This is a genomic window from Methylohalomonas lacus (assembly GCF_024808875.1).
Classification (GTDB): Bacteria; Pseudomonadota; Gammaproteobacteria; order Methylohalomonadales; family Methylohalomonadaceae; genus Methylohalomonas; species Methylohalomonas lacus.
In genome coordinates, this window is the sequence record NZ_JANUCT010000016.1 from 1 (window position 1) to 57,671 (window position 57,671).

The following is a 57,671-nucleotide window of genomic DNA, read 5'->3' on the forward strand; positions in this document are numbered from 1 at the left end:
GGACCGATTGAATGGCCGTCCCCGCAAAGTACTTGATGCGCAAACACCATTCGAAGCCTTTAATGAACTGTTGCGTTAGAATCTAGAGACCAACTAAAATTAATTTCATTAAAACATAAATCTAAAGGTTTATCTTATTGATTCTTAATGCATCCTATTTCAATAATTCTTAGAAACTACATATTCACCAGGATCTCCAGCGAGTCCCCAGTAGATTCAGGGCTATTTAGTCCAGAACATCGGCGTGAAAATCACCAGCAGGGTAAAGATTTCCAGCCGCCCCAGCAGCATGGCAAATGTACACACCCAGGTCGAGAAATCGCTGAGACTGGTGAATGTCGTACCGACGTTGCCCAGGCCCGGCCCCAGGTTATTCATGCAACTGGCAATTGCGCCATAGGCCGTGACCATATCCACACCATCCGCAAGCAGGACCAACATCAGTCCGACAAAAATAATTACATAGGCAGAGATAAACCCTCGAACGGCGTTGATAATCTCTGGCTGTACAACACGATTGCCGATCTTGAGCGGTCTCACAATTCTCGGATGAACCAACATCCTGATCTGGCGCATGGATTCCCGGAACAGGATTAATATGCGGATAATCTTCATGCCGCCAGCTGTCGAGCCAGCACAACCGCCGAAGAAGCTGATAAATATCAGTAACACCGGCATCCCGGCAGGCCACAGGTTGAAGTCATCAATGCCATACCCGGTGCTGGTAATCACCGAAACAACCTCGAATGCTGCCAGACGCATGGCATGATTGGCGTCATCAGTATAACCATAGCTATAAAGGAAGACGGCAATCATAACCGCCAAGGTCATCGCGATACTTACAAAGGTACGGGTTTGCGTGTCGGCCACATAGCGTAATGGGTTCCAGGAACGCCAGACCAGGTAATGGATACTGAAGCTGATACCCCCAAGCAGCATGAAAACAATAGCAATGCTTTCTATCAGCGGGCTATCGAAGTAACCAATACTCGCATCATGGTTGGAGAAGCCGCCTGTAGAGACAGTGGTAAAGCTGTGCGCTATGGCGTCAAAGAGCGACATACCTGCATACCAATAGGCCAGTGCGCAAAGCACCGTCATGCCGATATAGAGGGTAATCAGGAACTGGGCCGTATGCGCGATCCGCGGGGTCAGTTTTTCATCCTTGACTGGCCCGGGTGTTTCCGCCTTGTAGAGCTGCATACCGCCCACGCCCAGCATTGGCAGTATGGCCACGGCGAAAACGATTACACCAATACCGCCATACCACTGTAACTGCTGGCGGTAGAGTTGCAGGGATAAAGGCAGTGAATCCAGTCCCGACATGACCGTTGCGCCGGTAGTGGTAAAACCGGATACGGCCTCAAAGACCGCATCTGTAACACTCAGGTGGGCACCGAGGACCAGCGGCAGTGCTCCCAGGCCTCCGAGCACTACCCAGAACAGGGAAACGATCAGGAATCCGTCACGTCCCCTGAGATTTTCGATGCTGGTGCGATTAAATCCCCATAGAATCACCCCTGCACCGGCCAGGAGCAACAGACTCTCGATAAAGTGTATAGCCTCGCCATCGTCCACTGCCAAGGAGACAAAGACGTTCGGCAGCAAGGTCGCGCTGAAAAGCAGCAGGCACAGGCCGAGTATGTAAGCAATCGCCCGATAATTCATACTTTATGATAACTTGATTTTTTGTGCGCCGCACATATACGGAACGAATTATCAGGACTATCGATATAGTGATGTATGAGGCACGGAAGATGTGCGCTCGAATCCCGTTACTCGACTACGCTGCACGTTCTGTGAACGACGATGTCGAGAGCAGACAGACGCCGTAACTAACTGTTTGGTTTATATTTATTGATTTACCCCGGCTTGCCTCATAATACCGGGACCGGTGATTCGAGCCATCAATTGAATCTCTCCCTGTACTCCCCTTACTGCGGTTGAGCCTCTTGATGCTACAGGCCATGTTTCATGCCTCGCGCAGTTCCGATCGAGCCGATGCCAGCACCCGTATTGAGGAACGCAGGAAGAATGAGGCAAGACAGATAGCAACCAGTAAATCGGGCCATGCCGCTTCGGTCAGCCAGACCGCACCGGCTGCAACAAAAACCGACACATTGGCCACAATATCATTGCGGGAGCACTCCCAGACCGAGCTCATATTGACATCGTCGCCCCTGTGCCGCCATAGCAATGCCAGGCAGGTACTATTGGCAATAAGCGCTACCACACTGAACAGGCCCATTAACTCGAATACTGGCACACTGGGTTCGATCAGCCTGTAAATGATCTGACCCCATACGGCGAGCGCCGCGAGCAGAATAAGCATGCCCTTGAACAGGGCTACACGGGCCTTGCTTCGCATACCCAAACTGACTGCATACAGGCTGAATGCATAGGTTAAAGCATCGCCGAGGTTATCAAGACTGTCCGAAAGCAGGGCGCTGGAATCGGCATAAAGGGCAGCTGTAAGAATAACCATGAACATCACTGCATTGATGACCAGGACTATTCTCAACGTCCCGCTTTGACGTTGTTGAAGCTGCTTCAGATCGTCTGTGTTATGACAACAGTCGCTCATGATTTTTTACAAGGATTGAATGGAGTACATAATTTTTAAGTTGGTGGTTGCACCACCAACGTTTCTTTCAGTATCTGCGAAGTCGTCAAAACATAACTTGATAGGATCTGTTGAATTACAATTTTTGACCGGACAAAAAAACCGCTCGTCCCCTTATAGAGGGAAGATCTATTTCCAACCTGTTCCCTTGGCCTGTAACACCGTATACGGGCTTCACCGGCTTGCTGATAAATTGTTTTCCGGCATGACCCACTAACACTTATGACTATTAGTTTGACTCTGCCTTGAGCGCCTGGATTTCCCTGTTTATTTCCCCGATCGTTTTGCGCCAACCCTGCGCCAGGCTCTTGACCAGTGCTTCATATCCATCCTCTGACTGAGGTATCCGTTCAAAAAAGTTCTGACCAGTCAGGTAATTGTTTTGCGTGTCACGTAGTGACCAACGGCCGGAGATAACCGCAACGCCATCAAAGCGACCATGGAATTCATCGATCTCGACCGTTAGAAAGAAAGTATCGCCGGCAGCATCATCGCCATGCCCGCGGCCGCTAATAAAGCGATAGCCTGGGTATTGCTGCAACAGCTCATCGCGCAACTGACGTCGCAATTGTTCGGCAAGCGAGCCCGCCCAGCGATGACCGTATGCGGACTCCATACGATACTCGCTGGTCTGATAGCTGATACCCGGCGCGGCCAGGTAGTCTGCCGTGTTGACTGTTATCTCGACAAACAGTGGCTCGGCATCGGTCTCCTGTGTAACCTTTGTAGCTGCAGGCAGTGTGTAGTGCTGCACCTCAACCGGTTTGTTCGCACAACCCGCCAATAGTAGTGCCAGCAGGGCGACGACAAAACCGGCCGGCCATGAGATTGCGCGAACATCCTTCCGCTGTGGATACATGTGTGACTCCTGTTCAATCCCCGGGCGATGCTTTCGGCTGCGGATCTTCCTCGGGCAGTTTGTTGAAGATCAGCGCGTTAGGTTGCTTGTTCAGGGTTTCAACAAACGGCTGGAAGTCGTTCATCATTGTCTGCAGCTGTTTCAATGTATCTGTAAGTATCTCATATGCCGGCGCACCGGGTTTGGCACCATCCAGGGTTTCATTGATCTCATCCAGCGTGCTGCGTATATCGCCCGGCAATGCCTGCATATCCTCGCTCTCAAGCAGGTCGCTGATCTGGCTGCTCAGCTCGCGCAGATCTTTCAGCATCGCCTCCGAAGTACCGAGATTCGAATCCAGTTTTTCTATCAACGCCTCGATTTCGAGATTATTAATCTTGTCCATGAATTGCGACAGCCGCTGGTCCAGCTGGCTCAATCTTGAAGGCACGCTGGGGAAAACCGGTTTGTCGACAAACTCGCTGATCTCCATTGCCGTGGCATCTGCGTAAAAGCCGATATCGACGAACGAGGAGCCGGTCAGGAAATTACCGGTTTTCAGCGAGGCGCGCAGGCCATTGGCGAATAGTCGCTGGTAACGCTGACGCCATTCGACCAGTTCATCCTCGTCCATGAAGGGATCCAGACGTTGCGGCTCGATTCGGATCAGTACCGGTATCTTGATGTCAGACAGGGTCTTGACCCGTTCCGGCGTAAATTCGTAGGGCACATCGATGACGGTGCCGATGCGCACACCGCGGTATTCCACCGCCGCATCGGGACTGAGACTACGCACCGTATCATCGACCAGCATCACATATTCGAGATACTTATCGAAGCTCGCCTGGTAGGCGCTGTTTTCACTGTCGTAAAGCGTGAACACGCTTGATTCACCAACCGGATCACCCGGCGGCAGGTCCTCCGGTACACCGAAAGTGATGCCACCACCGATAACCGATTCCAGTGTGCCCATATCTACCTGCATGCCGCCAGCATTGAGTTCCAGAGACACCCCGGAAGCCGACCAGAAACGCGTGTTCTCGGTCACAAGATCGCGGTACTTGTCGTCGATAAATATGCGGTAATGCATCTGCCGATCATCCATCTTGAAATCGGCGGATTCTATCCGGCCGACATCGAAACCACTGTAGATGACCGGATCACCGACACTCAGCCGATCCGCATTTTCGCTATGCAGCTTTACGCGCAGCCCATCCTTATGCATTTTCGCGATCGGCGGTTCTTCTAGCACTTCAAAGCGCCGTTGCGTCTGCTCTTCCTGACCGGGCATCAGTTCAATATAGGCCCCCGACCAGAGCGTGCCCAGGCCACTGATGCCCTCGCGGCCGATACGCGGTTTGACCACCCAGAAACGCGTATCGCTTTTTAACAGGCGTTCGCTGTCCTTGTTCATCTGTGCCGTAATAATCACGTGACCGTGATCATCGGACAGGCGCATCGATTCGACCTTGCCGACTTCGACATTGCGCGCCTTGATCAGTGTCTTGCCGGCCTGGATACCATCCGCAGAGTTCATTTCCAGTATGACCCGGGGACCGGTCGTCGATATATTGTAGTAAACCATCCAGCCGCCGATAGCGATCGCGATAATCGGCACAATCCAGATGGATGACAAAGCGCGCCGGCGTGGCTTCTTCTTCGCCTGTGTCAGGTCGGTATCACTCATTCAGCCCTGTTCCGCGGTTGCTGTTGACTGTTTTTCGGCCATCCATAACAGACGTGCGTCAAACTGCATGGCCGCGATCATGGTAATGATCACGACGGCTGCAAACGGCAGGATGCCTGGACCGGGTGAGACGGACATCAGGACACCCGCCTGGATCAGGGCCGCCAGTATCGCTACCACAAAAACATCAATCATCGACCAGCGGCCGATAAAATGCGTGATCCGGTACAGGCGGATCTGAATCCCGGGCTTCAGCGTTTGCGCCCGCCGCGCCACCCAGCACAGCCAGCCCAGTGCCAGCAATTTGGCTATCGGTATGACAATGCTGGCAACGAAAATGATCACGGCAATCGGCAAAGAACCGGTTTCGGCCAGATGCAGGATACCGCCGATGATTGTCTGCGGCGTAGTTGCGCCAAAACTGACCGTATTCATTATCGGCAGCACCATGGCCGGAACATACAACACGGCACCCGTAAGCAACAGTGCCCAGGTACGCTCCAGCGTTGCCGTCGCCGGCAACCGGGTGTGTTCGCCGCAGCGTGGACACTTGTCCTGGCCCGCCGCCGGTATCGGGAAGGTACATAGCTCGCAACCGGTTATGCCCTGTTCGCCCGCGTTGACACCGGCCTGCAGATGCGCCGGCAGCGACGGCTCACCGGCCAAGGCAAACCAGAGACGGTCACTGTCGATACTGGTCACCGTTTTCAGCAACAGACCGACGAAAATGCAAAACGCCCAGAAAGATGGACCAAAGGCGATGTCGGCCATGCTGGCCACCTTGCTCATGCTCACCAGCACGCCGATCAGGAACACGTCCGCCATCATCCATGGATGCAGACGCATGACCAGCCGCGCCAGCGACCGGTGCCAGGCATTCACCTCGCGAAAGGCGATCTTCATGTAAATAAAGCTGACTCCGGCCAGAAACAATGCCGGGAAAACGAGAATCGCCAGCACCACGACCAGCGCCAGCAGTAACTCGCTGTCATAGAACAGCATGCTGGCGGTTTCCGCCACGGCGATTTGCTGTTGCACGCCCTGGATCTCGAAACTCGCGAATGTGAAAGGCAATGCAAACAGCAGCATCAACAGGGCGGCGCTGGCGTAGGCCAGTACCTGCTGTACCGAATCCGGCACGCGGCGCACCAGCGTATGCCGACAACGCGGACACTCGGCGCCTTCACCGGGCCGCAGACGCGGCAGGCCGACGACCAGCTCGCACTCGGGACAGACCCGCAGCCGGCGTGGCCGACGGGATACTGATGTCATGGCAGCACTTGGACACTTGGCATCGAAAGTCCAGGACGCGAGATCATTACCCCGAACTCAGTCGCCGTCCTTGAGGTAACTGGCGAACATCTTTTGGAATTCCTCCTGGTTGACTTCCTCGTCACCCACTTCCATGGTCAGACGTTTCTCGACGCACTTCATGACCATGTCATTGAGATTGCGGATCAGGTTGATCGACATGGGCACCGTGCGCAGGTCACTGATTGCCAGACCGACCTCGCCGGATTTGGTCTCCACTTCCTTGAGCAGCACCACGGGCAGGAAATGATGTTCCATCATCAGCTGGTAGCCCCGATAGATGCTGCCGACGAAGTTGATGAGGTTCTCGCCGTACTGGTTCTGGGCAGCCATCAGGGCGCCGTGTCGGGTCTTACCCAGATCGATGGGTAAATCACAGTGCTCGAGACCGGAAAAAGTCATGCTTTCCCACTCCCGGTCGCCGGCCTTGCCAGCGGTCACGACACCCAGCAGACCGCTTTCCCAGCACGGTTGCAGCTGGCTGACGGTCATACCGGCGAGCATGCCCTGGTCGCGCAGCGCCAGCTTGCCCTTTTCGAAGTAAAGCTGGCCCAGCATGGGCTTGTCCTTCTTGATATGCAGCACAAAGAGCTCGCCCAGGCCCTGAGCGTAGAGCATACGGACGGTATCGGCTAAGGCCATCGAACTGCCTCAATAAAATGAGTGACTTGACTTGAATAATGGCAGTTTAACATTATCGCTGGAAGCATCGGCACGTATTGTGCGGTGCATCCAGGCTGCACGGGCACCCTGTGGACGTGTCAAATCGGCACATACGCTGACCGACACAAGACTGGTGACCGGCACCACGGCCGGGGTAATATGCCGCTTGGCCAATGACGGCGCCACAGAATCATTCATAACTGCATGCCATGACCGAATCGCATCCACAAGGCGTCCTCGAGGCCGGCTACGAACTGCTCTGGTACCGCATCGGCCGGGTGCTCGGACGTGGCGCGTTCGGCATCACCTACCTGGCCGAGGATATCAACCTGCACCGGCCGGTAGCCATCAAGGAATTCTTTCCCAGCCAGCACTGCACGCGCGTCGGCAGCACCGAGATCAAGCCGCTGTCGGATGAGTCCGCCGAGGACTTCGGCTGGGCGATGGAGCGTTTTCTGAGCGAGGCGCGCACGCTGGCGCAGTTCGAGCACCCGAACATCATCCGGGTCATCAACGTGTTCGAGCGCAACGGCACCGCCTACATGGTGATGCACTATGAAAGCGGCGTCAGCCTGTCGGCCCTGCTCAAGCGTCGCCGTACCCTGAACGAACGCGAGCTGGCCAAGATCACGCTGCCGATCCTGGACGGTCTCGAGAAGGTCCACGCCAGCGGCTTCATCCACCGCGACATCAAGCCGTCCAACATCTATATCCGCGAGGGCGGCAGCCCGGTGCTGCTCGACTTTGGTTCGGCACGCCAGTCGATGCAGGAATATACCCAGACCCTGACCAGCCTGGTCTCGCCCGGCTATGCACCGATCGAGCAGTACACCAGCAAGGGGGAACGCCAGGGCCCATGGACCGATATCTACGGCATGGCCGCCACCCTCTACCGCGCGGTCACGGGCCTGGTACCGCCGTCGGCCATCGATCGCAGCGAGGCATTGTCCGACGGCAAGGCCGACTTCATGACCAGCGCCCGTGAGCTGGTACGCGAACCTTACGGCGACCCGTTTCTCGCCGCCATCGACCATGCACTGGCTTTTCGCATCGAGGATCGGCCACAGAACATCACCGACTGGCGCGCCGAATTCGGCTTCGATGGCCACGAAATGGACACCCAGCCGGAATACTACGGCGTACCGCCGCAGGCCGGGGCAGGAACCGGCGACCGCCAGACCCGTCAGACTGGTACCCACACCGAGCCACTGGAACAGGCCGATGCAACCGCCGCGGACGATGCGATCTTCAATGTGGCCGGTGAAACCCGTACCGTGGTCAGCGCAGCCAGTGAGCCCGAGCCTGAGGAGGCGGCCACCGTCGTCCATTCGTCAGCACGCGGCCCCGGTACCGATTACCGCCGCAACGCCTACCTGGCTGCCGCCGTGGTCGTGCTGACGATCGTCGCCGGCCTGCTCTGGCTGCGCGCGAGCAGTGACGCGGACAGCCCCCTGAGTATCGATAACACCGTCGCCAATAACGTCATCAACGGCAGTACTAAGGTCGACGAAGAAACCGCCAGCGCAGAAGATACGGGTGCATTGACCTCGACAGTGGTCAGTGACGATCTGAATGAAGATGAACTGGTGCAGGCCCTGCTCGACGGCGCCCGCGCCGACCTCGACGCCATGCGGCTAACCACGCCGGCGGATCGCAACGCCTACGACAAGTTCCTCGCCGTGCAGTCAATCGACCCGGACAACCAGGCCGCCGAACGCGGCATCGAGGCCATCTACAACCGTTACGTGCAGCTGGCGCAACAGGCGGCACAGGACAACGATTTCGACCGCGCCAGTGTCATGCTCGACCGCGCCGGCCAGGTCAAGCCGGATGCGCCGGGCCTGATGCGTGCCCGGGTGGCCCTGGAACAGCGCCGCACCCAGACGCGGATGCAGTCGTTATCCGAATCCATGAACCCGGCTGCGAACAACAGTGACACAGATAATGTCGCGGCAAACCAGAATGTCGACAACAATACGCCCAGCGGGAATATGGCGCCCGAAGAACAGCAGGACGTTCAGGCCGAGCCCGGTTTTCTCAGCAAACCGATCAACACGGTGCGCGGCTGGTTCAGTAACGACGACGAACCGCCACCGCAGCAATAAGTCGAGACCAGCACCTGTCAGGCGTGTCGCAGCACGGCGCCATCGATATCATGAACGGCGCGTTTGCCAACATGCGGCTCCCGCCATTTGGCATAGCTGAAGTCGGAACAGATCGCCCGCGGCATCAGCAATACCGCCTGGAGAAAATCCTGCAATTCCCGGACTCCGTAGATCGTCACCGTAAAGCCCCAGTCATCCAGTCGTTCAACCAAGCGGCGTACACCCGGCGTCGACCAGTCCAATGCAAAACGATTCACACCCCAGTCGCACAGGCGATCGAGTATGTTCTCGGCCAGCTGGCCACCGTTACCGATCAACGGTGCCAGAAAATCAACCGGGGTTTCGATGATCGCACCGGGCTGCGTTTCCGCCAGCTGGCGAAACTGGGCTTCGCCCAGGTCCTCCATATCGACATGGAACCAGAGATCGCTGCTGTCTATGCCGGCCGTCTGCAACAGTCGCAACAGGCTCCGGTTGCAGGCCAGGTCGGCGCCGAGGTTAACCTTGATACCGCGATCCGCCTGGCGCAACTGCTGCAGACAGGTCTGCAGTAGTGCCGACGATTGCGCGGGGCCATTCGCATGTCTAACGTCCGGCGACTGGTCATTCATGTAGCGGTCGGTCAGCACGCTCAGGTCCGCCCAGCGGATGTTCGACTCAAGAAACTGCGTCAGAGCCGCCTCGCTGCTGACGCCATCCCAGACAAACTGGATATGGCGCGGTATTGCCTTTTTCGGAATCAATTCGGTCAGATCGTAGACGTTGCCCTGGACGGCATTGGCCGGCATCTGTTCCGGACGTTGCTGAAACAGCGTACCGGCATGCAGCAACAGGATCGCTTTGCCCGGGTCATGGGCGGCGACGGCCTCGAGAATCTGCGGCTGGTTGTCGACCATGGCGAACGGCCGGTAGCCACAGGCACGAAAGTGTTCAATGCCGGCGAGCTTGGCGGCAATGACATCGTCGCTATCCGCCGCTTCGCGCATAAACAGTAGATCACTGGTGAACTGCACGCGGTACTCGCGCCCCAGCTTATTCAGCGAACACAGTGTTTCCTCACGCAGATGTTCCGGCCGTGCGGTATTCAGGCCGACATGAGTATGCGGTTGCAGCTGGAACCAGCGGATCACGTCCATCACGCCGGGAAACGGCCGGTGTGCCTCAAGCACGGCGGCCATTGACCAGCGGTGCCGGTTATACCAGGCCTGAATAGCGGCAAAATGATCGGCCGGCACACCCAATGACCGCAGCCCGGCCTCGAGCTCGGCCACGCTGAAACTCATATCGGTAATGCGGCAGGCGGAGAAGAAACCGGTATTGTGATTGCGGTCATAAGCCTGCAGCAGATACAGCAGCATGTAGCGGCTGTCGAGAATCGTACCGTCGATATCGAATAGTATCAGCAGGTCATCCTGCGCAAATGCCGTCCGGCTCCTTTCATAGTGGCCGGCCAGCGCCTGCATCCAGTTTTGTATGGCCACGTTTTGCATACCTTGTCACCTCGCACGTCATTCATCATTAGCGGGCGACAAGCCTAGCCTGTTCGTGTGACCTGGCGATGACGGGCGGAAAATCAGGCGGGCGTCGGCTCCTGGCGCAGACGTTCGATATTGCGGCGGCCGTGCTTGTTCAGCCAGGGTTCACCGTCGGCGGCGTAGCAGGCGGGGCTGACGCCGAGATCCTCGGCGAGGAAATGCTCGAGGATATGGATCGCCTGGTCGCGCCAGTCGTCCCAGGCCACAGCCACACCGCCAAGGATGATGTCTTCCCGCCACAGGCGCCAGGCGTTCTGCCGGAACAGGTAATAATCGTGCGCCAATCCGGCCAGATCGGCCGCCCGCACGATACGCGCCTCGCGCGAGGAGCAAGCGGCACCACACCGGGTGGCGAGGATCGCCGCCTGAACGGCGTCGATAATTGACGCGGCGATGCCGTAATCATTCAGCACGCGCGCGGCAAGCCGCGCCGAATAGGCTTCCTTGGAGTCATAGCCCTGCAACTCATGATCGTACTGATAACCGGCATCGTGAAACAGCAACGCGCCATAGACGATCTCCGGCTGGACGGCGAGATCCGCATCGCGACAGCGCTCGATAAGCGTGCGACTGGCTGCCAGCGTTTCCATGACATGACTGAAGTTGTGGTACGGCAGACGGGTGTCATAAAGCAGCGCCGCGGCATGCTCGAGGCCCGGGTTACGTACCATATCCACTTCATAGCTCATGCAGCATCCTCGTGACTCCCCGGCGCAACGCGTGTGAATAAGCAATATAGCGATGTGGCCGGCGCCTGCAAACCCTGGAAGCACATCACACCGTGCCACGGCCTGGCGAGATGGACCCGGAGCAGCTATTCTGGTCTAATTGACGCGGCGCAGCATGGACGGAGCAATCATGGCCACGAAGAGCGACAGCAAAAGCCTTAACCTCGCCTTGCAGGGCGGCGGTTCCCATGGTGCCTATACCTGGGGCGTGCTCGACCGGTTGCTGGCGGAGCCGACACTGAAGATCGACGGTATCAGTGGCACCAGCTCCGGGGCGATGAACGCCGTGGTCATGGCCGACGGCCTGCTGCGCGGCGGTCGTGATGGCGCCCGCCAGGCACTGCGCGAATTCTGGGAACAGGTGGCGAGCATGTTCAGCGACCTGTTCCAGCCCACCGCGCAGCTGTCCGACTGGCTGATGTTCGAAACCGGTGCGCCGCTCTCGCTGCAGTCGTATCTGGCCCTGACACAGGCCTTCTCGCCTTACCAGCTTAACCCGATGGATCACAATCCCCTGCGCCAGCTGCTGGAGGAGATGATCGACTTCGGCCGCCTGCGTCGTAATCGTTCGCTGAAACTGTTCATCGGTGCCACTCAGGTGCGCACTGGCAAGCTCAAGCTGTTTCGGGAGAAGGAACTTAGCGTCGATGCGCTGCTGGCCTCGGCATGCCTGCCCTCGTTACACCATGCCATCACCATCGACGGCGAGGCCTACTGGGATGGCGGTTATGCCGGCAACCCGCCGATTTTCCCGCTCATCTTCGACTGCAAGACCAGCGACGTGATGATCGTCATCGTCCAGCCGCTGGCGCGGCCGGAACTGCCGACCACCGCCGAAGCCATACGCATGCGCGCGGCGGAGCTGAGTTTCAATACCGCCTTCCTGCGGGAAATGCGCGCGATTGCCTTTTCCAAAGACCAGATCAAGCAGGACTTGCTACCGCTGGGTCGGCTGGAACGCCAGCTCAGCCGGCTGAACGTGCACCTGGTGCAAAACGAGGCGATGATGCAGCAACTGGATCCGAGCAGCGCCTACCAAAGCCCGCCGGCATTCATCGAGGAGCTCTATCAGGAGGGTTATGCCAGCTGCGAGGCCTGGCTGGACAATAATCGCCAGCACATCGGCACCCAATCGTCGGTCAATCTGAGCGAGCTGTTTTGCTGAACTGGTGACTGGTGACTGGTGACTAAAATAGCGTGATCGGCCCTGTCTCGATGCCAAGGAAAATTAAAATTCAATAATTCCTTAACCAACGCTGTTCGCGGCGAGGTCGCCGCTCCTACGATCATGCGACAATTCCCCCGATAATCGCGATACTGACGCTGGAAGGTTCGCGGATGGCAATCCGCTCCCACAGAAACCGACTTGCCATTCACCAATCACGAATCACCAGTCACCAGTCAAAACACCTTCACCGCCGATGACTTGAAACTGACGGTGATCTCGTCACCGAGGTGGCAGTCGAGATCGCGCAACGCCGCCCGCGTGATCAGGACCTGGAAGTTCTCACCGGCCTGCACGGTTACATTCACCAGACCACCCTGCTCGTGCAGGCTGGTAATGCGACCGATGAAATGATTGCGCATGCTCGAATCCAGCGTCTGGCGTGACAGCACGATCTGGTTGGCCTCGACCGCGGCATGCGCGCCGGCACTGGTCTCTTCGGGAATGGCGATGTTGATCTTGTTGGTGCGAAACAACTGTGCAGCCTGATCGACCTGGCCCTGGAAATGATTGATCAGCGAACTCGGCGCGACGCGACCCTCGAACAACGTCACCACCTTGTCGGCCAGGGCACTGGCGCGCAGCTGATCGTGACTGCTCATGACAATCGTCTGCGAGCGGTTCTCGCGAATGACGCCGACCAGCTGCTCGAACTCGGCGACGATGCTTTTATCCAGGTAGGTAAACGGCTCATCGAACAGCAGCACTTCCGGATCCAGCACCAGTGCCCGGGCGATCGCCACCTTCTGGCCTTCACCGCCGGACAGATCGCGTGCCGGCCGATCGGCGAGCCGGTCGAGCCCCAGCTGTTCCATCACCGACTGCGCCAGCACGCGCCGCTTGGCCGCCGGCGTGCCGCGCAGCTTCAGGCCAAGCTCGACGTTGGCGGCAACCGTGTCATGCAATAAGTAGGGATTCTGCGGTACCAGGCCGACGCGGCGGCGATAGTCGCGCAGTCGCTTGCCGTTAACCGGCGCACCCTGGTACAGCAACTCGCCGCCGGTTGGCGCATGCAGGAACGCCAGCAGACCGAGCAGCGTACTCTTGCCAGAGCCGTTCGGCCCGACCAGGACCGTGACGCGATTCGCCGGAATGTCGAGGCGATTGATGCTGAGCGCTTCGCCAGCAGTGCCCGGGTAGGTAAAACCGACATCCGTGAGTGCATAGGCGACACTGGGGTTGAGCATGATCAGGCGTGCCTCTGGAAGCGCGACAGTAATGCATTGGCGGTAAAGGCCACGGCCAGCAGGACGATGCCCAGCGCCAGCGCGAATTCGAATTCACCCTTGCTGGTTTCCAGGGCGATGGCCGTGGTCATCGTCCGCGTGTAGCCCTCGATGTTGCCACCCAGCATCATCGCCACGCCGACTTCGCCGATGGCGCGGCCGAAGCCCATGACGATTGCAGCGAGGAAACCGAAGCGCACCTCGCGCAGGTAGATCCACGCCTGCTGCCAGCCAGTGGCGCCAAGTGATCGGCAGGTCAGCGCCAGTCGCGGGTCGGCACCATTGACCGCCGCGATCGACAGATTCCAGATGATCGGCACGATCAGAATGCACTGACCGATGACCATGGCCGTGGGCGTGAACAACAGGCCCCAATCGCCGGCCGGCCCGCGACGGCTGAGCATGCCGTAGAGGATCAGGCCCACCACCACGGTCGGCAGGGCCATGAGCGTGTTGAGCGAATGCTGCAGAAAATCCTTGCCGGGGAAACGCGTCAGACCCACCAGCAAACCCAGCGGCACACTGATAACGGCCGCGGCCAGGGTTGCCAGCAGGGAGATGAATATCGAGGTCCAGACGACCTGATAGACTTCGATATCCAGACTGATAATAAGGTTGAAGGCTGCAGCCAGTGCCTGCAGAAAGAAGTCCATATCAGGTTATCCTGCCGGGATTACACTTTGATTGAGCATGCGCGCCGCTGTCGACTTATGTTCACGCCTGCATATAGCCGGCGCCTGTCAGCAACAGCGCTGCATCATAAACCAATTCACACCGCTACAAACAGTCGCCCGGCCAACTTTATTCAGGGCTGAAATAGCGTTGGATCAGAAACGGCTCGTCGAAATGGCGCTTGCCGACGAACGCCGTGGCATGCGTACCCCACTGCCGCATCGCGCCCGGTTCCGGCACACCCATGGGCCACAGCAGCCAGCGTTCAAGGCGTTCGCTACCGGGCACCAGGCCGCGCTCGTCGAACAGGCTGCGGCGCCGCTCCGACACCGCCGTTGCCAGACTGCGCAGCTCGTAGTAATCCGCGGTCACATAACCGACGCCGGACACATCGGCGGCGACCGCCGTGATCTGTTGCAGGTAATGACTGCCAGTCGCCAGGCGAATGCGCACGCGCTGATCGTCGCCGGGCTGCGGCGCGGCGGCCGGGGTGATCAGCGGTTCCTGCCAGGGACCGCCGCGCTCGCGCGGCTCGAGGCGCGGGCCCGGAAACGCCATGTGATAACAGCCGCAGTTGTGCATGGCATCGTACATCAGCACCTGGCCGTCCGGCGCCAGCGTCACGCGCCAGGTCACACCGTCGAGATGGCCGCCGAGCAGATCCAGCGGCCCGGTTTTCGGCCGTGCCGGCAACCAGATAACGTAATTCAACTGCAGCAGGACGTCGCCGCGCCAGCGGGTGTACGACAGTTTCTCGTAAACGATCGGCTGCGTGGTCACGATTTCGATCCGGCCGTCGCGCCAGACCGGCCGGCCGATGCGATCCGCCGGGGTCGCGGTATCGATGCGCCAGACCGGCGCATGGCGGGCGAACAGACGTTCACGCTGCATCGCCGTCGGCTGCGGAATACCGAGCGCGTCGCGTGGCAGTTCGGCGATCGCTGCCGGGCGCGGCGTCACCGGCACGTAGTCGATCAGTTCACCGCTGGTGCTGTGGTCGGGGCGGGCGAAGCGCGCCCGTGTCTCGGCATGCAGGTTGCCGACACCGACCGAGACCGCCAGCGCGGTCAGCGGGTACAGCCCCAGCACGCGCTGGTAATCCTGGTAGGCATCCGCCACCCGGGTGCGGTCGCGCAACAGGACCAGATTCTGCTCGGCGGCGCGATCCGTGGCCAGCAGGTGATCACCACAGTCGGCAAGCCGGGCGGCGGCGGTATGGCGATCGGCCACGCCCAGTGCCTGCCAGGTCGCCGGTCGCGGCGGCAGGTTGGCCAGTTCCACCACCTCCGCCGTGGCCGCCAGCGCGCGCAAGCGCGCCAGCCAGTCGGGCCGCTGCGCCGCTGTGAGCTCGTCACGAAATGAGGCCAGCAGGCGATTGACGCGCAGGTGCGGGAAGCCGGCGATGCGTGCCGCCTGGGCGTCCGCCACGCCAGCGCGATCCACTGCCCGGTCAAAATCCGCGTAGAACTGCAGGCAGGCGGCGGTCTCGCCGCCCGACTCACGCGGCACCGGCTGCCAGGCGGCACAACCGGCGAGCAGCGCCATGAGCGCTGTGACCAACAGTAGCCGGCGCAGCTGACGCGGCGCCAAACCGGCCGGCAACAGCACGGTAGTTAAACGGTGGCGGAAAATCGTATAATCGACATCCATTTTCGGCGTAGTCATTAAAGAGAGCGCGTGAGTACCAAGCTATACCTGAAAACCTACGGTTGCCAGATGAACGAGTACGATTCCGCCCGCATGCGCGACGTGCTGGCCGAATCGCACCAGTTGACCGAGACCGACGACCCGGCCGAGGCCGGCGTCATCCTGCTGAACACCTGCTCGATCCGGGAAAAGGCCCAGGAGAAGGTATTCTCGCAGCTCGGCCAGTGGAAACGCTGGAAGGACGAGAACCCGGACCTGATCATCGGCGTCGGCGGCTGCGTCGCCTCGCAGGAGGGTGACAGCATCGTCAAGCGGGCGCCGTTCGTCGACCTGGTGTTCGGCCCGCAGACCCTGCACCGGCTGCCGCAGATGATCGACGCCGCACGCCGCACGCGCAAGCCGCAGGTGGACATCAGCTTCCCGGAAATCGAGAAGTTCGACCACCTGCCGGAACCGCGCGCCGTGGGCCCGACCGCGTTCGTATCGATCATGGAAGGCTGCAGCAAGTACTGCTCCTACTGCGTGGTACCGTACACGCGCGGCGAGGAAGTCAGCCGGCCGTTCGACGACGTCATCACCGAGATCGTCGAGCTCGCCGACCAGGGTGTACGCGAGGTCAACCTGCTCGGCCAGAACGTCAACGCCTACCACGGGCCGACCCACGACGGCGGTTATGTCGACTTTGCCGATCTCATCGAATACGTTGCTGCCGTGGACGGCATCGACCGCATCCGTTACACCACCTCGCACCCGACCGAATTCAGCGACAAGCTGATTGATGTCTACGCGCGCGTACCGGAACTGGTCAGCCACCTGCACCTGCCGATCCAGCACGGCTCGGATCGCATCCTGGCGCTGATGAAACGCGGCCACACGACGCTGGAATACAAGCAGAAGATGCGCCGCCTGCGGCAGATTCGCCCGGACATCAGCCTGTCCTCGGACTTCATCGTCGGTTTCCCCGGTGAAACCGACAGCGACTTCGAGGCGATGATGAACCTGATTGCCGAGGTCGGCTACGATCACTCGTTCAGCTTCATCTACAGCCGCCGGCCGGGCACGCCGGCAGCCAGTTTTGCCGACGACGTGCCGCTGGAAGTGAAAAAACAGCGCCTGCAGTTGCTGCAGAACCGCATTACCCAGCAGGCCACCGCCATCAGCGAGGCCATGGTCGGCAGCACCCAGCGGGTGCTGGTCGAGGGGCCGTCGCGCCGCGACGCCAGCGAGATCTGCGGCCGCACGGAAAATAACCGTGTGGTCAACTTCGCCGGTCACGCCGATCTCGCCGGCCAGTTCGTCGACGTGCGCATCACCCGGGCGCTAAGCAACTCCCTGCGTGGCGAGATCGCGGCACACACCGATGTCGCCGGCGAACGCGACAGCGTTGCCCTCGCCTGACGCACGCCCACAACCCATCCGCCTGCCATGACGTATTCGCGCCCTTGAACCAGTCCGACACCACAGCCGCACAACCGCACAGTATCGACATCATCCTCGAGCCAGCCGACAACGAACGCCTGGCCAACCTGTGCGGGCCACTGGATCAGCACCTGCGCCAGCTCGAACGGCGCCTGGGTGTGGAAATCAACAACCGCGCCAACAGCTTTCGCATTATCGGCGCGCCGGCGGCGCTGACCCTGGCCGAGCGCGTCCTGCGCGAACTCTACGACACCAGCGCGACGGAGATACTGTCGCCGGCGCGCGTGCACCTATTCTTGCAGACCGCCGGCAACGATGCGGCGACCGCGCCGGCGGAAGACAGCCAGGAGGTCAGCATCAAGACCCGTGCCGGCCAGGTGCGCGGTCGTGGCCCGAACCAGCGCCAGTACCTGCACAATATCAGTCACCATGACGTCAATTTCGGCATCGGCCCGGCCGGTACCGGCAAGACCTACCTGGCGGTGGCCTGTGCCGTGGCCGCACTCGAAACCGACCGCGCGCGACGCATCATCCTGGTGCGACCGGCAGTGGAAGCCGGCGAGCGGCTCGGCTTTCTGCCCGGCGACATGGTTGCCAAGGTCGATCCGTACCTGCGGCCGCTGTACGACGCGCTGTATGAAATGCTCGGCTTTGAGCGCGTTGCCAAGTACATCGAACGCAACGTCATCGAGGTCGCGCCGCTGGCGTTCATGCGTGGCCGTACGCTGAACGAATCGTTCTGTATCCTCGACGAGGCACAGAACACCACCATTGAACAGATGAAGATGTTTCTGACCCGTATCGGCTTCGGCTCGACGGCGGTGGTCACCGGCGACATCACCCAGATCGATCTGCCGCGCGGCAAACAGTCCGGCCTGCGTCACGTCATCGACATACTCCGCGACGAGGACGGCATCAGCTTTACGTTTTTCAACTCCAAAGACGTGGTTCGGCATCCGCTGGTATCACGCATACTCGATGCCTATGAGCGCCATGACAATGGCCGGCAGGCGGACGATGACGACAGCACGCGGCACTGAGGCCGGCGTATGAGCGTCGACATCACCATCCAGTTCGTTACCCGCAAGCCATACGTGCCGCGCGCAACCGATATCCGTCGCTGGATTGCCGCGGCCGTGACCGACCGCGAGGCGACTGAACTGACCGTACGCATAGTGGCCGAAGATGAAGGCGCGCAGTTGAATCAGGCCTGGCGCGGCAGGGATGGCCCTACCAATGTGCTGTCATTCCCGTGTCACGGCCTGGAAACAATCGCGCCCGCACTGCTGGGGGATATTGTCGTCTGTGCGCCGGTGGTGGCGCGCGAGGCCGATGAGCAGGGCAAGTCGCTGGCCGCGCACTGGGCGCACATGCTGATACACGGCACCCTGCATCTGCGCGGCTACGATCACCAGACCCCGGCACAAGCCGAAGTCATGGAACAACTGGAAACCGACATCCTGCGGAATTTCGGCTATGCTGATCCGTATCGGCTGCCAACGCCCCACTAATTCACCCGGCGACGGTAGCGCCGGCAACCACAACCCCTTTCACCAGTAAGATAATCACTCATGAAGGATCGACCTAGTAGTCAAACCACGTCCACCCCCATCAGTTCCAATGGCAGCCGGCGTTCCTGGCTGCAACGCCTGAACCGGCTGATCAGCAACGAACCCCACGATCGCGAATCCCTGATAGAACTGCTGCGCGAGTCCGAGGAGCGCAATATTCTCGATCCCGATTCGCTTGCCATGATCGAGGGCGCACTGCTGGTCTCCGAGCTACAGGTGCGCGACATCATGATCCCGCGCATCCAGATCAGTGTCGTCCGTGAAGACGATGACCTCGGCAATATCCTTGCCAGCGTCATCGAATCAGGCCATTCGCGCTTTCCGGTCATCGGCGACGACAGCAATGAGGTTGTTGGTATCCTGCTGGCCAAGGACCTGCTTGCCTATACCGCCGATCAGGACAATACCAGCTTCGCCATCAAGGACATCATGCGACCGGCCGTGTTCGTGCCGGAAAGCAAGCGCCTGAACGTGTTATTGCGCGAGTTCCGCGCCAGCAAGAACCATATGGCCATCGTCGTCGACGAGTACAGTAACGTCGCCGGTCTGATCACGATCGAGGATGTCATCGAGGAAATCGTCGGCAACATCGAGGACGAACACGACATCGATGAAGAGGATTACATCCGCCAGCACGGCCATAACCGCTATACCGTACAGGCGATGACACCGATCGAGGAGTTCAACGAGTACTTCGAAACCGACTTCAGTGATGACGAGTACGACACCATTGGCGGCCTGATACTGAATGCCTTCGGCCACCTGCCACAACGCGGCGAGACCATTGACTACGGTGGTTTCAGTATCAAGGTGCTGCGTGCCGATCGTCGCCGCATCCATCTGCTGCGCGTCATCCAGCAGGAACAACTGGCGGCCGATGTCGCGCCAGATGGCGACGAGCAATAATCGACAATCGCAATCGAGGCCAGAAAACGGCTAACCGCCTGCTGCGTCTCTCCGCTACCATGACGTCATGCTAGACAAGCTTCGCATCCCGCCGGTCCTGCTTGACCTGGCGACCCTGCTCGCCGGCCTGGGCGTGCCGCTGGCATTCGCGCCATTCGAACACGGCACCCTGGTTTATCCGGCCCTGGTCGTATTACTGGCCAGCTGGCAGACCGGCACACCCGGGCGTGCTTTCTGGCGCGGCTACCTGTTCGGCTTCGGCCTGTTCGGTTTCGGCGTCTACTGGCTGCACATCAGTATCAACCTGTTCGGTGGCGTCAACATGGTGCTGGCGCTGGCGGCCACCTACCTGCTGGTCGCCTTCCTGGCGCTGTACCCGGCACTGGTCGGCTGGCTCCTGCGGCGCTTCTTCAGTCACCGCCCGGCGATCGCGCTGCTGCTCGCAGCGCCGGCATTGTGGGTACTGGCGGAATGGCTGCGCTCGTGGCTGTTCACCGGCTTCCCCTGGCTGAACCTCGGCTATTCCCAGCTCGACCTGCCGCTGGCCGGGTTCATGCCGTTGCTCGGCGTCTATGGTGTCAGCTGGCTGGTGGTTCTGCTGGCCGGCCTGCTGACCCTGACGGTTCTGCGCACTTCATGGCAACGCCGCACTGCGGCCATCGCGGCCGGCGTGGCCCTCGTGCTGCTGGCCGCCGCCGTCAACGAACGCCGCTGGACCAGTGCGCAGGGCGAGCCCCTGCAGGCGGCGCTGGTCCAGGGGGCCGTTCCGCAGGCACTGAAGTGGAAGTCGGAACAGCTGCAGAACACCATGCGCCTGTACCGCGACCTGAGCGCACCGCACTGGCAACAGGCGGACCTGATCATCTGGCCGGAAACGGCGATACCGGCGTTTGCCCACCAGATCGACGATTACCTGGAACTGCTGCGCGAACAGTCCCGGGTAACGGACACGCCACTGGTGCTGGGGCTGGCGACCCGCGAGGCGGGACAACAGGACTATCACAACAGCATTCTCAGCATCGGCCATCATGAAGACGTCTATCACAAGCGCCACCTGGTGCCGTTCGGCGAATACCTGCCGTTAAAGGCATTGCTGGATCCATTGCTGTCATTCCTGCAAATTCCGATGTCCGATTTCACCCCGGGTACGGCGGACAGACCACTACTGGAACTGGGCACACTCACCGCGGGCGTTTCGATCTGTTACGAGGACGTCTTCGGCGAGCAAGTGATTCAGGCCCTGCCCGAGGCCGGCGTGCTGATCAACATCAGCAACGACGCCTGGTTCGGTGATTCCATCGCCCCGCACCAGCACCTGCAGATGGCCCGCGCCCGGGCGCTGGAAAGCGGCCGTTACATGCTGCGCGCGACCAATACCGGTATCAGTGCGATCATCGATGAACGCGGCCGCATCAAACAGCGCTCGCCGCAGTTCGAGCCGGACGCGCTGATAGCCGAAATGCGACTTTTTTCCGGCCTGACCCCTTATGCCCGCTTCGGCAATGGCGTTATCATCATCATCTGCCTGCTGTCGCTGGGTGTGGCGCTATGGCTGATGGTATCCGGCAGGAAACAATAACGTCAGGAGAAACGGTCATGAACATATTGCGTGTTATCGGTGTGCTGCTGATCATCGCCGGTGCTGTCGGCCTTGCCTATGGCCAGTTCAGCTACACAGAGGAAACCCACAATGCCGACCTCGGCCCGATCGAGTTCCAGGTCGAGGACAAGGAAACCATCAACGTGCCGACCTGGGCGGGGCTGGGCGCCGTCGGGCTGGGCGTCATTCTGCTGGTGGTGCCCGGCAGAAAATAGCCACTTGGCCGGCCTTTCGGCCCGTGTCGGCGGCAATAAAAGATTAGGTGATTCCGCTGATATCAGTTATTCTGCGTGGGTGTTTGTAGTGAGCGCAGCCCGGTCTGCGCGCTGAGGAACCCGGTTTCTATCCCGTATCGAGTCCGCTGACGCCCCTGATTCACGCGTCCACCTCCCGCAAACCCGTCGTGATCCCGCCCTGCTGTTACCCGGGCCGGACGCGATCCCAATGATCAAAATATTGACTGCCTGGACCGGTGTCGCGCCAAGGCGCGAACAGGCGGATTCAGGAGTTACTATGTCTTTCGAAAAACTGGGTCTGGACCCGACCCTGCTGCGTGCCGTGGCAAGTCAGGGCTATGAACAACCAACGCCGATTCAGGCCGAGGCCATTCCGGCCATTCTTGCCGGCCAGGACCTGCTCGCCGCCGCCCAGACGGGCACCGGCAAGACCGCCGCGTTCACGCTGCCGCTTTTGCAGCAGCTGCTCACCGATCCGCAACCGCCGGCCAACCGCCACGGCCGACGCATACCGCGCGTGCTGGTCCTGGTACCGACGCGCGAACTCGCCGCGCAGGTCGCCGACAGCATTCGCGACTATGGCCGCAACGTACCCATCCGTACCACGACGATTTTCGGCGGTGCCGGCATGCAGCCCCAAATCAACGCCCTGCGCCGCGGTGTCGACGTGGTCGTCGCCACCCCCGGGCGGCTTATGGATCACATCGAACGGCGCAACATCGACCTGTCGGCGATCAATCGCCTGGTACTGGACGAAGCCGATCGCATGCTCGACATGGGCTTTATCAACGATATCCGCAAGATCATCGGTCTGTTGCCGGAACGCCGCCGCCAGAACCTGCTGTTCTCGGCGACCTTCTCTGCCGGCATCCGTACACTGGCGAACAGCCTGTTACAGTCGCCGCAGACGATCGACATTGCGCCGCGCAATTCCGCCGCTGAACAGGTGACGCAGAACGTCTACAGCGTCGACAAGAACAGCAAGCGCGCGCTGCTCGAACACCTGCTGCGGTCGCAAAGCTGGGGCCAGACACTGGTATTCACCCGCACCAAACACGGCGCCGATCGACTCACCGAACAGCTGCTGCGCAGTGGTCTGCGCGCCGCCGCCATTCATGGCAACAAGAGCCAGGGCGCACGCACGCGGGCACTGACCGACTTCCGCAACAACCGCGTCCAGCTGCTGATCGCCACCGACATCGCCGCCCGCGGTCTCGATATCGATGCCCTGCCGCATGTCGTGAACTATGAACTGCCGCAGGTGGCGGAGGACTATGTCCATCGTATCGGCCGTACCGGCCGGGCGCAGTACAGCGGCGCCGCGGTATCGCTGGTGTCCGCCGATGAGAACACCCAGCTCAAGGCCATCGAAAAGGTGATCGGCCGCAAGCTGGAACGCCAGGTCGAGGCCGGCTTTGAACCCAGCGCACGGCCACCGGCCGACAAACCCGCCGGCAAGAAGCCTGGCAAACCGCGCCAGCAGCGCCAACGCCAGGATAAGGCGCACGCCGGCAATGCCAAGCCGCGTTCAAACAACAGCCGTCGCGGCCAGCGCCAGCAGCGCGCCTGATGACAGCACCCAAGTCTGCCAACACGCTAAAGAATTGAGAGGAAAACGATGCTGAAGATTTACGTCGGCAACCTGCCACCGGAAGCCACGCAGGAAGAAGTCAGTGCGCTGTTCGCCAACCATGGCCGGGTGCGCTCGATCGATGTCGCCAAGGATATTTTTTCCGGCAAGTGCCGCGGTTTCGGTTTTGTCGAGATGGAAGGTCATGAAGCCCGTGCTGCTATCAACGCACTGAATGGCTATTCACTGCACGGCAACAACCTGCGCGTAAACCAGGAGCGGCCAAAGAACCAGCGCGGTGGCCGCCGCCGGTAATCATCTTTATACCGGCACGGCGGCCGCCGCCCCGTGCCGGCCTCATTCTGCCCTTATCCCGATGCCGCTGCCGGCGCTATTCGACGCTCCCGGCAAAAAGCAGTAACCTGAAGTGCAAATCTGACTGTATCGGCTTGATGCCGGCAATCGCGTATGTCGACGCCTGTCAAAACCGCACCCCTGTTGTTTTTTCCGCGCACCTGTCGGCCGGTTTTCATCGCCGCGTCCATCATTATCTTCCTGTTCATCCTTTATGGCACCCTGTTCACGGCTGCAGCCGAGCAGCAGTTCCAGACTTTGCAGGAAAGTATCACGGCCTATCTGGGCTGGTACTACATACTGACGGTAACCACGTTACTGGGTATTGTACTGTGGCTGATGTTCTCGCGTTACGGGGCCATCCGCATCGGCAGGCCCGGTGAGCAGCCCCGCTTTTCCCTGCTGGCCTGGTTTTCGATGCTATTCTCGGCAGGCATGGGGATCGGCCTGCTGTTCTGGTCGATTGCCGAACCCATCAAGCATTACCAGTCACCGCCAACGGCCGACCCCGCCACTGCCGCGGCGATCGAAGAAGCAATGCAGTACAGCTTCTTCCACTGGGGACTGCATGCCTGGGCCATCTACGTATTCGTGGCGCTGGCGCTGGCCTATTTCGGTTTTCGCCACGGACTGCCGCTGTCCATCCGCTCGACGCTGTATCCCCTGATCGGCGAACGCATCTACGGGCCCATCGGCCATGTTGTCGATACATTCGCCGTTTTCGGCACCCTATTCGGCGTCGCCACTTCTCTGGGACTGGGCGCCATTCAGGTCAATGCCGGTCTGCATTACATGTTCGATATACCGCAGAGCAGTCTTGTACAGATTCTCCTGATCAGCATCATTACCGCGCTGGCCACCCTATCGGTGGTGCTTGGTTTGCACCGCGGCATCATGCGATTGAGCCTGTTCAATATCACCATGGCAGCACTACTGCTGGCATTCATGCTGTTTATCGGCCCGACGCTTTATATACTGAACCTGTTCCTCGAAAGCAGCGGCCGCTATCTTCAGCAGCTTGTATTCATGAGTTTTCGCACCGGGGTAACCGATAACAGTGAATGGACGGGCGACTGGACGGTGTTTTACTGGGGCTGGTGGCTTGCCTGGTCACCATTTGTCGGCATGTTCATCGCCCGGGTCTCACGCGGCCGTACCATCCGCGAATTCATCTGCGGAGCACTGCTGGCACCAACCGTAGTGGGTTGCTTCTGGATTGCGGTATTCGGCGGTACCGCCATCAACCTGGAAGTAGGCGGTGCCGGAATTGGTGAAGCCGTCGATCAGGGCGTGGAGATGGCGCTATACGCCACCCTGAATGAACTGCCGTGGGCCAACGTTACCGCATTGCTGGCGACGATCGTCATCGTGACATTTTTTGTAACATCATCCGACTCCGGCAGCCTGGTCATTGACATGCTCACCGCCGGCGGCGATCCCAACCCGCCCAAGTCGCAGCGGGTCTTCTGGGCCATACTTGAAGGCGTTGTCGCCGCCATACTGCTGATTACCGGCGGTCTGGCTGCGCTGCAAACCGCGGCAATTGCCTCGGCATTGCCATTCAGCCTGGTGATCCTGCTGATGGTCGTCAGTCTCATCAGGGCCCTGCGTGTCGAGCCATTGTCCCACGAGGACGAACCCGCCGCACCCGACATCGAGGCCGTCCACGAGACGCCGGACTATGAACGTTATGACTGACAAACCTCCCGTATAGCGATCTGTCAGTCGCTCATTCAGCATCCTGCCGCGGCCGGGCAAGCCACTCCAGCAGCAACACCAGCGCCACGCCGACGACTGCCAGTCCCAGCGCCAGCAGTTCATAACCGCTCCAGGTCTGGGGCCAGACCGGCGTGGTCATGATCAGCTTCTCCTTGCCGGCCACCTGCTCATAAACGCGCGACTGGTACGGCCAGATGACCCATAGGGAAGCCGTCAGCAGACCGATGATGGCGGCCAGGGTTGTCTGATAATAATGACGCAGCAACCAGACCAGCGCACGGCTGAAGGCAATCAGACCGGCCAGCGCGCCGAGAATAAACGGTATCAGCACGGTCAGGTTAAAACTGCCGATCGCGGCGAATACGGTACTGTACTTTTTCAGCATCAGCAGAATGAACGATCCGGAGATTCCCGGCAGCAGCATGGCGCTAATCGCCAGCGCACCGCTGATAAAGATAAACCAGGCGCTGTCCGGGGTTTCAGCGGGCACCAGGTTGAACAGCCACAACCCCGCCAGCGTCGCCGCGACGAGGGCCAGCCAGTCGGCCATGGCATGGTCGAACTGGCGCACCAGGATCACGATGGAGCCGCTGATGAGGCCGAAAAAGAAACCATAGACCGGCGCCGGGTAGTGATCGATCAGGTAGGGCAGCGGTACGACACGGGTGAAAAACAGCAGGGCGGCGAAGATGCCGAGCAGTAACGGGATAACGAAGCCGAAATGTGGACGGCCAACCGCCGTACGCCAGTCGAACTGCAGCAGCCCCTGCAGCCAGGCATAATCGAACGAACGTATTGCTTCGAGGAACTGCTGATAGATGCCGAGAATCAGTGCCATGGTACCGCCGCTGACGCCCGGCACGACGTCGGCTGATCCCATGCAAAAACCCTTGGCGAAGACCAGGCCACGCTGTCGCCAGCCGCGCGGCGAAGTCCCGGACGAGTCAGTCATCGTGATAGGCGGGGCTCAGTTCATGCACAGCGTCGACCATGGCGGCAACATGGTCCGGATCGATGTCCGGCGTGATGCCGTGGCCAAGGTTGAAGACATGGCCCGTCCCCGAACCGAAACTGGCCAGTACCTTTGCCACCTGTTCGCGAATGGCGGCCGACTCGGCCCGCAGTATCGCCGGATCCAGATTGCCCTGCAGGGCGACACGATCACCGACCAATGCGCGTGCGATGCCGAGCTCGAACGTCCAGTCGAGTCCCAGCGCATCACAGCCGCTGTTGGCCATGCCGCCGAGCGAATGCGCCGCGCCCTTGCTGAAGATGGTCACGGGAATCCTCTGACCGTCGCGTTCGCGCACCAGACCGTCAACGATGTTTTGCAGACTGACCAGGGAAAAATCACGGTAGGCCTGCGGTGTCAGTACCCCGGCCCAGCTGTCGAAGATCATGACCGCATCGACACCGGCCTCGATCTGCGCGTTGAGGTAATCGCGGGTGGCGATGCTGAGCTTGTCCAGCAGGTGGCGCAACGTACGCGGTTCGTTGTAGAGCAGTGTCTTCGAGCGTGAATACTCGCGGCTGCTGGCACCCTCGATCATGTATGTCGCCAGCGTCCACGGACTGCCGGCAAAACCGATGAGCGGCACGCGGCCATTCAACTCGCGCTTGATCAGGCGGATAGCCTCCATCACGTAACCGAGGTCGGTATCCGGATCCAGCGCCGGCAACGCCTTGACCTCGGCGGCACTGCGTACCGTGCGCGCGAACTGTGGTCCCTGTTTTTCGACCAGGCTCAGACCCAGCCCCATGGCATCGGGAATGGTCAGGATATCCGAAAACAGGATCGCCGCATCCAGGTCAAATCGTTCCAGCGGCTGCAGCGTCACCTCGCAGGCCAGCTCCGGTGTCTTGCACAGGGTCAGAAAATCGCCGGCCTTCTCGCGTGTGGCACGGTACTCGGGCAGGTAACGACCGGCCTGGCGCATGATCCACACCGGCGTGCGATCGACAGGCTGGCGCAATAGTGCGCGGATGAGGCGATCATTTCCTGGCACTAACGGGCCGCCTCTATACCGGCAGCAATTGAAGTATATAAAGGCTTTGCGTCACTCGTTCCTCGTTGCTCGTCCCTCGAATTGCCGCATCTGTCGAATCGATACGCCCCGAGGAACGAGTGACGAGTGACGAGGAACGCTCCAATCATACGTCCAGATAATCCAGAATCCCTTCCGCGGCCTGACGACCATCGAAAACGGCAGTCACGACCAGATCGGCACCGCGCACCATGTCGCCGCCGGAAAAAACTTTCGGATTGCTGGTCTGGTACTTGAGCGGCGTGCTTTCTGTCGCCTTGACGCGACCGCGTTCGTCGATCTGGATATCGAACGGATCGAACCAGTCGGCCGGCGATGGCCGGAAACCGAAGGCGATGATCACGGCATCGGCCGGCACGGTTTCCTCGCTGCCGGGCACCGTTTCCGGCATGCGCCGGCCGCGTTCATCCGGTTCACCGAGCCGGGTTTCAACGACTTTTACACCTTCGGTGGTATCGTTGCCGACAACTTCCACCGGCTGACGATTCCACATGAACTTGACGCCCTCTTCCTTGGCGTTTTCCACCTCGCGCATGGAGCCCGGCATGTTGGCCTGGTCGCGGCGATAGATACAGGTCACGCTGGTCGCACCGTGGCGTATGGACGTACGCACACAGTCCATAGCGGTGTCGCCGCCACCGAGCACCACGACGCGCTTGTCCTTCATATCGAAGAAATCGGCCGGATCCTTTTCATAGCCCATGACCCGGTTAACGTTGGAAATCAGAAACGGCAGCGATTCATATACACCCGGCATGTCCTCGCCGGGGAAGCCGCCCTTCATGTAGGTATAGGTACCCATGCCCATGAATACAGCGTCATATTCGTCCAGTAACTGATCGAACTGGATGTCGCGGCCGATCTCGACATTCAGACGAAACTCGACACCCATATCCTCCATCATCTGTCGGCGTTTGAGCACCACCTGCTTTTCCAGCTTGAACGGCGGAATACCAAAGGTCAGCAGGCCGCCGATTTCACGGTACTTGTCGAACACCACCGGCTGTACACCGTTGCGTATCAGCACGTCGGCACAGCCGAGTCCGGCCGGGCCGGCGCCGATCACGGCGACGCGCTTGCCGGTCGGCTGGACGTTCGACATATCCGGTTTCCAGCCCTGCTTGACCGCCTCATCGTTGATGTACTTTTCGATGTTGCCGATGGTGACGGCGCCGAAACCATCGTTCAACGTGCAGGCACCCTCACACAGGCGATCCTGTGGGCAGATACGGCCACAGATCTCGGGTAGCGAGTTGGTCTTGTGCGACAGCTCGGCCGCCTCAAACAGGTTGCCTTCCTCAATGAGCTTGAGCCAGTTCGGTATATAGTTGTGAACCGGGCATTTCCATTCACAGTAAGGATTGCCGCAGGACAGACAGCGCCCGGCCTGCTCGGCCGCGCTTTTTTCATCGAACTGGTCGTAGATCTCGTTCCAGGTATAGATACGGATGGGCGCCGCCGTTTTCGGCGGATCCTGCCGTGGCAGATCCAGAAACTGGAAGTTGTTGTGTTCGGTCTTGCTCATAGTATCGATAGCATCAAACAGCGACGGCGGTTCACGAACCGCCGCCGCATTATATTTATAGTAGTGAAGGTCAGGCCGCAGCCAGCAGACTGTCCAGCAATTCCGACAACTCGGCCGCCTTCGGTTTTACCAGCCAGAATTTGCCGGCGTAGTCGGAGAAGTTGTCGACCAGGTGTTGACCCCATTCGCTGCCAGTTTCGCGGACGTGTTCCTCGATGATATCCAGCAGATAATTACGATAGGCTTCCATATGCTCGGGTGCCACGCGGTGCGTGTCGATCAGTTCGTGGTTGTAACGATCGACAAAGGTGTTATCCGTGTCCAGCACGAAGGCAAATCCGCCGGTCATGCCGGCACCGAAGTTCACACCGGTATCACCGAGCACGGTGACCACACCACCGGTCATGTACTCGCAGCCGTGATCGCCCACGCCCTCGACCACCGCTATGGCACCGGAATTGCGCACGGCAAAGCGTTCTCCGGCCGTACCGGCGGCAAATAGCTGGCCGCCGGTGGCACCGTACAGGCAGGTGTTGCCGATGATCACCGACTCATTGCTCTTGTAACTGCTGGCGGCCGGTGGATAGATCACCAGCTTGCCACCGGCCATGCCCTTGCCGACATAGTCGTTGGCATCGCCTTCCAGGTACATGTCCAGGCCACCGGCATTCCAGACACCAAAGCTCTGGCCGGCCGTGCCCTTGAGCTGCAGGCGAATCGGCGTTTCAATCATGCCGAGGTTGCCGTAGCGGCGTGCGATTTCGCCGGAAATGCGCGCGCCGATCGAACGGTTGTTGTTCTTGACCGTGTATTCGAACATGCCGCCGGACTGCGCCTCAATGGCCGGCAGGGTATCCTTGACCATCTGCTCGGCCAGTTCACCCTTGTCGTAGGGCTCGTTCTTCGGCTCCTTGCAAAAGCGCGGCTTGTCGGCCGGCACACCGCCGTCGGACAGCAGCGGCGTCAGATCCAGCGACTGCTGCTTGCCGGTCTCGCCCGGCAGGATTTCCAGCAGGTCCATACGGCCGATGAGATCGGTCATCTTGCGCACGCCGAGCTGCGCCATGTACTCGCGCACCTCGTGGGCAACGAACTGGAAGTAATTGACGATCTTGTCCGGCGCATTCGGCTTGAAGTGCTTGGTATACAGGAGCGTGTCCTGGGTGGCGACGCCCGTTGCACAGTTGTTCAGGTGACAGATACGCAGGTACTTGCAGCCCATGGCAATCATCGGGGCGGTACCGAAACCGAAACTTTCAGCGCCCATGATCGCGGCCTTGATGACATCGAGGCCGGTTTTCAGGCCACCGTCGGTCTGCACCCGAACCTTGTCGCGCAGGTTGTTGGCACGCAGCAGCTGGTGGGTCTCGGTCAGGCCCAGTTCCCACGGACTGCCGGCGTATTTCACCGACGTCAGCGGACTGGCACCGGTACCACCGTCGTAGCCGGCGATGGTAATGAGATCGGCGTAGGCCTTGGCGACACCGGCGGCAACCGTGCCGACACCGGCCTCGGCCACCAACTTCACCGACACCAGAGCCTGCGGATTGACCTGCTTCAGATCGAAGATCAGCTGTGCCAGATCCTCGATGGAATAAATGTCATGGTGCGGCGGCGGCGAGATCAGTGACACGCCCGGCTTGGAATAACGCAGCTTGGCGATCATCTCATTGACCTTGCCACCCGGCAGCTGACCGCCTTCGCCGGGCTTGGCACCCTGGGCGATCTTGATCTGCAATACCTCGGCATTGACCAGGTAGTGCGGCGTAACGCCGAAACGGCCGGAGGCGACCTGCTTGATCTTGGACATGCGTTCGTTGCCGAAGCGATCCGGATCCTCGCCACCCTCACCGGAATTGGAACGCCCACCGATGCGGTTCATGGCGATGGCCAGCGCCTCGTGCGCCTCCGGCGATAGCGCGCCCAGGCTCATGCCGGCACTGTCGAAACGCTTGAGGATGGCGTCGATCGGTTCAACCTCGTCGACAGCGATAGCGGGCGTATCATCGCGCACCTTCAGCAGATCGCGCAGTACCATCGGCTCGCGATCATTGACCTCGCTCGAATATTCCTTGTACTTGGCGTAGTCGCTGCTTTCCACCGCCTCGTGCAGCTTCTTCACGACGTCCGGGTTGTAGGCGTGGAATTCGCCACCGTGGATGTACTTCAGCAAACCGCCCTGGCGGATCGGCTTGCGCTGGTTCCAGGCTTCTTTCGCCAGCAACTGCTGTTCAAGCTCAAGGTGTTCGAAGCGGATACCCTGGATACGGCTCAGGCCACCGGCAAAACACAGATCGACGACCTCGTTGTGCAGGCCGACGATTTCGTACAGCTGCGCGCCACGGTAACTGGCGATGGTGGAAATACCCATCTTCGAGATGATCTTGTACAGCCCCTTGTTGATACCGCGGCGGTATGCCTTGGCCAGCGTTTCGCTGTCGCCACTCGGTATCTCGCGCCGGCGCAGCATATCCTGCAAGCATTCATAGGCGAGGAACGGATAGACCGCAGTCGCACCGTTGGCCAGCAGCATGGCGAAGTGATGCGGATCGCGCGCGGTACCGGTCTCGACCATGATATTGGCGTCACAGCGCAAACCCTCGCGGATCAGACGATGATGCACGGCGCCGACGGCGAGCAGGGCGTGCATCGGCAGCCGTTCGCGGTCGATACCGCGATCGGACAATACCAGGATAACGCTACCGCCACGGATCGCCTCGACCGCCTGGTCGCACACTGCCTCGACGGCAGCCTTGAGCCCGATCGTCGGATCGTAGTTCAGATCGATCTGCGTGTGCGGGAAACCCTCCTCATGATGATCGAGAATGCTGCGGAACTTCGCTTCCGAAAGCACCGGCGATTCGACCTGCAGGCGCTTGGCGGCCAGTTCCGATTCATTGAACAGGTTGCCCTCGCGGCCCATGTAGGTACGCAGCGACATGACGATCTGCTCGCGCAGCGGATCGATGGCCGGGTTGGTCACCTGGGCAAATTGCTGGCGGAAGTTGTCATACAGGGAACGCACGTGCCGTGACAGAACCGGCAACGGCGTGTCGTCGCCCATGGAACCGACCGCCTCGGCACCGGACTCGGCCAGCACGCGCAGTATCTGGTCGCGTTCCTCGAAGGTGATGCCGAACAGCTTGTTGTAGATGGCCAGCGAGTCCGGGTGCATCGGGTTCAGCGACAGCGGCTGCTCCTTCAGGCTCGACTCGATAACCTTTGTGTTGTTCTTCAGCCACTGGCGATAAGGCTGGTACTGCTTGATGCGATTATCGATGTCGCCGGGCAGCAGCAGCTCGCCGGTATCGGTATCGACGGCCAGCATCTGGCCGGGCTTGAGCCGGCCCTTGCGTACCACGTCCTCGGGCTCGTAATCGTAGATGCCGATCTCGGAGCCAATGGTGATATGACGGTCGCGGGTAATCACGTAACGTGCCGGACGCAGGCCGTTGCGGTCGAGAATACAGGCACCATAGCGGCCGTCGGTCATGACGATGCCGGCCGGACCGTCCCACGGTTCCATGTTCATGCCATTGAACTCGTAACAGGCGCGCAGATCGGCGTCCATGTTGTCGATGTTCTGCCACGCCGGCGGAATCAGCAGGCGCATGGCACGGAAGATATCGATGCCACCGGCAAGCAGCGCCTCGACCATGTTGTCGACCGAGCTCGAGTCCGAGCCTTCCAGCGACACGATCGGCCGGATGTCGTCCATGTTCGGGATCAGTTCCGAATCCAGCTTGTAACTGCGCGCCAGCGACCAGTGACGGTTGCCCTGGATGGTGTTGATCTCGCCGTTGTGGGCGAGGTAGCGGAACGGCTGCGCCAGGCGCCACTGCGGCCAGGTGTTGGTCGAGAAGCGCTGGTGAAATACGCACATCGCCGACTGCATGCGCTCGTCGCCGAGATCGGGATAGTACTGCGCCAGGTAGCCGGGCATGACCAGGCCCTTGTAGGAAACGACCTTGCCCGACAGGCTGGGGATATAGAAATACTCGTCATCCGCCTCGATTGCCTTTTCGGTACGGCGCCGCGCCATGTAAAGATGGCGCTCGAACTCACCCGCGTCCATATCGGCCGGCGCGTTGATGAAGCACTGTTCGATTTCCGGCTGCGTCTGCTTCGCTTCCTCGCCGCAGGCCGAATCATCGGTCGGCACCACGCGCCAGCCGGCAATACTCAGGCCTTCACGCTCGATCTCGGTATTGAACTGATCACGGGCGCGCTCGGCCTTCGCAGCGTCGACATGCAGGAATACCACACCGACGGCGTAGTGGCTGGCCAGTTCGATACCCTGCTCGGCGGCCACCGCACGGAAGAAAGCGTCCGGCTTTTTCATGAGCAGGCCGCAGCCATCGCCGGTCTTGCCGTCGGCAGCGACCGCGCCGCGATGCGTCAGGCGGCAGAGCGAATTGACGGCCGTGTTGATCAGCCAGTGGCTGGGCTGGTCGTCCATCTGGGCGATCAGACCGAAACCGCAACTGCCCTTCTCGAAGGCAGGGCGGTAGAGGCCCGTGAGGCCCTTGGGATTGTGACGCGATACAGACATAGTCAGCTCAGGAAAATGGGTTGAAGGCCGGAGTACCAATTAGACAAAAGGTTGGAAATTATAGTGCCCGCGGCCATTGCTGTCACGGTTTTGCCCGGCTTTTTTCGCTGGTATCACCGTCTTGCGATTTTCAGAACAAATACCAGCATATTCAGAGAAGTTACCACCGTGGCAAGTCCTGAAATATTCCAGACCGGATTGTGGCCGGTACGGAAACAGTGTAATTCCTGCCAGTTCCCGATACCGCTAATTGCTGTCGCGCAGCGCCAGATGAATCAGCCCGAGACCGATCAGCAGGTACAGGCCCGAACAGAAGACGATACCGAAGGGCGCTTCGCCAGGATCAGCGAATCGGCTGCACCGGGTCAACCAGGCGCTGATACTCGGCGATGGCGAAACGATCGGTCATGCCGGCGATGTAGTCAGCCACGGCGCGTGCCCGGCCGGGTTCGCCGTGGCTGGCCTCGCGCGCCCGGATCTGCTGTTGCAGGGCACGCGGCAACAGGCCCGGCTTGCCGAAATAGGTCTCGAACAGCGTCGTGATGATGGTTTGCGCCTTGTGCGACATGCGCTGGACACGGTAATCGAAATACAGGTACTCGCGCAGGAAGCGTTTCAGCGCCAGGTTACGGCCACGCATGGTTTCGGACAGCGCCAGCAGCGGTCCGCCGGCCTGGCGCACGGCATCGATATCCGCCGGCGCAGCCGCGGCAATACGCGTGCGGCTGGTTTCGACGAGATCGCTGACCAGAGTGTTGATCATGCGCCGGATCACCTCGTGCACCAGGCGCCGATGTTCGAGCGCCGGCCAGCGTTCGTGCACCTCGTTATAGGCGTCGGCGAACAAGTCCACCGTACACAGTTCGTCGACGCTGATCAGGCCGGCACGCAGGCCGTCATCGACATCATGATTGTTGTAGGCGATCTCGTCGGCGATATTGGCCAGCTGGGCTTCCAGGCCCGGCTGACTGCCGTCGAGAAAGCGCAGGCCGACGCCGCCAAGCTCGGCGGCAATGTCGCGATCGCAGTGCTTGAGCACGCCCTCACGGGTTTCGAAAGTGAGATTCAGGCCGTCAAACTCGGCGTACTTCTCCTCCAGCTTGTCGACGACGCGCAGTGACTGCAGGTTATGCTCGAAGCCGCCAAAGTCGCGCATGCAGGTGTTCAGTGCATCCTGACCGGCATGGCCGAACGGCGTGTGACCGAGATCGTGGGCCAGGCTGATCGCCTCGGTCAGATCCTCGTCCAGTTGCAGCGCGCGGGCGATCGTGCGACCGATCTGCGCCACCTCGATGGAATGCGTCAGCCGGGTGCGAAACATGTCGCCCTCGTGGTTCACGAACACCTGGGTCTTGTATTCCAGCCGCCGGAATGCCGACGAATGTACGATGCGATCGCGGTCGCGCTGGTAGGGGCTGCGGTATTCGGATTCCGTTTCCGGGTAGCTACGGCCACGGCTGGTTGCGGCGCGGGCGGCGTAGGCAGCAGGCATCATGGCAACATTCAGGCCGGTTGCGCAGTCCGGCAGAAGTGCTCGAGCGTGGCAGCGAGCGCGTCATCGGCGTAATCCCCGGTCACCACCGCCGCGCCCAGGGCCTCGAGCAGGATCAGATAAACCTGACCATCGCGGGCCTTCTTGTCGACCGCCATGTGCCGGCGGAACAGTTCCGGGGTCATGATCGCCGGCGGCTGCACCGGCAAACCGGTTGCCGTCAGCAGCTGCGCGATACGCTCGACGACGCCCGGCTCGATCCAGCCCAGCCGGGCCGACAGATCGGCCGCCATGAGCATGCCGGTGGCCACCGCTTCGCCGTGCAGCCAGTCGTGGTAGTTGAGGCCGGTCTCGATCGCGTGACCGAACGTGTGACCGAGATTGAGCAGGGCCCGCTGGCCGGATTCACGCTCGTCGGCGGCAACGACTGCCGCCTTGTGGCGGCAGGACTGTTCGATGGCATGGGTCAGCGCCGCGGTATCGTGGTTGCGCAACGCGGTCATATTCTGTTCCAGCCAGGTGTAGAACCCGGCGTCACGGATCAGACCGTACTTGATGACCTCGGCCAGGCCCGCCGCCAGTTCGCGATCCGGCAGGGTTCCCAGTACGTCGGTATCGGCGATAACAGCGCGCGGCTGGTGGAACGCGCCGATCATGTTCTTGCCCAGCGCGTGATTAACGGCGGTCTTGCCGCCCACCGAAGAATCAACCTGCGCCAGCAGGGTGGTCGGGATCTGGATGTAGGCGACACCGCGCTGGTAACAGGCGGCAGCGAAGCCGGTCATGTCACCGATGACACCGCCGCCGAGCGCTATCAGCGTGCAGTTGCGGCCGAAACCCTGCTCCAGCAAGACACTGAGAATCTTTTCCAGCGTCTGCAGGTTCTTGGTTGACTCGCCGTCGGGCAATACCAGCGTCTCGACCTGGTAATCGGTCAGCGCCGCCGTAACCGCATCCAGATACAGCGGTGCAACAGTTTCATTACTGACCACGAGCACCTGGCGACCGGCCAGGTGCGGCATCAACAGTTCAGCCTGGCGCAACAGCCCGCTGCCGATGTGGATCGGGTAGCTGCGTTCGGCAAGTTCAACCTGAAGCGTTTTCATGACTGGACAGTTTACGTGGTCTGCAGCCGCCTGCAGATATTATTGACGGTGCGCCGCACTGTAAGGCGGTCGGTATCGATAATCAAATCAGCCAGCTCCTGATACAGGGGCTCACGCTCGGCCAGTATTGCCTGGATACGCGCCAGCCGGTCGCCGTTCTGCAGCAACGGCCGTTGGCTGTCACGCTCGGTACGCGCCAGCAACTGTTCCGGTTCGGCACGCAGGTAGACGACAAAACCGCGCGTGCGCAAACAGGCACGATTGTCGGCATTCAATACCGCACCGCCGCCGGTTGCCAGAACCACACCCGGCAAGGCGGTCAGTTCGTCGATGACCTGCTGTTCGCGCCGCCGGAAACCGGCCTCACCCTCGATATCGAAGATCAGCGGGATATCGACACCGGTACGTGCCTCGATGGCATCATCGCTGTCATGAAATTCAAGCTTGAGGCGCCGGGCCAGTTGCCGGCCGATGGTCGACTTGCCGACGCCCATCGGCCCGATCAGAAAGACATTACCGGGAGCGGGAGCGGGAGCGCTGGGATCTGTGACGGTTGCCGACATACATGTTCCTTGCGTTAACCGCCGCTCGGCCAACAAAAAACGGCGTGCCCGTGGGGACACGCCGTATTGTAAAGTGTGTCGGCTACGACAGGTAGTCGCTGCCGGTGCTCTAGATATTGACGCTCTCGTCCATGATCTTCGGCGTCACGAAAATCAGCAGCTCGGTTCGGTCACTCGACACGGACGTATTCCGGAACAGGAATCCGAGATACGGCAGGTCACCAAAGAACGGCACGCGCTCGGACTCCTGCCGGTCGCTCTGGGTATAAATGCCGCCCAGAACTACCGTCTCGCCGTTATCGACCAGCACCTGCGTGGTCACCGAACGCGTATCGATTGGCGGCACACCCAGCACTTCGGGGCTGCCGCGCGTATCCTGGTTGACCTCCAGATCCAGCAGAATGCGGTCATCCGGTGTGATCTGTGGCGTGACGCGCAGACTCAGGACCGCCTTCTTGAATGACACCGATGTCGCGCCGCTGGACGAGGCTTCCTGGTAGGGAATCTCGACACCGGATTCGATCACGGCCTCGCGCTGATTGGCGGTAATCACGCGCGGACTGGAAATATCCTCGCCGCGGCCCTCGGCCAGTGCCGCCGAAAGTTCCAGCTGCAGCAGGTAGGAGCCGATCTTGCCGACCGCCAATCCCAAAGCAGCGCTGGGATTCGCCACCGGCAGGTCGACGATGAAGTTTTCCAGGTCATCGGTATGGAAAGCGGTGTTGCCGTTGAAATTGGTATCACCCTCGATCTTGCCGCCAATGATTGTACGCGGGTTGGTGGCAGCGTTGCGACTGTACCCGAATTTCACACCCAGATCCTTGGCGAAGCTTTCGTCGGCATTGACGATGCGCGACTCGATCAGGACTTGGCGAACCGGGACGTCGAGCTTGACCACCATCTCGCGGATTGCCTGCAGACTGCTGCCGGTATCCTGGACGATGAGTGTATTGGTGCGTTCGTCCACGGTCACGTTGCCGCGTTCCGACAGCAGGTTGTTGGCCTCGGCCTTCATCAGGCTGGCGAGATCGCCGGCCTTGGCATAGTTGACCTGAATGAATTCAGTGCGCAATGGCTCCAGATCCTGGATCTGTTGCTCGGCTTCCAGCTCCAGCTTCTCGCGTGCAGCGATCTCTTCCTGCGGCGCTACCATGATGACGTTACCGTCCTGGCGCATGCCCAGGCCCTTAGACTTGAGGATGATGTCCAGCGCCTGATCCCAGGGCACATTTTTAAGTCGCAGGGTGACATTGCCGCCGACCGAGTCACTGGCAACCATATTCAGGCCGGTAAAATCGGCGATCAGCTGCAATACCGCTCGCACCTCGATGTTCTGGAAGTTCAGCGACAGCCGTTCGCCGGTGTAGCCGAACTCGTCCTTCTTCTTTTCTTCCCGCTCGGCCTCGCTCAATGGCTTGAGCTCTACCGTGAAAGCACCGCCCGACTGGTAGGCCAGATGGTCGAACTCGCCACTGGCTGCCTTGATTTCCATGCGCACGCCGTTACCGCGTGTTTGTGTATCGATAATGCTAACGGGGGTGGCAAAGTCGATCACGTCCAGGCGCCGGTCAAGATGTTCCGGCAGACGGGTATCGAGAAAGTCGACCACAACCTTTTCACCCTGCTTGTTCATGTCGACACCGACTGACGGATCGGACAGTTGCACGATCACGCGACCTTCACCCTGCTCACCGCGACGGAAATCGATATTCTCGATACGACCACTGGCACTGCCCGACTCTGTTCGCGCGGCAATCTCCTTGCTGGTCGACTGTGCCCGGCTGGGCGCACTTACACCACGGCCTTCGAGCGCAACGATTACGTTATTGCCTTCGCGGCGCAGCTTGTAGGGTACCGAGTCGTTCAGGTTGATCACGACACGGGTACGCCCGGAGGCCTCGACCGTCGATACGCTGTGTGCCATGCCGACACCGATATTCGTGGTTTTCTCCTGCAGGTTCAGCTGTGTGTCGGGAAAATCCAGCGCAATACGGGCCGGGTTGTCGGTCGTAAAGTGCGTTGGCTCTTCACTCAGCGGTTCGGACAATTGGAGCTTAACCTCCACCTTGTCGCCCGGCAGGCTCGTGTAACTCACGTCATCGAGCGTGCGCGCATGCACCTGAGCGCCAACACTGAGCAAGGTGCACGCGACCAGCAAGCGCCGCAGCCAGCTTTCCCATGCCGCAGACGATCGCGTCATCATATGGCCCGTTTTCATGATAACTATCCCCATCGGGTTTACCCCTCGTCAGACAATGCGATGGCCGCTTCACGTTCCTGCCAACGACCCTGGCTGTCCTTGATTATTTCTCGTAGTTCTATGTGATCTTCGTAAATATTGGTGATTTTGCCGATGTTACGTCCCATGTAATTACCGACGGCAACCCGGTGGACGACACCGTCCGGGTCACGCACGATGGCCCACAGATCATCGCCATCTTCCAGCGTACCCACCATGTCCAGGCTGTCGAGTTCAAACTGCTCCAGCTCCTCGCGATTGCGATGGTGTATTTCCCGTGCCATCGCTTCGGTCAGACCGGCATCGTCGCCCTCGCCTTCGGGCTCCGGATCCTTCTTGTAAAACAGTTTGAACGGATTGCGTGCGCCTTCCTCTCCCGACTGGTAGGCATAAGCCTCATACGGCCTGATCTCCGGCAGCGGTTCGATACGACCACCGGGACGCGCGAGTACCTCCTGCGCGTAGCTTTCCAGATCGCTCATGTCGCGCGATACGCAGCCGCCCAGCAACAGACAAGCCAGGCTTAGCGAAAGGGTCAGCTTAACGCCGGCGCCTGTTTTTAGCCTTGGGCTTGTCATCCTGAATTTCCTCTTCTTCCAGCGCTCGGTAAGTCTTGGCCACGGCATTCATTGTCAACTCGTCATCATTACCGCGACTGATGGCCACATTATGCGTTGTGACAATGCGCGGCAGGGCAGCGATACCACTGACAAATTCGCCGAACTGATGGTAGTCACCAACCACACGGATTTCGATCGGCAGTTCGGCGTAGAATTCGGACGGGATTTCGTCGCCGGGCTTGAACAATTCGAATTCCAGTCCGGCCGCCAGCCCGGTTTGCGAGATGTCGACCAACAGGCCGGCCACCTCGGTCTGGTTCGGCAGCTGCCGCAACATGTCACCGAACGACTCTTCCATCTCCGTCATCTGCTGCTTCAGGGCATCCAGGTTGGCGGCTTTCTTCTGCTTGGTCTCGAAGGTCTGGCGCAGCTCCTGCTCGCGGGCCTCGGCGGCGGCCAGTTCTTCCTGCTGTTCACTGATATCGTAATGGTAGGTGGCGTAACCGATGACCGCACAGACCACCAGGATGACCACGACCTTCGCCGGCCACGGCCAGCCGCCGATATTATTGATATCGAGGTTTTTGTACTCGTCGAGGTTCATGCCTCTTCCTCTTCGCCATCGGCCTTCGGTATCACCTGGTCAAAGCGCAGGGTAAAGTTGCTGATACGCAGGCCCTCGGCGGTCTCCGCCTGAATGATGTCGAGCTTCGGGTTCTCAAGCCAATCCGAGCTTTCCAGGTTGCGCATGAAAGATGACACACGGGCATTCGACTGGGCGGCACCGTTGATGGTGATATTGGCCCCCTCCTGCTTGACGCTGGTCAGACTGACGCCTTCCGGCAGGCTGCGCACCATTTCGTCAAACAGGCGCACGATCAACGGCCGGTTGGTCTGCAATTGTTCAATCGCGCGCATGCGTGCCAGCAGGCGTTCCTTCTCGCGCTCAAGCGTTTCGATTTCCTTGATGCGCTCATCGAGCTGGCTGATCTGCTGCTCGAGAAACTGGTTACGGGTGTTTTTCTGGTAGTCGATCTTCTCGCTATAGAAAAAGTGGAAGCCATACCAGATGACCAGCGTCGCCGCGGCGGCGATGCCGAGCAAGCCGAAGAATTCGTTCTGCTGATGTTTGCGACGCTCCTGGCGCCAGGGGAGTAGATTGATCCGTGCCATCAGTCAAAACTCCGCAGGGCCAGCCCGCAGCTCACCATCATTGCCGGCGCATCATTGGCCAGTGACTGCGCCGGCACACGCGAGGCCACCGCCATGTTGGCAAACGGGTTGGCGATACTGGTCGGCAAACCGATACGTTCCTGCACCACCTCGGCAATGCCCGGGATCGACGCACAGCCGCCGGCCAGGAACAAATGATCGATACTGGATATCTGACTGGAGGAGTAAAAGAATTGCTGGGCGCGGCTGATCTGCTGCGCCATGGATTCCTTGAACGGATCCAGTACTTCCGGCTCATAGTTGTCCGGCAGACCGCCCTGGCGCTTGGCCAGGCCGGCCTCCTCGTAAGACAGGCCGTAACGGCGCTGTATTTCTTCGGTCAGTTGAATACCGCCAAAACTCTGCTCACGCGAGTAAACGATCTTCATGTTCTCAAGCACACTGAAAGTAGTCATGGTGGCACCGACGTCGGCGACCGCGACGACCTTGTCGCTGGCGTCGTCAAACATGTCACTGGCCAGCAGGCGCACGGTATTCTCCAGGGCAAAGGCCTCGACATCGATGATGCGCGCGCTCATGCCGCCGAGTTCCAGCGCCGCCACGCGGACATCGACATTGTCGCTACGCGATGCCGCCAGCAGCACGTCAACGCGCTCGGTGGTATTCTCGGAGGGGCCGAGGACTTCAAAATCGAGACTGACTTCTTCCAGTGGGAATGGAATATACTGATCGGCTTCGATCTGGATCTGGCTTTCCATGTCGTCTTCCGACAGGTTCGCGGGCATGGTGATGATCTTGGTGATCACTGCCGAGCCGGCGACGGCGGCGGCGGCCGGTTTGGTCTTGCTACCGGATTTCTTGAAAGCACGACCGATGGCCTCGCCCACCGATTCAACATCGGATATATTCTTGTCGACGACAGAATTGGACGGTAGCGGTTCAACCGAGTAGCTTTCGACACGATAACGGCCACCACTACGACTCAGCTCGAGCAGTTTGACCGCGGTAGCACTGATGTCTACACCAACCAGTGGAATCGATTTTTTACGGAACAGTGGCACGTAATTTTTCCTTGTAAAGCCCGCGCTTATCTCGCATTTATAGAATGCAGATTAACTGTTTATTGCGACTATAGCCAAGCGAAACTTAAAAAACAAATACTTTTTGCCGTTTCTTCAACGAAATACGCAAAAATGATAAGTAATTCACTCAATTTCCAAATGTAGTGACAAACAACGCCAAAACCACAATATGTTGAGATTTGCCTTTAATGCCCTGCTGGGCCTGATACTGCTCGGCGCTGCCGGTGCTGCCATCGTTGCCTTGTATATTGTCCCTCAATTGCCCGAGATCGAGCAGTTGCGCGACGTCGAATTGCAGGTGCCGCTACGCGTTTACAGCCATGATAGTTCGCTTATCGCCGAATTCGGTGAAATGCGTCGCAGTCCTGTCGATGTCGAAGATATACCGCCGCGCTTCATTCAGGCCTTCCTGGCTGCCGAGGACGATCGCTTCTTCGAACACCCGGGGGTCGACTGGCAGGGCATACTGCGCGCGGCGATCGAGCTGGTGCGCACCGGTGAAAAGACCCAGGGTGGCAGCACGATCACCATGCAGGTCGCACGCAACTTCTTTCTCAGCCGCGAGAAGTCCTACCTGCGCAAGATCAACGAGATCTTCCTGGCACTGAAGATGGAGCGCGAGCTCAGCAAGCAGGAAATCCTCGAACTGTATCTAAACAAGATCTACCTCGGTCAGCGTGCCTACGGCATCGCCGCCGCCGCCCGCGTTTACTACGGCAGCGACGTCAACGAACTGACGCTGGACCAGATGGCCTTGATCGCCGGGCTGCCGAAGGCACCGTCGACCACCAATCCGGTCACCAGCCCGGAACGCGCGCGCGATCGCCGCACCTACGTGCTCAATCGCATGAAGCAGCTCGGCTACATCGACGCGCACGAATACGGCGAAGCGGTAAACATGCCGGTTGCCGTCCAGCTGCACGGTACCCGGACCGAGTTGAATGCGCCATATGTCGCCGAAATGGTACGCAAGTACATGATCGAGACCTACGGCGAGGAGGAGACCTACACCGGCGGTTATCGCGTCTACACCACCCTCCGCGACGAACAACAGACCGCCGCCAACCAGGCGTTGCGGCAGGCCCTGCTCGACTACGATCGCCGCCATGGCTATCGCGGTCCGGAACACAACCACGAACTGCCGGCCGACGGCGACGCTGACGACTGGCGCGCACTGCTCGACAACTACTCGACGCTGGGCGGCCTGAAGCCGGCACTGGTCACTGATGTCGGTGAGAAATCGCTCAGTGTTTACGTGAAGGATGTCGGTGCCGTCGACATCGGCTGGGACGGTATGGCCTGGGCACAACCGTACAAGACCGAAAACTGGCGTGGCGCCAAGCCGGAAACCGCAGCCGATGTGGCCAGTGCCGGCGACATCGTGCGTGTGGTCGCAGCACAAGCGGCCAGCAGCGAAGAATCCACCACGGCAGAGAGCGATACCAGCGAACCACCGGAGCAGCAATGGCGCCTCAGTCAGTTGCCGGCGGTGGAGGGCGCACTGGTGTCGCTGGATCCGAGCGATGGCGCGACGCTGGCCCTGACCGGCGGCTTCGATTTCGAGCGCAGCAAGTTCAACCGCGTCACCCAGGCACGGCGGCAGCCCGGCTCCAGTTTCAAACCGTTCATCTACTCGGCTGCCCTGGCCAAGGGCTATACGCCGGCCAGCCTGATCAATGACGCACCGATCATGTTCGCCGACACCAGCATCGACGACGAGTGGCGGCCGAAAAACTACAGCGGCAAGAGCTACGGCCCGACGCGCATGCGCGAGGCATTAATCCACTCGCGCAACCTGGTCTCTATTCGGCTGCTGCACGCCGTCGGCCTGCCGTTCGCGCTGGAACACATGCGGCGGTTCGGTTTCGACACCGAAAAACTGCCGGCCAACCTGTCGCTGGCCCTGGGCAGCGGCGGTGTGACACCGTACGAGCTGGCGCGCGGCTACAGCGTATTCGCCAACGGTGGCTTCCTGGTACAACCCTATTTCATCGACCACATCGAACGCTACGACGAAGGCGAGGTATACGCGGCCGAACCGTTGCTGGCCTGCAATGAATGCGAAACCGACAATGTCACGGAGCGAACGGAAGAGGTTGAGGACGCCGCGGCCGGGGCCGATGATCCGGCCGCGGTGCTCCAGGCCGGGGCCGGGCTGACGCCATTGCCGCCGGCCCTGGATCGCTTCGCGCCGCGGACCCTGGACGCGCAGAATGCCTGGCTGATCAGCTCGATGACCCGTGACGTCGTGCGCCGCGGTACCGGCGCACGCGCCTATCGCGAACTCGGCCGCGACGATCTGTCCGGCAAGACCGGCACCACCAACGACCAGCGCGACGCCTGGTTTGCCGGCTTCAACCGCGACATCGTCACCGTCGTCTGGGTTGGTTTCGACCAGTTCCAGCCGCTTGGCAACCGCGAAACCGGTGCCAGCGCGGCGCTGCCGATGTGGATCGACCACATGCGGGTGGTGCTGGAGGGCCACGACGAGGCCATCCTGCCGCGCCCGGACGGGCTGGTAAACGCACGCATCGATCCGGACACCGGCAAGCTGGCGCGCGCCGACAACCCGGACGCCGTTTTCGAGATATTCCCGGCCGACAACGTGCCCAGTGAATACAGTCGCAGCCAACGGTCCGACAGCTACCGTGGCGGCGACGGAGACGGGGAATACTCGGATCAATTGTTCTAGCAGCAGACTATCGCCATGAGCGCACGCGCAAAATTCGTCCGCCAGGAACTGGCCCAACTCGCCGCCCGGCTGGTGGCCGTCGATGGCGTCAACGATTACCTGGTCGCCAAGCGCAAGGCCGCCGAGCGTATGGGCGTCAACAGCCGCCAGCAACTGCCCAGCAACCAGGAAATCGAGCAGGCGCTGACCGACTACCAGCGCCTGTTCCAAAGCGAATCGCAACCGGCACTGCTGGCCGAGCAGCGGCGGCTGGCGGCCCGGGCGCTGGAACTGTTCGCTGCCTACAAGCCCCGGCTGGCCGGCCCGGCGGCCGACGGCACCGCCGGCAGGCACAGCGAGGTCCAGCTGCATCTGTATGCCGACGCCATCGAGGACATCGCCGTGGAACTGATCGATCGCCAGATCCCCTACGAAAACTGCGAGCGTCGCGTGCGCCTCAATGCCGCCACGGTCAACCAGTATCCGGCCTATCGCTTTCTCGCTGAAGGCCATCCCGTGGTCCTCATCGTCTTTCCGCTTAAGGATCGCAACCAGTCGCCACTGAGCCCGACCGACGGCCGTACCATGCAACGGCTGAATCTGCACGAACTGCGCCAGCTACTCGACGCCAGCCAACCGCACGACAACGACGCCTGAACGGCCTGCCATGCAATCGAGCCAGCGTTACCTGCACATTGCGGTGGCGACACCGCTGCGCCGCACGTTCAGTTACCTGCCACCAACCGGCATCGCCGACGAACAGCTGCAACCCGGACAGCGGCTGTGGGTTCCATTCGGTCGCCAGCGCCGGGTCGGCATGCTGCTTGGACTCAGTGACCACACCGACGTCGCCGCCGCCAAACTGAAACCCGTCCAGGGTCTGATCGACGACACGCCGCTGTTCACCGGCGCCCAGCTCGATCTGCTGAAGTGGGCGAGCGATTACTACCAGCATCCCATCGGCGAGGTCATTGCCACCTGCCTGCCGGCGGAACTGCGCCACGGCAAGGCCGCGACCATCAGTGCGACCTACGGCTGGCAGTACGCCGCCGGCGACCCGGCACGCCGGCCGGACCGGCGCGCACCGCGCCAGGCCGAGCTGCTGGCCTTGTTCGAGCAACAACCGGAAGCCGTGCTTACCGCCAGCGATCTCAGCGCCGCCGGCCACGACAACTGCCACGGTCCGCTCAGGGCACTGGCCGAGCGCGGCTGGATCCGGCGCGCGCGCGTTGACGCGCCGCAAGCGGCGCCGGCCGAACTGGAAACGCCGCTGCCGCTGAACGCTGCACAACAGGTGGCACTGGAGGCGATCAGCGCGTCGCTGGGCGGCTACCGGACACACCTGCTCGACGGCGTAACCGGCAGCGGCAAGACCGAAGTCTACCTGCAGTCGGTGGCCGAAGTGCTGGCACGCGGCCAGCAGGCGCTGATCCTGTTGCCCGAGATCGGCCTGACACCGCAGCTGGTGCGCCGTTTCGAGCGCCGCTTCGGCACACGGCTGGGCGTGCTGCACTCCGGCCTGACCGATAGCGACCGCGCCAATACCTGGCTGCGCGCGCGTGCCGGCGAAGTCGATGTCGTGCTCGGCACGCGTTCGGCGGTATGGACGCCGCTGGCCCACCCCGGTCTGATCATCGTCGACGAAGAGCACGATCTCTCCTACAAGCAGCAGGACGGTTTCCGTTATCACGCCCGCGACGTCGCCATCATGCGCGGTCACCGCGAATCGCTGCCGGTCGTGCTGGGTTCGGCGACGCCGGCGCTGGAATCACTGCACAATGCCGACCAGGATCGCTACACCCACCTGTCACTGCCGCAGCGCGCCGGCAGTGCGCGCTCACCCGCCGTGCATGTGCTCGACATTCGCCAGAGCCACATGCACGGCGCCATCGCCGATCGCTTCATGAACATGCTGCGTGACAACCTCGCCGCCGGTCGCCAGTCATTGCTGTTTCTCAACCGCCGCGGCTACGCCCCGGTGGTCATGTGTCACGACTGCGGCTGGAAAGCCGAGTGCCGGCGTTGCGAAACGACCATGACCTACCACCACGGCCGCGCGCGGCTGGCCTGCCATCACTGCGGCCGCGAGCAGCCGCGGCCGTCAACCTGTCCCGACTGCCAGGGGACGCTGATCGAGGTCGGTCACGGCACCGAACGGCTGGAAGAAACGCTGGCCAAACAGCTGCCGGACGCACGCATCATCCGCATCGACCGCGACAGCACGCGCGGCCGTGGCAATCTCGAAGCGCTGCTCGAATCCGCCCACGGCGGCGCTGCCGACATCCTCGTCGGCACGCAGATGCTGGCCAAGGGCCATCATTTCCCGGGCGTGTCGCTGGTCGGCATCCTCGAGGCCGACGGCGGCCTGTTCAGCAGTGACTTCCGCGCGCTGGAACACCTGGCACAGCTGATCGTTCAGGTCAGTGGCCGCGCCGGCCGCGCCGAACATCCGGGCGAGGTTGTCATCCAGACACATCATCCCGAGCACGCGCTGCTGCGCACACTGACCGAGCACGGCTACGGTGCGTTTGCCCAGGCGGCTTTGCGCGAACGTGAACAGCTCGAACTACCGCCGTACAGTTACCTGGCACTGCTACGCGCCGAAGCCAAGCAACTACAACACGTCAGCCAGTTTCTCGAGCAGGCACGCGACTGCCTGCCACGGCAGGCCGAGGTTTACGCCCTCGGACCGGTGCCGGCACCACGGCCGCGGCGCGCCGGATTTCAGCGCCAGCAACTACTGCTACAGGCCGGCGATCGAACACACCTGCGCCGCATCCTTGGCAACTGGCTGCAGGATGTCGAACAACTCACGAGCAGCAAAAAGGTACGCTGGTCGATCGACGTCGATCCGCAGGAGCTCGGATGATTGATAAACGTTCCTCGTCACTCGTCGCTCGTTCCTCGTAAAAACGCGGACAAGCGACGTCCTTGCTGTGATAACTGCCCCTGGCCCGGAGACGAATCTTCCACGGGAACTATTCTGCCCCGAACCTAATATCGAGGCACGAGGAACGAGGAACGAGTTAGACCTTCTCGCTCCCACGGCAAGAGAGTATGATTGCGCCTTTTTATGAAACAGCATATCAATCAACTCGTGACCCAGGCGCTGGAACGGCTGGCTGCTGGCGGCAGCCTGACTTTGCCTGCCGATCTGACGGTGCAGATCGAGCGTACGCGCACACGCGAACACGGTGACTTCGCCAGCAATGCGGCCATGATCCTGGCCAAGCCGGCCGGCATGAAACCACGCGACCTGGCCGCGCAAATCGTCGAACAGCTACCGACCTCGGAGCAGGTCGCACGGGTCGAAATCGCCGGGCCCGGTTTCATCAATTTCTTTCTGACGCCGGCCGCCTACCAGGCGCTGGTGCCACTCATCATCGAATCCGGCGCCGCCTACGGCCGCTCGGATCAGTACCGCGATACACCGGTGATGGTCGAGTTCGTCTCCGCCAACCCGACCGGCCCCTTGCATATCGGCCACGGCCGCGGCGCCGCCGTCGGCGACTGCCTATGCCGGCTGCTGGCGGCCAATGGCTACCCGGTGACGCGCGAGTTTTATTACAACGACGCCGGCCAGCAGATCAACAACCTGGCCCTGTCGGTACAAGCCCGCGCCCGTGGTGTGACACCGGACGATCCTGACTGGCCCGCCGATGGCTATCGTGGCGAATACATCAGCGACGTCGCCCGCGCCTACATGCAGGGCGAGAGCGTGCACGCCGAGGACCGCGACATTAGCGCTGCCGCCGATGCCGAAGATCTTGAGGCCATTCGCGCGTTCGCTGTCGCCTATTTGCGGCGCGAGCAGGATGCCGACCTGAAGGCGTTCGCCGTGCACTTCGACAACTACTATCTGGAATCATCGCTGTACGACGACGGCCGGGTTGAACAGACGGTCGCGCAACTGATCGCCAGCGGCCACACCTACGAGCAGGACGACGCGCTGTGGCTGCGCACCACTGACTTTGGCGACGACAAGGACCGCGTCATGCGCAAGTCCGACGGCAGTTATACCTATTTCCTGCCGGACGTGGCCTATCACGTCTACAAGTGGCAGCGTGGTTTCAGACGCGTAATCAACGAGCAGGGCGCCGATCATCACTCCACTATCACCCGGGTGCGCGCCGGTCTGCAGGCATTGGACATCGGTATTCCGGAACACTGGCCGGAATACGTGCTGCATCAGATGGTCACGGTCATGCGCAGCGGCGAGGAAGTCAAAATATCCAAGCGCGCCGGTTCCTATGTAACGCTGCGCGATTTGATCGACGAAGTCGGCTGTGACGCCACGCGCTATTTTCTGGTGGCACGCAAGTCCGACTCGCAACTGACCTTCGATATCGATCTGGCCAAGTCGCAATCCAACGACAACCCGGTCTACTACATCCAGTATGCCCACGCGCGCATCTGCAGCGTCTTCCGGCAGCTGGCCGAGCGCGAGCTGGCGTATGACCAGACGCGTGGACTGGCTGCCGTTGAGCGCCTCGACAGCGCCGAGGAACAGACTCTGCTAGTCAGCCTGTCGCGTTACCCCGAGGTCATCGAGGCGGCCGCCAACACGCTGGAACCGCATCTGCTTGCCTATTATCTACGTGACCTGGCGGGTGAGTTTCATGTTTACTATAACTCGCAGCAGTTCCTGGTCGACGACGCGTCGCTGCGCGATGCCCGCCTGAGCCTGGCCAGTGCGGTACGTCAGGTACTCGGCAACGGTCTGGAACTGTTGGGCGTCTCAGCCCCGGAAAGCATGTAAATGGCACGTGATTACAAAAACCGCTCGAGTCGCAAGAACGGCGGCAGCCGCGTTGCCGGCCTGGTGACATTTATCGCCGGCCTGGTCACCGGTCTATGCGTGGCGATCGGCTTCGTGCTGGTCAAAGGCCTGCCCGATTTGCTGTCGACAAACGACAAGCAGCAACCCGTGGTAATAACCACGGCACCCGGCAAGGACGAGCGCCAGAAAGGCACGGAACAATCCTCGGAACAGGCTGCGAAAAAGACCGCCGACAGTGCGCCGCCGTCACCCCGGTTCGACTTCTACACCATCCTGCCGGAAATGGAAGTCAGCGTACCGGAATGGGAAAGCGAAACCAGTGAACGCGGCGGCGACGAAAACACCGCCGCCGAAACCGGTCCCGTCAGCAGCCCGGATGAGGCAGAAAGCTACATCCTGCAGATCGGCTCCTTCCGCGAGCCGGACGAAGCCGAGCGCGTCAAGGCCCAGCTCGCCATGCTGGGCATCACCACCGAGGTCCAGCGGGTGGTCATCGATGGCGGCGATGTCTGGCACCGTGTTCGTGCCGGCCCTTACGACAAGGCTGACGAACTCAAGCAGACGCGCCAGCGCCTTATCGAAAACGATATTGATTTCATGCTGCTACGGCTGAAACAGGACACCGGCTGAAGCGGGCAGGTAGCCGGGCCTCTCCCGGCGTACCGAATACACCGCCTGGCACAAGCTTGACTGGAGCGGGTGATGGGAATCGAACCCACATTAAAGGCTTGGGAAGCCTCCGTTCTACCATTGAACTACACCCGCGGCGTTTCGACACCTGATTATACCTGTTCATGTGTCTGTGCACAGGACCTGTGAACCGGGTCACAGGACGTCACCCGGGCAGGCGCCGAGATGCTGGCGACGTCGTTGAATTAAGCTAATATAGTTGCTTCTTTGGGGGGAAGCACACCGGAGCCTGACGGCGCCGGTGATGTGTATCAATTATCGTATTCAATAGCAGGCTGTTCGATCGGGCTTGATGCCCGGTCTATGCAACGGGAACTACGGAACTGGATAACACCGGCATGAATCGCTCGAATCCCGTCGTGGTTGTGGTCGATGACAGTCCATCGGTCAAGTCGCTGTTCGAGCACAGTACCGCTAGTCTGGGCGTCGAGTTGAAAACGTTCAGCTCGGCCGCCAGTTCGCTGGCCTATCTGAACAGTCAGAAACCGGCCCTGCTGTTTCTCAACATCATCATGCCGGACAAGGATGGCCTGACTTTCCTGCGTGAACTGCGCGGTAATCCACTGCATGAAGATACTGCGGTGATTATGATAAGCTCCAAGGATTACGCGCAGGATCGTCATGCCGCGTGGGAGCTAGGCGCACTGGAGTTCATATCCAAACCCATGCCCATGCAGGCGATTACTGAAGCCGTCAAAAAACATATCAGCTAACCACGCAAGCCGACTGATCAGATGAGCGAAGCCTATCTGCGTTTCTGGGGGGTACGCGGTTCGTACTCGGCCCCGTTTGCGTCGCATCTTGATGTCGGCGGCAATACATCCTGTGTTGAAATTCGTGCCGATGGCCACCTGCTGGTGTGTGATGCCGGCACCGGCATCATTCCCTTTGGCCAGCATTTAATGCAACAGGACGGCATTCGCGAAATGCTGGTCATCCTCACGCACTACCACTGGGATCACGTCTGTGGCCTGCCGTTTTTTCTGCCAGCCTTTGCCGAGGACTGGCGACTGAATTTCTTTGGTCCCGGTCAGAATGCCGGCGAGATCGAACGCCATGTATCAGCACAAATGCGGGCGCCCTATTTTCCGGTCAGCACCGACACCTGGCACGCCGCAGTGGATTACCTGCAACCGCCCGGCGGCAACCTGGAACACGGTCCCTTCCGGATCAGCTACCAGAACGTCCATCACCCGGGTATAACCTACGGCTATCGGATCAATCTCAATGGCAAGGTCATCGTTTACATTTCCGATAACGAATGCCTGTTTCTCAACAAGTCCATCGAACAGCGCTACCAGGAATTCAACAGCGAGGAACAGCGTTTATATGATTCGATGAAACGCGAGGAATACGACTCGGCGCTACAATTCATGCAGGGCGCCGACATCCTCATACACGATGCCCAGTACACGCCGGAAGATTACGAGAAAAAACGCGGCTGGGGACATTCGTGCTACATCGACACGGTTAACTCCGCTATCGACGCCGGAGTAGGGCAGCTGTACCTGTACCACCACGATCCGAATTACGACGATGAACGCATCAACGCGATTCACCAGGACTGCCTGCGCATCATCGCCGAACGCCAGTCAGCGCTGGACTGTCATATAGCACGCGAAGGCCTGACACTGGACCTCGCCTGAAGCCCTTACAGCAACCCGACACCACACCGTCGTCATGCAAATACTGGTCAATGGAGAAACCACACCGCTGGCCGATCACAGCAGTCTCGCCGATCTGATTCGCGAACTGGGCCTGAGCGGCCGCCTGGCGGTCGAGGTCAACCGAGAGATCGTGCCGCGCAGCCAATTCGAACGACATGTGCTGGAGGAGGGCGATCGCGTCGAGATCGTCAACGCCATCGGCGGCGGCTGACGCCGGGCCTGTTATAATGCCGTCTTTTTACCGCTATTGCCGTCTACCATGACTGACACCGCCCGCAAACCGGACAACGCCGACGCCCTGATCATCGATGGCCATGCCTATCACTCGCGCCTGCTGGTGGGCACCGGCAAGTACCGCGACCTGGAGCAGACCCGACTGGCAATCGAGGCCAGCGGCGCGGCGATCGTGACCGTCGCCATCCGCCGCTCCAACATCGGCCAGAATCCCGATGAACCGAACCTGCTCGACGTCATCCCGCCCGAGCGCTACACCATCCTGCCGAACACCGCCGGCTGTTATGACGCCGACAGCGCGGTGCGCACCTGCCGGCTGGCGCGCGAACTGCTCGACGGCCACAACCTGGTCAAGCTCGAGGTGCTCGGCGACGAGAAAACCCTGTACCCGGACGTCGGTGCCACGCTCGAGGCCGCGGCAACGCTGATCGCCGACGGCTTCCGCGTCATGGTCTATACCAACGACGACCCGATCGTCGCCCGACGGCTGGAGGAACTCGGCTGCATTGCGGTCATGCCGCTGGCCGCGCCGATCGGCTCGGGGCTCGGCATCCGCAACCCCTACAACATCAAGACCATCATCGACAACGCCAATGTCCCGATCCTGGTCGACGCCGGGGTCGGTACCGCCTCCGACGCCGCGATCGCCATGGAAATCGGCTGCGATGGCGTGCTCATGAACACGGCCATTGCCGAGGCGCGCGACCCGGTGCTCATGGCCGGCGCCATGCGCAAGGCGATCGAGGCCGGCCGCGAAGCCTTTCTCGCCGGCCGCATGCCGCGCCGCGCCTACGCCAGCGCGTCCTCGCCGATCGACGGCAGTTTTCTGTAACCCCGTGAGCGAGTCGCCGAAGCGTCTGATCCGCAGTTTCGTCCGCCGCGAGGGCCGCATGACCCGAGCCCAGGAGCAGGCATTCGAACGCTTCTGGCCGCACTACGGCGTCGAGTTCAGTTCCATACCGGTCAAGCCGCAGGATCTGTTCGATCGCACCGCGCCGCTGACGCTGGACATCGGCCCGGGCATGGGCCTGACTACGGTCAGCCTGGCGGCGGTCCATCCCGAGCGCGACTACCTGGCCGTGGAGGTTCACCGACCGGGCATCGGCAGCCTGCTGCACCACGCCGGCCGCGCCGGTCTCACGAATCTGCGCGCACTCAGTCACGACGCCGTCGAGGTGATTCATGACATGCTGTCGGACGCCAGCCTCGACCAGGTACTCATACTGTTTCCGGATCCGTGGCCGAAGAAACGCCACCATAAAAGACGCCTGCTGAACGCCGAATTCGCCCGGCTGCTGCGACCGAAGCTGAAGGCCCACGCGCTGGTTTACGTGGCTACCGACTGGCAGGATTATGCTGAGCAGATCCCGTCGCCGTTCGAGGACAATGGCTACGTCAACCTGGCCGGTGCCGGGCGGGCATCGCCGCGGCCGCGCTGGCGGCCACTGACCAAGTTCGAACAACGCGGCCTCGGCCGCGGCCATTCAGTGCGCGATTTCGTTTTCTGTCGCAGCAACAGTGTCGGCACCGGCTAGCAGTTCGCGGAAATCCGCCACCGCCGGGAAGTCGGCCGCGGCGCGCGGCGGCTGACGACTGTCCGGCTGGGCAATCGACAGCAGGTGGGCAATACCGAACGCGCGCGCCGTCATCAGCACCTGGTTGTTGTCATCGATCAGCAGCGTTTGCGGTGGCGTGAACGGTTGCTGCTGCTGCAACCGTGACCAGAACGCGGCGGCCTCCTTCGGCTCACCGAGCGCATGGGCCGAGACCAGTGCCTCGAAATGCCGCGCCAGATCGGTGCGCGCCAGCTTGTAATCGAGCACATCGGGATGCGCATTGGTCACCAGTATGCGCCGCTTGCCCATACGGCCGAGCGCCTCCAGAAAAATTTCCGCATGCGGGCGCAGACCGATGAGATGCTGCAGGTCATCCTTCAGGGACAACACGTCCAGCTCCAGCTCGCGTGACCAGAAGTCGAGACAGTACCACGCCAGTGTCCCCTCAAGTTCACGAAACCTCGGCACCAGGATTTCGTGGGCTGCGGCCAGCGGCATGCCACGCTGTTCCGCCCAGCAGGCGGGCAGGTGTTGCTGCCAGAAATAATTATCGAAGTGCAGATCAAGGAGCGTGCCGTCCATATCGAGCAGCACGGTGTCGACGGCTGACCAGTCAAATGCCATAAAGATCCTCTGGGTCGACTACGGCGATACGTTTCGCCATGCCGCGGCGGGTCGCGTACAATAATGGCCCTATATTATGCCGAATCAAGCCAGCGAACACAGTCCGGACAGCGCACGGCAACCCGCCGCACTGCTCGCCGATGTCCGCCGCATCGCCTACGACGCGGCCGCCCGCATCCTCACGGTTTACGACACCGACTTTGCCGTCGAACACAAGGACGACCGCAGTCCGTTGACCGAGGCCGACATGGCCGCACACCAGAGCATCGTGCAGGGGCTTAAGGCGCTGACGCCGGATATTCCGATCCTGTCAGAGGAATCGACCGCGATCGCCTACAGTACCCGGCGAGACTGGCGGCAATACTGGCTGGTCGATCCGCTCGACGGCACGCGCGAGTTCGTCAAACGCAATGGCGAATTCACCGTCAATATCGCCCTGATCGACAATCACCTGTGCACGCTCGGCGTCGTACTGGTGCCGGTGACCGGCGTATGCTACTACGCGGCACGCGACTACGGCGCTTTCAAGGTGTCGCCCGGCCAGGAGGCCCGCGCCATCCACACGCGCCCGGCTCAGCCGGATAATCTTGCCATTGCCGGCAGCCGCTCACACGGCAGCGAGCAGTTCCAGTCCTTCCTGCAGCAGCTGGGCGAAGCAGAAGTTGTCACGGTCGGCAGTTCACTCAAATCCTGCCTGATAGCGGAAGGCGAGGTCGATCTGTACCCGCGTTTCGGTCCCACATCGGAGTGGGATACTGCAGCCTCACAATGCGTGGTCGAGCAGGCCGGCGGCCTGGTCACGGATATGCAGCTACAGCCGCTGCGCTACAACACCAAGGACTCGCTTCTGAACCCGAGTTTTCTCGTTATCGGCGATCCGACATACGACTGGACCCCTTACCTCGGCCACTTAAACGCCGATTAGTCCCGACCCGGGACAGTCTCAGTTCCCGTCAATATCGGCATAGGTCGTTACCTGATTACGACCCTGTCGCTTGCTGTAGTAAAGCGCTCGATCGGCAAGTTCGAGTATATCCTCGGGCGTATGCGAATCAACCGGGTAACTGGCCATGCCGATACTGACTGAAAGCGGCAATGTTTTCTTGGGCACCGAGAATTTCACGTCAGCGACCGCCTCATGAATACGTTCGCCGACTTCGCACGCCTGCTCGGCATCGGTCTCCGACAGGAAGACAATGAATTCATCGCCGCCGTAACGCGCCAGAATATCGGTCTCGCGCAGATTGTGCTTGATGGTATCGGCCAGCGTTTGGAGCATTTTATCTCCCAGGTCATGACCATATTCGTCATTGACGACTTTCAGGTTGTCAGCATCGATCATCATCACGGTAAACGAGTGCGAATAACGCACCGCCTTCAGGATTTCGCGTGTTGATAACTTGTTATAGGCGCGCTTGTTGAGCAGGCCGGTCATATCGTCAGTTTCCGACAGATGTTCGAACATCTGTCGGGCAAAGTGCAGGTCTGCCGACAGCATGGCGATCAGATATCCAACCAGCAGAAACGGCGCGAACTGGATCATCAACTGTGTGAAATCAGTCAGCGCGAATTCACGGGCGTTAAACGCCGGATAGCCCAGATACAGGTACAAGCAGGTGATGAGCGCAAACTCGAGCAGCGTGGTCATTTTGCCCAGCGTCAAACCACTGGTAATAATCACAAGCAGGTACAGATGCAGCAACGGGCTTTCATTACGGCCGGTATAAAGACAGACCCAGGTAATGAAAGCGATCATCACCCATGTTTCAATCGCGATCTTCCAGCGCGCATCAATCTCGCGAAAATTGATATAACGAAAGAGCAGTACGAACGCGGCAAAGCTGACCATCGCGACAACGACCATGAACGGGTCGACGACCAGCGTGCCCGGCGCAATGAAATAGAGCAGAACAAGAATCAGCAACAGCCATTCAAGCTCGGCGACGCTGCGGGAAAAGCCCCTGAGCTCTACCTGCTCGACGCTGAAGAGTTCGGCAAGACGAAACTTGTTGTCTGGCTGATTCATAAAAACAGCAAATTCCCCCGATATTCTTTTTTTAACTCAACAAAGCGCCCTGTTGACTGATGATGCTTTGCTGTATCGGCAAGGCTGTATAGATACGATTGTATTCATACATTAATGGAAACCGTGGGAACTGGCTAGGGAGATTGCGTTTAAATTTGACATAAAACACGTCCCCGGGCCGGAACACCGCAACATAAAACAGGCGAGATCCAGGGCGAGCGGCGGCGAGCACGCTGGGGGGCGGCATGGACTGGCGTACGGTGCCGAACACAATGGCGGAGAATTATTAAGGGATGATGGCTAAGGGATGGTGGCCGGGGACAGAATCGAACTGCCGACACAGGGATTTTCAGTCCCCTGCTCTACCAACTGAGCTACCCGGCCAACTTTTACTACTCATGACGAATCCGGATTACGTGGCGCCCGGACTGAAAATGGATTTACAGCCCTGCCTACCCTGTCTCTACGCGACCCCGCTACCCGGCCAAATTTTACTACTCATGACAGAATCCGGATTACGTGGCGCCCGGACTGAAAATGGATTTACAGTCCGGCCTACCCTGTTGCTGTGTGACCCCGCTACCCGGCCAAATTTTTATTTTGGATGGTTGTTCGGACATTTTGCTTATGCCCGGAACTGATAACGGAGTTTCAGCCCTGCCTACCCTGTCACTGCGCGACCCTGCCACACCGAACAGGTGTTTTTTCTGATACTGCGGGCGGGGCGGGCGATGCGAAGGGCGTATTAAAGCCATCGACGGCGCGTCCGTCAAGCCATAACCGACCCGGATTGCCAATTTTCAGCCATGGCCGGCGTTTTACTGTTCCGATTCGGGCGGCACGTAGCCTTCCGGCGCGGCCGATCCTTCACCGAAGAAGAATTTTTCCATTTCCTGTTCGAGGAAGGCACGGGCCTTCGGCTCGATCGGCGTCAGCCGGTTTTCGTTGATCAGCATGGTCTGGTGGTTGAGCCACTCGTTCCAGGCTTCCTTGGAAACGTTTTCATAGATCCGCTTGCCGAGCTCGCCCGGATACGGCTGGCGTTCCAGACCCTCGGCCTGTTTACCCAGTTTTACGCAATGCACCATGTGCGCCATCTTGATTCTCCTGTTGTTGCGTCTGCAGCGATGCCAGCAGAGACCGTATCGGTGCCGGCAGGCCCAGCCTCAACGCCGCATCCAGGCTGTACCAGTCTCCGGATGCAGCGTCGGCAACCCGTCGCGGGCGCCGGATTACGGCCTGTAGCGGCACGAGCTGCAGGCGAAAGTGTGTAAATGCATGTTCGATCGGCGCCAGCGGTTCCGCCGTCCCGGTCAGCCCGTATCCCGCCAGCCAGTCGCGGCAGCTTGCTTCGTCCGGCCATTCCGGCAGGCACCAGAGGCCGCCCCAGATGCCGGTCGGCGCGCGCCGGGTCAGCATAATCTTGCCGGCGTTGTTCCAGAGTACGGCGA

49 protein-coding genes and 2 tRNA genes (1 of these 51 running past the window's edge) are annotated in these 57,671 nt (G+C 60.3%); 22 read left to right on the forward strand and 29 right to left on the reverse strand.

The window, feature by feature from the left end; genetic code table 11:
• Positions 1–222: 222 nt before the first annotated feature.
• From J2T55_RS10580 to J2T55_RS10605, 6 genes are all read right to left on the reverse strand, one after another.
• The gene (locus tag J2T55_RS10580) at positions 223–1,668 is read right to left on the reverse strand and encodes a TrkH family potassium uptake protein (protein WP_259056384.1); all 1,446 of its coding nucleotides are present in this window, start codon (positions 1,666–1,668) and stop codon (positions 223–225) included.
• A gap of 304 nt (positions 1,669–1,972) precedes the next feature.
• The gene (locus J2T55_RS10585) at positions 1,973–2,584 is read right to left on the reverse strand and encodes a cation transporter (protein WP_259056386.1); all 612 of its coding nucleotides are present in this window, start codon (positions 2,582–2,584) and stop codon (positions 1,973–1,975) included.
• Positions 2,585–2,852: 268 nt separating this feature from the next.
• The gene (locus tag J2T55_RS10590) at positions 2,853–3,482 is read right to left on the reverse strand and encodes a PqiC family protein (RefSeq protein ID WP_259056388.1); all 630 of its coding nucleotides are present in this window, start codon (positions 3,480–3,482) and stop codon (positions 2,853–2,855) included.
• 13 nt (positions 3,483–3,495) lie between these two features.
• A complete protein-coding gene (gene pqiB / locus J2T55_RS10595) occupies positions 3,496–5,148 on the reverse strand; it encodes an intermembrane transport protein PqiB (RefSeq protein WP_259056390.1) in 1,653 nt (550 codons plus the stop codon).
• Positions 5,149–6,420, reverse strand: coding sequence for a paraquat-inducible protein A (locus J2T55_RS10600; RefSeq protein ID WP_259056392.1), 1,272 nt, complete (start codon positions 6,418–6,420; stop codon positions 5,149–5,151).
• A gap of 57 nt (positions 6,421–6,477) precedes the next feature.
• Positions 6,478–7,077 (reverse strand): hypothetical protein, encoded by a 600-nt coding sequence (locus J2T55_RS10605; protein ID WP_259056393.1) that lies wholly within the window; start codon positions 7,075–7,077, stop codon positions 6,478–6,480.
• 254 nt (positions 7,078–7,331) lie between these two features.
• Here J2T55_RS10605 and J2T55_RS10610 point away from each other — a divergent pair, with 254 nt between their 5' ends.
• Positions 7,332–9,227 (forward strand): serine/threonine protein kinase, encoded by a 1,896-nt coding sequence (locus J2T55_RS10610; RefSeq protein ID WP_259056394.1) that lies wholly within the window; start codon positions 7,332–7,334, stop codon positions 9,225–9,227.
• Positions 9,228–9,244: 17 nt separating this feature from the next.
• On the opposite strand, the gene J2T55_RS10615 is transcribed toward J2T55_RS10610, so the two are convergent.
• Positions 9,245–10,717 carry an HAD family hydrolase gene (locus J2T55_RS10615; RefSeq protein ID WP_259056396.1) on the reverse strand — a complete coding sequence of 491 codons (1,473 nt, stop codon included), beginning with the start codon at positions 10,715–10,717 and terminating at the stop codon, positions 9,245–9,247.
• Positions 10,718–10,800: 83 nt separating this feature from the next.
• A complete protein-coding gene (locus J2T55_RS10620; protein ID WP_259056398.1) occupies positions 10,801–11,451 on the reverse strand; it encodes an HD domain-containing protein in 651 nt (216 codons plus the stop codon).
• A gap of 169 nt (positions 11,452–11,620) precedes the next feature.
• On the opposite strand from J2T55_RS10620, the gene J2T55_RS10625 reads away from it, so the two are divergent.
• Positions 11,621–12,655, forward strand: coding sequence for a patatin-like phospholipase family protein (locus J2T55_RS10625; RefSeq protein ID WP_259056400.1), 1,035 nt, complete (start codon positions 11,621–11,623; stop codon positions 12,653–12,655).
• A gap of 236 nt (positions 12,656–12,891) precedes the next feature.
• Here the strand turns inward: J2T55_RS10625 and J2T55_RS10630 are convergent, their stop codons facing one another.
• The 3 genes from J2T55_RS10630 to J2T55_RS10640 all read right to left on the reverse strand — a co-directional run bounded on the left by J2T55_RS10630 (position 12,892) and on the right by J2T55_RS10640 (position 16,278).
• On the reverse strand, positions 12,892–13,902 hold the full coding sequence (locus tag J2T55_RS10630; RefSeq protein ID WP_259056402.1) for an ABC transporter ATP-binding protein: 1,011 nt from the start codon (positions 13,900–13,902) through the stop codon (positions 12,892–12,894).
• A 2-nt stretch (positions 13,903–13,904) separates the two neighbouring features.
• Positions 13,905–14,594, reverse strand: a complete 690-nt coding sequence (locus J2T55_RS10635) for an ABC transporter permease (protein WP_259056404.1) — start codon at positions 14,592–14,594, stop codon at positions 13,905–13,907.
• Positions 14,595–14,742: 148 nt separating this feature from the next.
• Positions 14,743–16,278, reverse strand: a complete 1,536-nt coding sequence (locus J2T55_RS10640; RefSeq protein WP_259056406.1) for a hypothetical protein — start codon at positions 16,276–16,278, stop codon at positions 14,743–14,745.
• A gap of 12 nt (positions 16,279–16,290) precedes the next feature.
• On the opposite strand from J2T55_RS10640, the gene miaB reads away from it, so the two are divergent.
• The 9 genes from miaB to J2T55_RS10685 all read left to right on the forward strand — a co-directional run bounded on the left by miaB (position 16,291) and on the right by J2T55_RS10685 (position 25,614).
• Positions 16,291–17,658 carry a tRNA (N6-isopentenyl adenosine(37)-C2)-methylthiotransferase MiaB gene (miaB, locus tag J2T55_RS10645; protein ID WP_259056409.1) on the forward strand — a complete coding sequence of 456 codons (1,368 nt, stop codon included), beginning with the start codon at positions 16,291–16,293 and terminating at the stop codon, positions 17,656–17,658.
• A 44-nt stretch (positions 17,659–17,702) separates the two neighbouring features.
• Positions 17,703–18,719, forward strand: coding sequence for a PhoH family protein (locus J2T55_RS10650; protein WP_259056411.1), 1,017 nt, complete (start codon positions 17,703–17,705; stop codon positions 18,717–18,719).
• A 9-nt stretch (positions 18,720–18,728) separates the two neighbouring features.
• Positions 18,729–19,190, forward strand: a complete 462-nt coding sequence (gene ybeY, locus J2T55_RS10655) for an rRNA maturation RNase YbeY (protein WP_259056421.1) — start codon at positions 18,729–18,731, stop codon at positions 19,188–19,190.
• Between the two features lie 60 nt (positions 19,191–19,250).
• Positions 19,251–20,156 carry an HlyC/CorC family transporter gene (locus tag J2T55_RS10660; RefSeq protein ID WP_259056424.1) on the forward strand — a complete coding sequence of 302 codons (906 nt, stop codon included), beginning with the start codon at positions 19,251–19,253 and terminating at the stop codon, positions 20,154–20,156.
• Between the two features lie 67 nt (positions 20,157–20,223).
• Positions 20,224–21,735: an apolipoprotein N-acyltransferase gene (gene lnt, locus J2T55_RS10665; protein WP_259056430.1), complete on the forward strand. Its 1,512-nt coding sequence runs from the start codon at positions 20,224–20,226 to the stop codon at positions 21,733–21,735.
• 17 nt (positions 21,736–21,752) lie between these two features.
• On the forward strand, positions 21,753–21,971 hold the full coding sequence (locus J2T55_RS10670; protein ID WP_259056432.1) for a hypothetical protein: 219 nt from the start codon (positions 21,753–21,755) through the stop codon (positions 21,969–21,971).
• Between the two features lie 298 nt (positions 21,972–22,269).
• Positions 22,270–23,562, forward strand: coding sequence for a DEAD/DEAH box helicase (locus J2T55_RS10675; RefSeq protein ID WP_259056433.1), 1,293 nt, complete (start codon positions 22,270–22,272; stop codon positions 23,560–23,562).
• A gap of 48 nt (positions 23,563–23,610) precedes the next feature.
• The gene (locus J2T55_RS10680) at positions 23,611–23,877 is read left to right on the forward strand and encodes an RNA recognition motif domain-containing protein (protein ID WP_259056434.1); all 267 of its coding nucleotides are present in this window, start codon (positions 23,611–23,613) and stop codon (positions 23,875–23,877) included.
• Between the two features lie 153 nt (positions 23,878–24,030).
• A complete protein-coding gene (locus J2T55_RS10685) occupies positions 24,031–25,614 on the forward strand; it encodes a BCCT family transporter (protein WP_259056435.1) in 1,584 nt (527 codons plus the stop codon).
• 31 nt (positions 25,615–25,645) lie between these two features.
• Here J2T55_RS10685 and J2T55_RS10690 read toward each other — a convergent pair whose 3' ends face one another.
• From J2T55_RS10690 to J2T55_RS10745, 12 genes are all read right to left on the reverse strand, one after another.
• On the reverse strand, positions 25,646–26,587 hold the full coding sequence (locus J2T55_RS10690; RefSeq protein WP_259056437.1) for a DUF368 domain-containing protein: 942 nt from the start codon (positions 26,585–26,587) through the stop codon (positions 25,646–25,648).
• Entirely contained in the window at positions 26,580–27,641 is a 1,062-nt protein-coding gene (gene hemE, locus J2T55_RS10695) for a uroporphyrinogen decarboxylase (RefSeq protein WP_259056438.1), read from the reverse strand. The genes J2T55_RS10690 and hemE overlap by 8 nt, the downstream gene beginning before the upstream one ends.
• Positions 27,642–27,786: 145 nt before the next feature.
• Complete coding sequence (locus J2T55_RS10700; protein WP_259056439.1) at positions 27,787–29,205, reverse strand: FAD-dependent oxidoreductase; 1,419 nt, start codon at positions 29,203–29,205, stop codon at positions 27,787–27,789.
• Positions 29,206–29,275: 70 nt separating this feature from the next.
• Positions 29,276–33,757: a glutamate synthase large subunit gene (gene gltB, locus J2T55_RS10705; protein ID WP_259056441.1), complete on the reverse strand. Its 4,482-nt coding sequence runs from the start codon at positions 33,755–33,757 to the stop codon at positions 29,276–29,278.
• A gap of 343 nt (positions 33,758–34,100) precedes the next feature.
• Positions 34,101–35,252 carry a deoxyguanosinetriphosphate triphosphohydrolase gene (locus J2T55_RS10710; protein ID WP_259056442.1) on the reverse strand — a complete coding sequence of 384 codons (1,152 nt, stop codon included), beginning with the start codon at positions 35,250–35,252 and terminating at the stop codon, positions 34,101–34,103.
• Positions 35,253–35,260: 8 nt separating this feature from the next.
• Positions 35,261–36,355: a 3-dehydroquinate synthase gene (gene aroB / locus J2T55_RS10715; protein WP_259056446.1), complete on the reverse strand. Its 1,095-nt coding sequence runs from the start codon at positions 36,353–36,355 to the stop codon at positions 35,261–35,263.
• An 11-nt stretch (positions 36,356–36,366) separates the two neighbouring features.
• Positions 36,367–36,918 carry a shikimate kinase AroK gene (gene aroK / locus J2T55_RS10720; RefSeq protein WP_259056449.1) on the reverse strand — a complete coding sequence of 184 codons (552 nt, stop codon included), beginning with the start codon at positions 36,916–36,918 and terminating at the stop codon, positions 36,367–36,369.
• 109 nt (positions 36,919–37,027) lie between these two features.
• Complete coding sequence (gene pilQ / locus J2T55_RS10725; RefSeq protein WP_259056451.1) at positions 37,028–39,136, reverse strand: type IV pilus secretin PilQ; 2,109 nt, start codon at positions 39,134–39,136, stop codon at positions 37,028–37,030.
• A 20-nt stretch (positions 39,137–39,156) separates the two neighbouring features.
• Positions 39,157–39,735: a pilus assembly protein PilP gene (locus tag J2T55_RS10730; RefSeq protein WP_259056459.1), complete on the reverse strand. Its 579-nt coding sequence runs from the start codon at positions 39,733–39,735 to the stop codon at positions 39,157–39,159.
• The gene (locus tag J2T55_RS10735; protein ID WP_259056461.1) at positions 39,698–40,321 is read right to left on the reverse strand and encodes a type IV pilus inner membrane component PilO; all 624 of its coding nucleotides are present in this window, start codon (positions 40,319–40,321) and stop codon (positions 39,698–39,700) included. The genes J2T55_RS10730 and J2T55_RS10735 overlap by 38 nt, the downstream gene beginning before the upstream one ends.
• Positions 40,318–40,890 carry a PilN domain-containing protein gene (locus J2T55_RS10740; protein ID WP_259056464.1) on the reverse strand — a complete coding sequence of 191 codons (573 nt, stop codon included), beginning with the start codon at positions 40,888–40,890 and terminating at the stop codon, positions 40,318–40,320. Before J2T55_RS10740 ends, J2T55_RS10735 begins: the two co-directional genes overlap by 4 nt.
• Positions 40,890–41,951 (reverse strand): pilus assembly protein PilM, encoded by a 1,062-nt coding sequence (locus J2T55_RS10745; protein WP_259056467.1) that lies wholly within the window; start codon positions 41,949–41,951, stop codon positions 40,890–40,892. The genes J2T55_RS10740 and J2T55_RS10745 overlap by 1 nt, the downstream gene beginning before the upstream one ends.
• 190 nt (positions 41,952–42,141) lie before the next feature.
• Here J2T55_RS10745 and J2T55_RS10750 point away from each other — a divergent pair, with 190 nt between their 5' ends.
• The 5 genes from J2T55_RS10750 to J2T55_RS10770 all read left to right on the forward strand — a co-directional run bounded on the left by J2T55_RS10750 (position 42,142) and on the right by J2T55_RS10770 (position 50,053).
• Positions 42,142–44,664: a penicillin-binding protein 1A gene (locus J2T55_RS10750; RefSeq protein ID WP_259056469.1), complete on the forward strand. Its 2,523-nt coding sequence runs from the start codon at positions 42,142–42,144 to the stop codon at positions 44,662–44,664.
• Positions 44,665–44,679: 15 nt separating this feature from the next.
• The gene (locus tag J2T55_RS10755; RefSeq protein ID WP_259056472.1) at positions 44,680–45,300 is read left to right on the forward strand and encodes a hypothetical protein; all 621 of its coding nucleotides are present in this window, start codon (positions 44,680–44,682) and stop codon (positions 45,298–45,300) included.
• Between the two features lie 10 nt (positions 45,301–45,310).
• Positions 45,311–47,512 carry a primosomal protein N' gene (locus J2T55_RS10760; RefSeq protein WP_259056482.1) on the forward strand — a complete coding sequence of 734 codons (2,202 nt, stop codon included), beginning with the start codon at positions 45,311–45,313 and terminating at the stop codon, positions 47,510–47,512.
• A 204-nt stretch (positions 47,513–47,716) separates the two neighbouring features.
• Complete coding sequence (gene argS, locus J2T55_RS10765) at positions 47,717–49,402, forward strand: arginine--tRNA ligase (RefSeq protein ID WP_259056486.1); 1,686 nt, start codon at positions 47,717–47,719, stop codon at positions 49,400–49,402.
• On the forward strand, positions 49,403–50,053 hold the full coding sequence (locus J2T55_RS10770) for an SPOR domain-containing protein (protein WP_259056505.1): 651 nt from the start codon (positions 49,403–49,405) through the stop codon (positions 50,051–50,053).
• Between the two features lie 61 nt (positions 50,054–50,114).
• Here J2T55_RS10770 and J2T55_RS10775 read toward each other — a convergent pair.
• Positions 50,115–50,188 (reverse strand) — tRNA-Gly (locus J2T55_RS10775).
• A gap of 263 nt (positions 50,189–50,451) precedes the next feature.
• On the opposite strand from J2T55_RS10775, the gene J2T55_RS10780 reads away from it, so the two are divergent.
• From J2T55_RS10780 to trmB, 5 genes are read left to right on the forward strand one after another with little or no spacing between them, the layout of a single operon-like run.
• Positions 50,452–50,826 (forward strand): response regulator, encoded by a 375-nt coding sequence (locus tag J2T55_RS10780; protein WP_259056507.1) that lies wholly within the window; start codon positions 50,452–50,454, stop codon positions 50,824–50,826.
• A gap of 21 nt (positions 50,827–50,847) precedes the next feature.
• Positions 50,848–51,759: an MBL fold metallo-hydrolase gene (locus tag J2T55_RS10785; protein WP_259056509.1), complete on the forward strand. Its 912-nt coding sequence runs from the start codon at positions 50,848–50,850 to the stop codon at positions 51,757–51,759.
• A gap of 34 nt (positions 51,760–51,793) precedes the next feature.
• A complete protein-coding gene (thiS, locus tag J2T55_RS10790) occupies positions 51,794–51,991 on the forward strand; it encodes a sulfur carrier protein ThiS (RefSeq protein WP_259056511.1) in 198 nt (65 codons plus the stop codon).
• 48 nt (positions 51,992–52,039) lie between these two features.
• The gene (locus J2T55_RS10795; protein ID WP_259056513.1) at positions 52,040–52,846 is read left to right on the forward strand and encodes a thiazole synthase; all 807 of its coding nucleotides are present in this window, start codon (positions 52,040–52,042) and stop codon (positions 52,844–52,846) included.
• A 58-nt stretch (positions 52,847–52,904) separates the two neighbouring features.
• Positions 52,905–53,549, forward strand: coding sequence for a tRNA (guanosine(46)-N7)-methyltransferase TrmB (trmB, locus tag J2T55_RS10800; protein ID WP_259056547.1), 645 nt, complete (start codon positions 52,905–52,907; stop codon positions 53,547–53,549).
• Here trmB and yrfG read toward each other — a convergent pair.
• The gene (gene yrfG, locus J2T55_RS10805; protein WP_259056521.1) at positions 53,499–54,194 is read right to left on the reverse strand and encodes a GMP/IMP nucleotidase; all 696 of its coding nucleotides are present in this window, start codon (positions 54,192–54,194) and stop codon (positions 53,499–53,501) included. The genes trmB and yrfG overlap by 51 nt on opposite strands.
• A 76-nt stretch (positions 54,195–54,270) precedes the next feature.
• Here yrfG and cysQ point away from each other — a divergent pair, with 76 nt between their 5' ends.
• Entirely contained in the window at positions 54,271–55,119 is an 849-nt protein-coding gene (gene cysQ, locus J2T55_RS10810; RefSeq protein WP_259056522.1) for a 3'(2'),5'-bisphosphate nucleotidase CysQ, read from the forward strand.
• Between the two features lie 18 nt (positions 55,120–55,137).
• Here the strand turns inward: cysQ and J2T55_RS10815 are convergent, their stop codons facing one another.
• From J2T55_RS10815 to mutY, 4 genes are all read right to left on the reverse strand, one after another.
• The gene (locus J2T55_RS10815; RefSeq protein WP_259056524.1) at positions 55,138–56,220 is read right to left on the reverse strand and encodes a GGDEF domain-containing protein; all 1,083 of its coding nucleotides are present in this window, start codon (positions 56,218–56,220) and stop codon (positions 55,138–55,140) included.
• Positions 56,221–56,528: 308 nt separating this feature from the next.
• Positions 56,529–56,604: transfer RNA gene (locus J2T55_RS10820), tRNA-Phe, on the reverse strand.
• 434 nt (positions 56,605–57,038) lie between these two features.
• Positions 57,039–57,317, reverse strand: a complete 279-nt coding sequence (locus J2T55_RS10825) for an oxidative damage protection protein (RefSeq protein WP_259056534.1) — start codon at positions 57,315–57,317, stop codon at positions 57,039–57,041.
• Positions 57,283–57,671, reverse strand: partial view of an A/G-specific adenine glycosylase gene (gene mutY, locus J2T55_RS10830; protein WP_259056536.1) — the 3' end only. 715 nt of this gene lie beyond the right edge of the window; the window shows 389 of its 1,104 coding nt (coding positions 716–1,104); its start codon lies off the right edge, out of view — the gene reads right to left on this strand; the stop codon is at positions 57,283–57,285. Before mutY ends, J2T55_RS10825 begins: the two co-directional genes overlap by 35 nt.

What these genes read in the sequence shown, in the direction of transcription:
- J2T55_RS10580 (WP_259056384.1), bottom strand. Translation starts at nt 1,668, where the DNA reads ATGAATTATCGGGCGATTGCTTACATACTCGGCCTGTGCCTGCTGCTT.
- J2T55_RS10585 (WP_259056386.1), bottom strand. Translation starts at nt 2,584, where the DNA reads ATGAGCGACTGTTGTCATAACACAGACGATCTGAAGCAGCTTCAACAA.
- J2T55_RS10590 (WP_259056388.1), bottom strand. Translation starts at nt 3,482, where the DNA reads ATGTATCCACAGCGGAAGGATGTTCGCGCAATCTCATGGCCGGCCGGT.
- pqiB (WP_259056390.1), bottom strand. Translation starts at nt 5,148, where the DNA reads ATGAGTGATACCGACCTGACACAGGCGAAGAAGAAGCCACGCCGGCGC.
- J2T55_RS10600 (WP_259056392.1), bottom strand. Translation starts at nt 6,420, where the DNA reads ATGACATCAGTATCCCGTCGGCCACGCCGGCTGCGGGTCTGTCCCGAG.
- J2T55_RS10605 (WP_259056393.1), bottom strand. Translation starts at nt 7,077, where the DNA reads ATGCTCTACGCTCAGGGCCTGGGCGAGCTCTTTGTGCTGCATATCAAG.
- J2T55_RS10610 (WP_259056394.1), top strand. Translation starts at nt 7,332, where the DNA reads ATGACCGAATCGCATCCACAAGGCGTCCTCGAGGCCGGCTACGAACTG.
- J2T55_RS10615 (WP_259056396.1), bottom strand. Translation starts at nt 10,717, where the DNA reads ATGCAAAACGTGGCCATACAAAACTGGATGCAGGCGCTGGCCGGCCAC.
- J2T55_RS10620 (WP_259056398.1), bottom strand. Translation starts at nt 11,451, where the DNA reads ATGAGCTATGAAGTGGATATGGTACGTAACCCGGGCCTCGAGCATGCC.
- J2T55_RS10625 (WP_259056400.1), top strand. Translation starts at nt 11,621, where the DNA reads ATGGCCACGAAGAGCGACAGCAAAAGCCTTAACCTCGCCTTGCAGGGC.
- J2T55_RS10630 (WP_259056402.1), bottom strand. Translation starts at nt 13,902, where the DNA reads ATGCTCAACCCCAGTGTCGCCTATGCACTCACGGATGTCGGTTTTACC.
- J2T55_RS10635 (WP_259056404.1), bottom strand. Translation starts at nt 14,594, where the DNA reads ATGGACTTCTTTCTGCAGGCACTGGCTGCAGCCTTCAACCTTATTATC.
- J2T55_RS10640 (WP_259056406.1), bottom strand. Translation starts at nt 16,278, where the DNA reads ATGACTACGCCGAAAATGGATGTCGATTATACGATTTTCCGCCACCGT.
- ybeY (WP_259056421.1), top strand. Translation starts at nt 18,729, where the DNA reads ATGAGCGTCGACATCACCATCCAGTTCGTTACCCGCAAGCCATACGTG.
- J2T55_RS10660 (WP_259056424.1), top strand. Translation starts at nt 19,251, where the DNA reads ATGAAGGATCGACCTAGTAGTCAAACCACGTCCACCCCCATCAGTTCC.
- lnt (WP_259056430.1), top strand. Translation starts at nt 20,224, where the DNA reads ATGCTAGACAAGCTTCGCATCCCGCCGGTCCTGCTTGACCTGGCGACC.
- J2T55_RS10670 (WP_259056432.1), top strand. Translation starts at nt 21,753, where the DNA reads ATGAACATATTGCGTGTTATCGGTGTGCTGCTGATCATCGCCGGTGCT.
- J2T55_RS10675 (WP_259056433.1), top strand. Translation starts at nt 22,270, where the DNA reads ATGTCTTTCGAAAAACTGGGTCTGGACCCGACCCTGCTGCGTGCCGTG.
- J2T55_RS10680 (WP_259056434.1), top strand. Translation starts at nt 23,611, where the DNA reads ATGCTGAAGATTTACGTCGGCAACCTGCCACCGGAAGCCACGCAGGAA.
- J2T55_RS10685 (WP_259056435.1), top strand. Translation starts at nt 24,031, where the DNA reads ATGTCGACGCCTGTCAAAACCGCACCCCTGTTGTTTTTTCCGCGCACC.
- J2T55_RS10690 (WP_259056437.1), bottom strand. Translation starts at nt 26,587, where the DNA reads ATGACTGACTCGTCCGGGACTTCGCCGCGCGGCTGGCGACAGCGTGGC.
- J2T55_RS10700 (WP_259056439.1), bottom strand. Translation starts at nt 29,205, where the DNA reads ATGAGCAAGACCGAACACAACAACTTCCAGTTTCTGGATCTGCCACGG.
- gltB (WP_259056441.1), bottom strand. Translation starts at nt 33,757, where the DNA reads ATGTCTGTATCGCGTCACAATCCCAAGGGCCTCACGGGCCTCTACCGC.
- J2T55_RS10710 (WP_259056442.1), bottom strand. Translation starts at nt 35,252, where the DNA reads ATGATGCCTGCTGCCTACGCCGCCCGCGCCGCAACCAGCCGTGGCCGT.
- aroB (WP_259056446.1), bottom strand. Translation starts at nt 36,355, where the DNA reads ATGAAAACGCTTCAGGTTGAACTTGCCGAACGCAGCTACCCGATCCAC.
- aroK (WP_259056449.1), bottom strand. Translation starts at nt 36,918, where the DNA reads ATGTCGGCAACCGTCACAGATCCCAGCGCTCCCGCTCCCGCTCCCGGT.
- pilQ (WP_259056451.1), bottom strand. Translation starts at nt 39,136, where the DNA reads ATGAAAACGGGCCATATGATGACGCGATCGTCTGCGGCATGGGAAAGC.
- J2T55_RS10730 (WP_259056459.1), bottom strand. Translation starts at nt 39,735, where the DNA reads ATGACAAGCCCAAGGCTAAAAACAGGCGCCGGCGTTAAGCTGACCCTT.
- J2T55_RS10735 (WP_259056461.1), bottom strand. Translation starts at nt 40,321, where the DNA reads ATGAACCTCGACGAGTACAAAAACCTCGATATCAATAATATCGGCGGC.
- J2T55_RS10740 (WP_259056464.1), bottom strand. Translation starts at nt 40,890, where the DNA reads ATGGCACGGATCAATCTACTCCCCTGGCGCCAGGAGCGTCGCAAACAT.
- J2T55_RS10750 (WP_259056469.1), top strand. Translation starts at nt 42,142, where the DNA reads ATGTTGAGATTTGCCTTTAATGCCCTGCTGGGCCTGATACTGCTCGGC.
- J2T55_RS10755 (WP_259056472.1), top strand. Translation starts at nt 44,680, where the DNA reads ATGAGCGCACGCGCAAAATTCGTCCGCCAGGAACTGGCCCAACTCGCC.
- J2T55_RS10760 (WP_259056482.1), top strand. Translation starts at nt 45,311, where the DNA reads ATGCAATCGAGCCAGCGTTACCTGCACATTGCGGTGGCGACACCGCTG.
- argS (WP_259056486.1), top strand. Translation starts at nt 47,717, where the DNA reads ATGAAACAGCATATCAATCAACTCGTGACCCAGGCGCTGGAACGGCTG.
- J2T55_RS10770 (WP_259056505.1), top strand. Translation starts at nt 49,403, where the DNA reads ATGGCACGTGATTACAAAAACCGCTCGAGTCGCAAGAACGGCGGCAGC.
- J2T55_RS10780 (WP_259056507.1), top strand. Translation starts at nt 50,452, where the DNA reads ATGAATCGCTCGAATCCCGTCGTGGTTGTGGTCGATGACAGTCCATCG.
- J2T55_RS10785 (WP_259056509.1), top strand. Translation starts at nt 50,848, where the DNA reads ATGAGCGAAGCCTATCTGCGTTTCTGGGGGGTACGCGGTTCGTACTCG.
- thiS (WP_259056511.1), top strand. Translation starts at nt 51,794, where the DNA reads ATGCAAATACTGGTCAATGGAGAAACCACACCGCTGGCCGATCACAGC.
- J2T55_RS10795 (WP_259056513.1), top strand. Translation starts at nt 52,040, where the DNA reads ATGACTGACACCGCCCGCAAACCGGACAACGCCGACGCCCTGATCATC.
- trmB (WP_259056547.1), top strand. Translation starts at nt 52,905, where the DNA reads ATGACCCGAGCCCAGGAGCAGGCATTCGAACGCTTCTGGCCGCACTAC.
- yrfG (WP_259056521.1), bottom strand. Translation starts at nt 54,194, where the DNA reads ATGGCATTTGACTGGTCAGCCGTCGACACCGTGCTGCTCGATATGGAC.
- cysQ (WP_259056522.1), top strand. Translation starts at nt 54,271, where the DNA reads ATGCCGAATCAAGCCAGCGAACACAGTCCGGACAGCGCACGGCAACCC.
- J2T55_RS10815 (WP_259056524.1), bottom strand. Translation starts at nt 56,220, where the DNA reads ATGAATCAGCCAGACAACAAGTTTCGTCTTGCCGAACTCTTCAGCGTC.
- J2T55_RS10825 (WP_259056534.1), bottom strand. Translation starts at nt 57,317, where the DNA reads ATGGCGCACATGGTGCATTGCGTAAAACTGGGTAAACAGGCCGAGGGT.